Here is a 57516-nt window from a genome sequence, read left to right on the forward strand (position 1 = left end):
GATACTCAGTATTTTTGCTTATTCTGAGTTTACATCTCAGCCTTTCTTTGTTTCTAATTTTTTCGTCGAACTCACGTTGCTTAATCTCCTTGTCGTACCACTGCCAGAATTCAACCTCAGATGTTAGAGTTTCTAGCTTTTCTTTTACCCTGCTAGCCTTTCTAACAGCGTCAATCATTCCATCAAGGCTAAACGTACAATTGCACTGATATTTGCTCCTAGACTTGTTAGGGGTCTTGAACTGGAGGTAGATGCTATTACCTCCCTTAGCCAGGGTTACTCCTCTAGGTGCTTGTTTTTTGTAGACTTCAAAGTCTTTTCGTAAAGTTTCGTAACCGATCTCGTGATTATAATCTTTGCTCACTTTTTGCTCACTTTGGCTGTAATGGTTAGTGAGTAAGTGTTTGAGACGACGTTACGTCGACAAGAAGAGTTCTTTCGCGGGTTCGAGTCCCGTCAGTCCCGTTAAAGATATATTAATAGCTTGCTCTTTAAAATGTAATAAATTAGGTTTCTACATTTTGACCTGATCAATAACCCTTTCTTCTCCTGAGGGTTCAATCAACACCAACGACAGTTCTTGGTCAGCATCGCCTTTAAGGTAGATTTCTCCCGCCGATTCACCACCTAAATCTACCTTCCCGATTAACTGCTTATTGTTTAAATCATAATTAAATTCAAAATAACTATTTTGAATGATGCCATCGATAATATTGTCATAACTAGCTATCAATTTCCCCTCAGGATTGTAAAAGCTAACCCTAATTGAATCTACTAGACTTGCTTCTTTTCCGTGTTCGGTGATTGGACTTTGTCCACGCTTCGCGATTACCCAAAGGGTACGCTTGGCGATCGCATCTATGTTTTTAGTCTCATCATAATTAAAGCTGGTTTCTATTCGATATCCTTGAGAACTGTTGAGTTGAAAATTCTCAGTTGTAGCAGCAGCAGGAATAACTTCGAGCAAATTGATTAAAGCGATCGCCAAAATAGCAATTAATTTAACAGAAAAGTTTTGATAATTGACCACACTAAGGACTATAAAAATAAATTCACTTTTTGAGCTAATCAAAATATAGCTAAAGACGGAACATTCGTGACATCAGCTCGATATATATTAATATATATTAAGCACAAACTTGTCTAGCTTGACAGATGTGTCTTTTTATTAGTTCAGTCAAAGAGGTTAAACCCCAATTATGTCTGCGGAAACCACAAATCTTACTCTACAGTCCTTAGCGATTGACTTTTTTCAGAAGTCAGCAGGTAGCTGGAATTCTCAAAGAAGATATTACACCCTCAACAAAGATGTCGAACCTCAAGAAGTTGAAAGTGTACTCAAGATCTCATTTTTGTCTCAAGGTGCAGCAGAATTAATTGAACTAGCACAAGCTCATCAATTAGAAGATTTAGCAGCCTTAGTTTGTGGTACAAAAGTCACTTGGGAAAGCAACTACACAAACCAAAACCGTAAACCCGTAGTTGGTTCAACTGTTTTTGGGATTAAAGGCAATATTCTCTATCGCGATCGCGGATTTGCTACACCTAAACCAGTAATTGCAATTTGTGCTTTTCCTAATGCCGAAACTATGAATTTACGGACTGAATATAATGCCAACGTTTTTGAAGAAGAGATAAAATTAATTGGCAACAAGTATCGCACCAGACAAACAGTTATTTCTCGTGCAGGAGAAGAAATTACCATCGGTCAATATTTAGAAAAGCGAATCTAGTTTAAGTTAACTATGAAAATCAAAATCTTAACGAGGATCTTAGATTTGCGATCGCGATTAGCTCAAAGATAAATTGCCATAACTATCGATTCTGAATCATCAGTGCCTTAGCCCTGTATTTCTATTAAACTGTAAAGAAATATAGGGTAATAACCATCAAATTCGGTGATTTTGAGGCAAAGTATCAAACAAAAGCTGATGGTAGCTATCGGGATAGTCGCTGCTCTATTTCCGACAGCAGCGATGCCAGCAGAAAGAATCACTTTCAATATAGCTCCTTTTGGTCAGTTTCAAATTAAAGTAAAAGATCTCGAAGCTTTTATAGCTACTGGGTCAAGCACCGCTGAATTAGATTATTACCTTCACCGTCTACCACCGCAACAGGTAGCTAAACTACCGCAGTTATTATCCACTCCTCTAAAATTAAAGCCATTAGCGATCGCGAAATTTAGTAATTCTACCGTTGGAGAGGTTACACTCAAAAACTTGGGCAAGGGGATAAGAAGCTCAACCAATCGCAATGGTTTTTACGCTCTTAGAGGAGCGATGATTGCAGCCGCTTTTGATGATCAGGGATTGAGTATAATCAATCTGTTACACCACTATCCTTTAAAAACAGTTCATTTAGATCTAGAAATAATCAATCAATATTTCGAACAGTCAACACAACTTGCCAAAAACCGAAAAGTAATTGAGCGCACCTGGTTTGTCGGTCATCAACCTCAAAATCAGGCATTAGGCGATCGCATTGAGCGAGAATCAGATCTGAAAATCCCTGGGCAATATTCTTGGCAGAAACGGACTCTCTCTTACAAAAATCCTCATCGTCACCAAACAGGTTTGTTCGATCTTTACCAGCCAAAAATTAAGCGCTCTGTTCCTGTAATTGCCATTTCTCACGGTATGGCTTCGAGCAGACAAACCTTCGCTTATTTGGCAAAACATCTAGCCTCTCACGGTTTCGCAGTTGCCGTAATTGAACACGATGACATGAGTTTGGCTAAGTTTGATCGTTTTCTTTCAGGTACAGAATCATTCCCCGAAGCTAACAATTTGATCGATCAGCCTTTGGATATTAGTTCCGTTCTAGATCGCTTGAAATCAGAACCATATCTTGACTTAAAGCGAGTCGGAATTGTCGGTCAGTCTTTTGGTGGCTATAGTGCGTTGGCATTATCGGGAGGGAAATTAATCCCAGAAGTAAGCGCTAAAGAGTGTCAGACCCAAAGCTATTCAGATATTTTGCTTGATTTATCATCTTTAGCTAAATGTACCTTTAATCAACTCCATCAATCTCAGGTACAGCTACGAGATCCTCGCGTCAAAGCCGTAATTGCCATCAACCCTATGGCGAAAATTTTTGGATCGGCGGGGATGAGTGAGATTGACATCCCAACCATGATTATTGGAGGTAGCAATGATCGAATTATGCCCCCCTTTACCGAGCAAATTGAACCTTTTTCCTGGCTGAAAGAAAAGGAAAAATATTTGGTTTTGATTAAGCCAGCAACTCACTTTAGCTTTTTACAAGAAGGTTTAGGAATTTTGCCTGTCCCTGATGATGTAGTAGGGCCTCGTCCTATTTATGCTTATCCTGCTTTAAAGACTCTAAGCACTGCTTTTTTTGAGGTCTACCTAGCCCAACAGACTAAATATCAAACATATTTACATAACAATACGCAATTAAATAATAATGCCTTTGAACTTTCAATTATTCGTAGCTTAGATCAGACTGAGTTAGAAAAATTTAAGCAGTAATTATACTAAATCCGCTCGACAAAGGTAATGTTTGATTTCTGCGTAAAAATTTGATGATGAAATCAGAATAACTAATATTTGCGAAGCTTATCCTTTAGGACTCGTTACTTGAGACCGAAGGGAATCCTTTAGGGCTACTTGTTACTCAATTTTTTAAGTAACCTATATAAACGGATTTAGTATTACTGAGCATTCAAGGCAGAAGTATTTTCTGCACGAATATTAAATATATTGGCAGCAGCTCGATTATTCTGCGGATTATTTGACCAAGATTTCTGTAGCTGGAATAAACTCTTGACATTGACATGTATATCATCGGCAGGAAAATTGTACATTGCCTCCAATATTGTCCAGCCATCAGATTGACTTGGTACATCCGCTGTTGCCATCAAAGTTGAACGAATTGCTACAGATCCATTCTGTTGAGGATGAGCTTTAATGACTGTACCTAACTCTTGTAGAAACTGCTGACCTTCTGAAGTACTAGCAAATTTATTCACATCCAGGCGATCGCATTCAAAACGGCTGTTGAGCCAAGATCTTAATTGAGTTAGGGTTTGGCGATCGGCAAAAGTAGAATATACTCGAAACTCAGGGGTAATTTCACCCGTAGCAGCAAACTTTTCTAATGAATCTACGGAAACTTTTCCTCTTAAAAAACCATAAGTTAGTTTGACCTTTTCCGCACCCAAAGCGCTTTGAGATTCCATCCCCAATCCCGATAATCCGATGCCTACAATAATTAAACAGCGGAAAATAAACCCCGATCTGGTAGTCTTGATCATGTTCATCAAAAATAATTAACTAAATTTATCTTTATTAGTAGTATTTAGTCGCTACATTAAGTTACTAAGTTCCCTTATACTCAGAAAAAAAGTAAGGAATCAAATTCTCTTAAACTCCTAAAAACTTTGATAGTCGGCAAAAATCTATCTCAAGCAAGATAATATGAATGAGTCTGAACAATTGCGTACTTTAGCTGTAGATATTGGTGGTAGCGGGATTAAGGTCATGGTACTAGATACTGAGGGTAATCCCCTAAGCGATCGCCAACGCCTCAAAACACCTAACCCTGCCACACCAGAAAAAGTAATTGACGTAATTTTAACTCTGGCAAAAGAACAGGAATATGACCGTATTTCCGTGGGTTTTCCTGGGGTGGTGCAAAATGGAGTCATCAAAACCGCAGTTAACCTCCATGATGATTGGCTGCAATATGACCTAGCCACTAGCCTCAGTCAATTGTTATCTAGACCAGTCAAAGTAGCCAATGATGCGGATATTCAGGGACTTGGAGCAATTTCAGGAAATGGAGTCGAGTTAGTTATTACTTTAGGGACAGGATTTGGTTCAGCTTTATTTGTGCAGGGAAAATTAGTCCCTAACTTAGAAATGGGACATCATCCATTTCGTAAGCGAGAAACCTATGAAGAACAGTTGGGTAGAGCAGCTTTAGACAAACATGGAGCTAGAAAATGGAATCTGCGCTTAGAAAAAGCGATCGCTTGTTTAGATCATTTATTTAACTACGACACACTCTATATTGGTGGTGGAGAAACCAAACAAATCAAGCTAGATTTACCTGCCAGCGCCAAAATTATTCCTAACGTTACGGGGTTATTAGGAGGCATAAAATTGTGGACAAACTGAGTGATTATCAATTAAACCGCATCTTAAGTTTAAATAAGTAGAGAGCTTGAGCGACAATTATCTGTCAGATCAAACTCTCACTATGTTCAGAATTTAGAGAATTTATAAGTGCAATTCATGACTTAAGACAGTCAAGATAAGACAGCTTTACATGATACCTAGCTGACCCAGGATGCCTTTACCAGTGAAGTATTCCACTACCATAGCCGCAACGAAACCGATCATCGCCAAACGACCATTCCAGTCTTCTGCAAATTTAGTAAAGCCAAATTTATTTTCTGATTTCATTAGTTTTTACCATTATTGATTGTGTATTTATATATTAACTTATTTGAATTTTTGTTAATGTAATTTGACATACAAAACAATCATAAAAGTTAAAAAAACTGGATAATTTAGTTAAATATACTGAGATAGGGCGATAAGCTTCTCTTTCCTTCAGTACGCCAATTTATCAAAATATTGCAAAACCTTGTTAATATTTAATATCTTCTATCTCTTGATAAATCCCTAATGACTTTTTCGTGATACCAGAGATAGCTTCTGCCAGGATTATTTTTACACGCAGATCTCAATAGTCTTAAGGCTGCTTGGCGATCGCCACCTAACATAGTTAAAAGTTGTTGATCTAGACTTTTATCTAATTTAGTTCTTGGCTGAAATCTTGGTTGTTGTTTAATTTGTTGACATAACACGTATGTTAGAAACAGTAAAACTGCTACGAAAACAAAAATAAAAACGTTAATCATTATTAATAAAATAAGCTTAAAAATAGATAATTCTATTCTTCCCACAGCTAACTGATAGTTTATCTTGCTCAAATATAAATCTTGATTCAAAATGTCATAAGTTCGTCATTGTCTTGACACATTTAATTGTTAGCTTATGTATATTCAACTTTTCATTAATAGGCTGATGCTTACACTATTCAAACCCCAAACTTTATTTGCCGCTTCAGCAAAACCAGAAGAAAGCACTAATAAAAATTGCAGTTTAGCTGAAAATAGTTGCAACGAGACTCGCGCCGTCGTTGTCTTTTCTCATCATCGAGATTTAAAAGTAGCCTTAGATGAACTGCATCATGCAGGCTTTTCTGACGATTGGATTACTTTAATGACCCGCAATACCAAACATTGTTGGTGGTGTTCTCAATTAATTGCCAATAATTATTTTGAGGCTAAATTTAATTTTAGCCAAGCTGCTCATGAATTTTTCTGGCAACTATTTCAACGTGGAAAATATTTAGTTTTAATCTCAGGTGATGATCCTGATGTTAATGCTGTCAGTAAAATTATGTCTCGTCGTCAACATCGTGCAAGAGTTTGGCGCTTTGAGTAATTTCTCAAGCAATCGAAATAAAATAATCAATAATTTAAAATTTAACTGGATTTTTAGATCTCAGCCACTGCTCCAGGTAAAATAGAAAGTAGTGCCTTGATTTAACTTTGACTCTAGCCAGACTTTCCCTCCCTGATGTTCGACAATTTTCTTGACGATTGATAAGCCAATCCCAGTGTTTTCTTTAGTATCTTTGACAGATAAAGTTTTAAAGATAGTAAATATTTTTGCTTGGTCTTCTGGGGCAATACCTAAACCATCGTCTGACACTGCAAACTGATAGTATTTTCCTTGTTCAATAGCAGAAATCTGAATAATGCCATCATCGCGGTGGTGATGTTTGATGCCATTACTAATTAGATTGCTAAATACTTGCTGTAGGGGTAGCGCTTCTGTCTGTAGAACTGGCATCTTACTAGAAATATCGATTTTAAAATTAGGCGGTGGTGCTAAAGAATCAATGATTTCATCTAATAATTTTTGTACGTCAACAGTAGTTTTTGCTTCTTGAGATTTATCAGCGCGAGAATATGCTAAAAGCCCGTCAATAAAGTTATTCATCCGTTGCACGCGGTTACGTAGCAGACTCATATTCTGGCTAGTATCTGGATCTAACTTGCCTTCTAGATCTTCTTCAATCCATTCAGATAAATTAGTAATTCCTCGTAAAGGCGCTTTAAGGTCGTGAGAAACTATATAAGTAAACTGGTCTAGTTCTTGATTACGCTCTTCTAAAAGTTGATTGACAAGATTTAAATTCTGGTTAATTTTCTCTAGTTTTTTGGCTTTGAATTCTAACTTTTCTTCAGATTGTAGATAGAGTTTAATTGCCAATCCATAGCCGAGGATAATACTAAAGATGCTGATGCCCAATGCAACATTCCTAATTGTCTCAATCTGAGCCAACTTCTGTTGACGAAGATTAAACAACCGCCATTCTTCGTCGCTAAAAGTTTCAATGGACTGGCGTATGCGATCCATTTCTATCCTACCCTTAGTCAAAAGTTGAGTTAACTGCGAAGATCTGATGACATTTGAATCTGGTTGGGTTTGTAGCTGATTTAAAATCTGCACCAACAAACTGAGCCTGGTTTTAATTTGCTCTTCAGTTTGCTTGAGATGTAGTTGCTGTGAGGGATTATCGGCAGTGAGTTCTTTGATTGCGCTTAGAAGAACGGGTATTTCTGTCTGTGCTTCCAGATATGGCTCTAAAAATTCCGATTTTCTGGTGATAGCATAGCCACGAATTCCCGTTTCTGCATCCACTATATTTTTCATTAGCAAAGTTGTTTCGCGAAGGACCTTTTCAGTATGGCTAACCCACTGCTGCGCTTCGCTTTTAGCCTCATAGGACCAAATCCAGGTGGCGATCGCTGGTATAAAAGAAATTATCGGAACAGCCAGAATCATCGCCCCACGGTAAATTACTGGTAAGTTAGACCACAATTGATTTAGCCCTCTCTAGGAATCGATATCAAGCTAATTATAGCTATCCCTAATTATTCAATTTATATATCATTTTTAAGCCAGCCCAAACGCCAAAAATAGATGATTAGACTTAAGGCGATCGCCAGCATAATCCCAATACAGAGAGGATATCCCCAATAGAAGTTAAGTTCTGGCATATTCCAAGGAGAAACCTGAGTATTAAAGTTCATGCCATAAATCCCTGCTACAAAGGTTAAAGGAATAAAAACGGTGGAAATTACCGCCAGCAGCTTCATCACTTGATTCATTTTATTGCTCACCGCCGAAAGATAAACATCCATTAACCCCGATGCTAGTTCACGATAAATTTCCAGAGTATCAATGATTTGGACGGTGTGGTCATAGCAGTCTTTGAAATAGCGTAAGACATGATCGCTAATTAAAGGATGACCATCCCTAATCAAAAGATTTAAGATATCTCTTTGTGGCCAAACAGCACGGCGCAAAGATAAAAGCTCACGCTTAATTTGATGAATCTTGCCCAAAGTGGCGTGGGTAGGCTGGGTTAAAACCAATTCCTCTAATTCCTCAATTTTTTCACCATATACTTCTAAAACTGGAAAATAACTATCAATCACCGCATCCCAAAGAGCATAGGTGAGATAGTCGGCTTGCTGCTGGCGAATAATGCCTTGATTTTTGGCTAGGCGATCGCGCACTGGAGTAAAACAGTCTTGATGGGGTTCTTCCTGGACGGTTAATAGATAATTTTGACCCAAAATAAAACTAACTTGCTCTAACCAAACTCCTTTGGCATCTAAATTAACCATCTGAGTAATGACCACTAACTGGTTTTGATAATCTTCTAGCTTAGGACGTTGAGGAACATTGACAATGTTCTCGAGCAAGACAGGATGTAGATTGAACACTTCTCCTAGCTTCTCTAAAATCAAGCGATCGCCTAATCCTCCTACATCTACCCAAGATATTGACTCAGTGGTGAGATAATTGAGACATTCTTCTGGAGTCAGATTCCTGGCATAGTGATGACGTTCCTGGTTGTAGTCAATTAAAGTAATTTCTGATGGTTTTGCTTGAGCAGAGATCGCTATAGTACCTGGCATACTGCCTGGTTGATTGTAAGCGTAATTCAAGGGCATTGAGCGCTGGGAGTCACTACTTTGAGGAGAAGAATCAGTCTTGGCAATCATAAATTAAGTAGTCATCAGTTGTACATTAATCAATTCTCTCTCGAGCTACTCTTTTTTAGGCAAACTATACTCAATTTAATTTCTGCTGTTATAAATGATTAATTTGCATACTTATCATTTAGCCATATGAAATGTTACACTTGGTTAGTTTGCATTTTTTAATTTATTAATTCGTATTCTACAAAACTCTAATTATTTTTTAATTTATGGAAAATATTACCACTACTTCAACTGTAGACTCATCTGATTTAGCTGTAAGCAATAATCTTTTGGATTTAACAGCCTTTACTCAAGCTCTAGATACTCTACGCAATCAATCTGATTCATTGCGCCAATCTTATGCAACAGCAAAGCCTTATCCCCATGTGGTAATTGATGATCTGTTTCAGCCTGAATTACTTGATCGTTTGCTAGCAGATTTTCCTAAACCTGACAGTAGAGATTGGTTACTCTGGGACACACGCAATGAATTAAAAAGTACTTCACGAGGTATTGACGGACTATCAACCTTTACGCAAATGTTTTCTCTGTGGCTTAATTCAGTAGATGTAGTCAAGACAATTGAATCTATTGTAGGCATAAACAACCTAGTGGGAGATCCCACCTTCCACGGTGCAGGATTACACGAAATGCATCGAGATGGTTGGCTAGCAATGCACGCCGACTATACCAGGCACTTCAGTATGCCTCTGATGCGTCGTATCAACGTCTTGATTTATCTCAACCGAGATTGGGATGCTAGCTGGGGAGGAGAACTAGCGCTGCAAGATGCCACTGACGAGAACAGTCGAGTTAGTTATCCTTGTTACTTCAACCGCACGATTATTTTTCCTACTACCGCCAAAACTTTTCATGGCGTTCCTACCCACCTATCTTGTCCAGCAGATCGTAGTCGTAAACTACTTTCTATTTACTATTGGAGTCCTATCCCCATGCCTTTATGGTCAAAAGTTGGTACTCCTTTACTCTGGGCCTCAGATAATAAAAACAAACTCAAAAGATTGATGAAAGGAGTTTGAGTTTTGTAGAGGCGATTCACGCGATGGGAAGCTATAGCCGTACAAAATTAGCGATAGACAATTAGGTAGTAGGTAGTAGGTAGTAGGTAGTAGGTAGTAGGTAGTAGGTAGTAGGTAGTAGGTAGTAGGTAGTAGGTAAAAAACTCATTACTCATTACTCTAAGCTTGCTCACCTGTAATTCCCCCTTTCCGAAGATTTCAAACCTGCTGCTCTATCGCTGCCTTATACAGTTTTTGAATTTTTCGTAAGATCCGATCCCAGATTGAGTTTTTGCAGTCTGGATTGGCAGGATCGCAACTTTGAATAGCTTCCACTAGTTTTGCTTCCCTTATGTCCACATACCCATCGCTGTAGACTAAAGCACTGATCTTTTCTAAAAGCTGATGATATTCTTCGACCGAGTGATTTTCACCAAAATATTCTTCAAGCCATTGATAACATTCAACAGCTTGAACTGGTTTTAATTCTGACAGTAGAGGTTTAATTTCTGGATCGTTAGCCAATTGAAAATCCTGGGCTACACGGCGCAGGTAAGCTCTTTCTTCTGGTTGAATTACCCCGTCAATCCAAGCAGCAGCAATAATAATTTTGAGAATTTGCTTCATTTTTCTTGTTTCACCCATCTCACCTATCTCGTACTAATCTCACCATAAAAAATCCATCCATATCAGATCGGTGAGGATAAACTTTAATCCAGCCTTCAGAGGTTATCCAATTCTGGGCGATCGCATTAATCGCCTGATGAGGATCTACACTCCAATTTGAATTATTTGTCAAAAACGATTGTATTACTTTTTCATTTTCTAAAACATTAAGAGTGCAGGTAGCATAAACTAACACACCTTTTGGTTTAACCCATTGTGCTGTCTTTTGGATCAGTCCCTTTTGGAGCTCAAAAAGTTCCTTAACAGCTTGAGATGTTTGTCGCCAGCGAAGATCGGGACGTTTGTGTAGCGTACCCAAACCCGAACAGGGTGCATCTAGCAAGACTCGATCAGCAATATTCTCAAAGTGCTCAAATTCCCGACTATCCCCCACTTCGATTTGAATTGAGTTTAACTGCAACCTAGCTGCATTTTCTCTAACTTTTTTTAAGCGTTTAGTTGCGCGATCGCAAGCAATTATTCGACCATTATCCTGCATTAATTCGGCTATATGAGCAGTTTTACCGCCTGGAGCAGCACAGGCATCAATTATCGTTTCCCCAGGCTGTGGGTCGAGCAAATGCGTCACTAACTGAGCGCTAGCATCTTGAATCATCCACCATCCCTGTTTATAGCCAGGTAGATCAGTAATTGCCCCTGCATTGTCGAGTCGTAATCCTTGAGGTAAGTTGGAGATGCGCTCAACAGATCTACCTTCATCTTTTAAAGCATTTTCTACCTGTTCCAGCGAAGCTTTAAGCAGATTAACTCGTAAATCTAGTTTGGGCGATCGATTAAACCAAGCTAGTAGTTGGTCTACCTCTTCAATGGGTAGCTGTTCTAACCATGTCTCGATCATCCAATTAGGAAAACTGTGCTTGATGCCTAGGTTGAGAATGGGAGTGGTTGGTAGCTGCAAAGGATCGCCTAATTGTGCCTGACGGATATAGCTGCGTAACAGCCCATTGACAACACCTCCTAGTTTAGAAATTCCCTGATCTTTTGCTAATTCTACGCTGGTATTAACTGCTGCTGAAGCGGGAATGCGATCAAGATAGCGCAACTGATATAAACCTATGTGCAAAATAATGCGTAAATCTGGAGGTTGCTGCGCTGCTTTTTTTTTGCCTAATAAATCAATTAAACTATCTAAAGTACGCTGACGGCGCACAATACCATAGACTAATTCACAGGCAAAATTACGGTCTGTCTGACTAATTTCAACCGTTTTATCCACAGACTTCAAAACGCGGTTGAGCGCTATATCCGTATAGGCTTTTTGTTGATAAACATTTTGTAGGGCGAGGAAAGCCAAGGATCGAGAATTGGGAAGAGATACCATGCACAAAAGAGAAGATTGCTCTATTGATCTTACAGTGACCATCGCCAAGTTAGGATTAATGTTTGTTTTGGCGATCGCATCCCCTGCTCGTATCTCCAATACCAAATCCGCTCTGCAAAGGTAATGTTTAATTTCTGCGTAAAAATTTGGCTATGAAATCAGAATAACTAAATACTTGCTACTTGCTACTCAATTTTTTAAGCAACCTATATGAAACAAATTTAGTATAACTTGACTCTTGATTCCCATAAAATCTTCACTGATAAATTCTCCCCCGCCACTTAGTCGGTTTTTTGAGAGAAGATAACAAGATCCGCAAGACTGCTAGTTGATCTGCCAAAGGAGATAACCAGAAAAACAAAGAAGAGCCTGAATAGGAAGAAGCGATCGCAATTAACATTCCGCAACGTAATAAAAACAGAAAAGCGTTTAAACTAAATAAGATAAATATGCTGGGATAATTATTGCCTGAATACAGCAAATAGCTACTTAACAATAAACAAGGTAAGGGTAAAGCCTGAACACAGAGCAAAAATAAAACATCCCCCCAGATTTGAGCAGGATTAGCTGCATCTTTGAGATCGAGCGATCGCCCCCATTCATTCCAGGTTTCTTTCGCCCCCTCATACATTCTGACCTTGATTACCTTTGATCCATCAAAAAAACCCACCTTATAGCCCGCAGCAGCAATATTGCGAGCCAAGGTAACATCATCGCAAAATGAACCCGCAGCGGAAGTATAACCATTAAGCTGTTCTAACACTTGGCGGCGACATAAAAAACACTGCCCATTTGCCATTACTCGACTCGAATTAACCGCATCTACTCCTGCCGAGTCGAAGCGAAATAGCAAAGTCATGAGTAAGGCAGGTTGTAGACACCATTCTCCAGGATTTTGCAGGATAAACTGGGGCGCCAAGGACACCATGTCATAACCTTCTACTGCCGCTACTCTAATCAAACTAGCAATCAAGCCAGGCTGGGGTTCAGTATCCGCATCAATCCCTAAAAACCACTGGCTATGAGGAGAAGTATGTAGATATCCTGTATGTAAAGCCCAAGGACGACCAACCCAGCCAGGAGGTAAAGGATCGTCAGTAATTAAACGTAACCGAGGATCACTTTGCCTGGCAGTTTTCACAATGTCTTGGGTGCCATCCTGAGAATTGCTGTCGACTATAATCGCTTCCCGTAGTTCATAGCTTTGCTGACTCAAACCTATCAAACAGGGCATAATTCTCTTAGCTTCGTTGAGAGTAGGCACCACCACACTTACTTTGCCGATTAAATCGGGTTCTGCTGACTGGGGTAGCAAAGGCGATCTCCTTCTTGCACCCTTGAGTAAACGAGATAACAAAATGGCGGTAGCTACGATCTGGGAAATTAGAATCCCTAAAATAAAGCCATCAAAAAGCTCAAAGTTCAATCTTTTAACTATTTAAATATTAAATTAATGATTAATTGTTAGTTGCTAGAGTATTACCTTCAGCAGTGGTGTTTTGATTGGTTGCGATCGAGTAAAGAAGCAGTAAAGGTAGAATACCCAGAACAAAACCTAACAATACAGGAATATAAAACCCTGCTGCCAAACTTAAGACGGCAGCAAAAACAAAGTTAGCAAGATAGATTATCAAGGGAAGTTTAAGATCGTTTCTAGCAATGATCAAAGGTTTTGCTCTCCACAGCAAAGTAGCTACCGTCATAAACATAATTCCTGTACCCATCCAGCCAAGAAAATTTTGATAAGGCATCCCGAAAAATGCCCCAGGCTGATCCCAAACCCAAAAAGGTACGGGTGCTTGACTCATAGCTGGATCGAGGACAAAATCCCATGAAGTCAGGCATAGTGAACCACAAACAATCGCCCCTAGTTCAGATAACCAGTTGCTAACCTCTAGCCTTTTCAATCCAGCCAAGGCAATGATGTAAGCACTAAAGCCGAGATAAAACCAGGATAAAGGAATAGTAAACGGTACTAATCCAGCAATTTTATAACCTAGTCCACTTAAATAACGATATTCGCCAAAGGGAAACCCTGTACTTGTACCCAATAATTCACTGCCAAGGGATAAAGCGATCGCTGGGATCATAAAGCTTAACCAATGCCAGACTCCCAATGTGCGATAAGCATACAAAGCAACCGCAGCAGTTGCCAACAGCATATAAACCACTCCGCCACCAGCCATTGACCAACCAAAGATCTTCGAACCCCAGGCAAATTCAGCCAGCTTTGCCTGAAACTCGATATTAGGTAGCACCAGCGCAATTCCCGCCAAGCCAAACGCCATTGCTAAAACATGACCGATCAACAAATAATTCTCTGTTCTGGATGCTCGCTTCATAAATTAACTACTGTAAACACTTATTGTATAAAAATTAGACTCCTAGATCAGTTTACAAATATTCATCAAAAAATGTATAGTCAAATTAGAAATTAATTGTTAAATCAAGCTTAATTGTCAAAAAACCACTTAAAAACCAACATTACGGGAGCATAAATGATCGATCAATTATTTGCTGTTCGCTGGTTGCTCTTTTTAGAAAATAGTAGAGTAATGATAAGTATGGTTAACTTAAGATTATTAGGGATGATTAGTTGCCAAGAGTGACCAGAAAAAGGTAAAACAACTAAATCTTAGTAGGTATCATAAAATATAAGGAAATTTGATGTACCAAGGAAGTATAAGAGAGTTACATCAGCAGTTGGTAAGTAAAGAACGTTCGGCAGTAGAAATTGCCCAAGCCACTTTAAAACAGATCGAAGCAGTAGAACCAAAAGTTAAAGCGTTTCTAGCGGTAACTGCTAAATCAGCTTTAGCCAGCGCTCAAGCAGTAGACGACAAAATTGCAGCAGGGGAAAGTATCGGCATCTTAGAAGGTATTCCTGTGGGGATTAAGGACAATATGTGTACCAAGGGAATTAAAACCACCTGTGCCTCACAAATTTTGGCTAATTTTGTGCCTCCTTACGAATCTACCGTTACGCAAAAGTTAAAAGACGCAGGTACAGTAGTCGTGGGGAAAACCAACCTCGATGAATTTGCGATGGGGAGTTCTACGGAAAACTCTAGCTATCAAACTACAGCTAATCCTTGGGATTTAGAACGAGTACCAGGAGGATCTTCTGGTGGTTCAGCAGCAGCCGTCGCCGCAGGAGAATGTGTTGTTTCACTCGGTTCAGATACAGGGGGATCGATTCGTCAGCCAGCTTCTCTTTGTGGGGTTGTGGGTTTAAAGCCTACTTATGGTTTAGTGTCTCGTTTTGGCTTAGTAGCCTATGCTTCTTCCTTGGATCAGATTGGTCCTTTCTCTCGCACTGTCGAAGATTCAGCGATTTTATTAAAAGCGATCGCTGGACATGATCCTCAGGATTCTACTAGCCTTAAGGTAGATATTCCCGACTATACTCAATATCTCCACCCTAAACTCAAGCAAGGCCTAAAGATAGGCATCATCACCGAAACTTTTGGCTCGGGATTAGATTCTGTGGTAGCAGAAGCAGTACAAAAAGCGATCTCAAAACTAGCAGAACTTGGTGCAGAAGTTCAAGAAATTTCTTGTCCTCGTTTTCGTTATGGTTTGCCTGTCTACTACATGATTGCATCTTCTGAAGCCTCCGCTAACCTCGCTCGTTATGATGCGGTGAAATATGGAGTACGCGAAGAATCAGAGAACTTGCTAGAGATGTACACCAATACTCGTGCTGCGGGTTTTGGAGCCGAAGTTAAGCGTCGAATCATGTTGGGTACTTATGCTCTTTCGGCAGGATATTACGATGCTTATTATCTCAAGGCGCAAAAGGTGCGTACTCTAATCAAGCAAGACTTTGATAATGCATTTGCCGCAGTAGATGTTTTAGTCTGTCCTACTTCTCCTTCCACGGCATTTAAAGCAGGGGAAAAAACAGACGATCCTCTCTCCATGTATCTCTCTGATTTAATGACTATTCCCGTTAATCTAGCTGGTTTACCAGGAATCAGTATTCCCTGTGGCTTTGATTCTCAAGGTTTACCCATTGGGTTACAGCTAATTAGTAACCTGCTGCGGGAGGATGTGCTGTTTCACGTTGCTCATGCCTATGAACAGGCGACAGAATGGCACAAAAAACAACCTGAAATTTAACTGCGGGATGTCAATTGTGCTTAGATTAATTAGCTTTTCCTGTTTGAAATAACCGACCAATAATTTCTTCAATGGGAGGATCGCTGACGTTTAAATCTTGTACTTGTAACTCTGCTAGAATACGCGAAATGGTTACAGTTAACTTTTCTCTGGGTACGAGCAGGCGAACTTCTTGTCCTTGAATTGATTCCACCTCGCCAAAACTAGCTAATTCATCTCGTGATCGAGCCTGAGCCAACTCTACTCTAACTTGGCGATAGGGAGCAAAACGATCTAGCAAATCTTCTAATAAGCCATCGTAGATTAATTTTCCTTGATGAATGAGTAAAACGCGATCGCACAATGCGGTAATATCTGCCATGTAGTGACTAGTGAGCAAGATAGTCGCTCCATAGCGTTGATTATACTCTTGCAGAAACTCTCTAACGGCTACTTGGGCATTAACGTCTAAACCCAAAGTTGGCTCATCGAGAAACAATACTTGCGGGTGATGCAGCAACGCCGCTAATAATTCAGCCTTCATTCTTTCCCCCAGCGATAGCTTACGCACTGGCTGATGTAGCTTGTCTGACACATCTAACATTGCAGCTAATTCTCCCAAGCGCTGCTTGAAAATGCGATCGGGAATATTATAAACAGCAGCGTTGATTCTGAGGGAATCTAAAGCGGGCAAATCCCAGAGTAGCTGTTGCTTTTGCCCCATTACCAAGCTCATTTTGTTTAAAAACTGCGGTTGGCGACGAAAAGGAACATAATCGGCTACCCTAACTTCTCCTTGCGAGGGATGAATCAAACCCGTCAGCATTTTCAGAGTAGTTGTTTTCCCTGCACCATTTCCCCCTAAAAACCCGACTACTTCTCCTGGCTGAATTGTAAACGATACATTTTGCACCGCCTTAATTTCTCGATAGGTACGGCGAAAAAAGTGGGTTAAAGTGCCTTTTAATCCTGGCTGCTTAATTGCCACAGGATAGATTTTACTCAGGTTATCGACGACAATAATGGACACAATAAAGTTTTAATCCTGCACGTTAGATTGTAGTTTATTAACTTGCTTGTTCAGTACAAACATGAAATTCTTACTCACTCACCAGCGCTTTAGCGATCGCCTCAAAATGATTCACGATTAGAGATAGATGCCCTTCCTTTGGGTATTTCACAAGTTCAGCCATTGGTAGACTCGCCACAACTTGTTCTGCAAGTGCAATCGGGATATTCATATCCTGCTCACCGTGGAAGAACTTTAAAGGCATCTGAATCTCATCTACACGAAAATCCCACTCTTGCAAATAGAGGTGAACATCCCAAGCAGCACCTTTTACCCCCTGACGCATGGATTCAATCGATATCTGACGTAAAATCTTGATTCGATCTGATGCCTCCACCACAGCATAGTCCACTGGCGGAAACCATTTCTTGAGCTTTTTTGATAACTGTTCTGGACTCGCTTTGAAAGATTGTTTTCTGAGCTTTAGTATGAGCAAATTTAGTAAAGGAAATTTTCGTACAAGTATCCAAGTTAAGCGGGTGGCTGTTGGAAAATACGCAATTGCATCCGTTTTCCATGCACCAGAAGCAATTACAGCAGCATGAAGTCTTTCGGGAATCTTGGCAGCACAGGCTATGACATATCCACCTCCGCCAGAAACACCCAAGACGGAGAATTTATCCAAATCCAAAGCATCAGCGAGACAGACAAGATCTTTCACACAGTCACAGAAGCCGTAATCGGGTTTGAAGTCAGATTGCCCTATTCCTGGACGATCGGGAGCAATAAGACGTAAACCTAATCTGCTAATGGTGTCATCTCCCCATAGTAAGGGTTCTAAACGACAGGATGCACCACCATGAAAATACAGAACTGGATGTCCATCGAGCTTACCAAATTCCGCATAAGCTAACTGCCGATTGTCAGGTAAGGTGAGAAAATTAGTAATTTTCATAGCAGTTTTTTCAATCGGACATTGAGTCTAACATACCTTATTACCTCTGAACTAATGATCTTTACAGATGGCTGGATCGCTCCAACCGTATATCGTTTAAAAAAGTGTGATCGCACTTGATGATAGCGTAAGCTGATTTGAATTCGAGTAAGGCGATCGCCTATAGTTTCCTTAATCTATTACAGAGCGGACAAAGCAGCAATCTCCCAAATCATAGGAATAAAGTTTCGGACAATGGTTTGAGTCCACCTCCTTGTATCCAAGACGTTTCAAAAGGCGAATACTCCTTTGATTTATTGGATGTACAGTTGCCCACCATTCGGTTTTTGGTACAACAGCAGCGAGGTAATCGTGCCACCAGAGCATCGCCTCGAATGCTAATCCCTTTCCCCACCAGGCTTCACCTAATAAATATGCGACCTCTCCCCACTCTCCATATGCTGTCGCCTCAAGCCGACCAATCGCTTGGAAAGGAGGAATTTTTAACCGTATCGCCATGTTGAACCATCGCTCGGCAGGCGTTGCCAAAACCACAGGACCTTGAGAACGGGAGGCGTACTCTGCCCTCAACTCCTCTATAGTCGGTGGGTTTTCATTGGGATCGATAAAAGCGAGTACGGAGGGTGTGGTCAGAATAGAAAAAAGATCGTCGGCATGGGCTTCAGTGAGTAGCTCGAAATTTAGGTTTTTACTTTGCATTACCACTGTCTTTTTATCTTTATCATCCAGCATTGCCTTTAATTACAAGTAACCAAACGATGAAGCTCGCCATCAATACGATAGAAATCAAAACGTGAATTAGAGTGAAAAATTTCGTCGGCTGGTAAAAAATTTTCAGGCTGACGAGATAATAAATCCTTGCTTGTATCCTGTTGTTGGGAAATAGTTGCTAGCTGATTTAAACCCTGATTTAATTTAATATTATCAAATGCGATCGCTTCAGATTGATGACAATACTTGTTTAACGATGATTCTACCGCGACTAGGCGATCGTTACGTTTAATAGTTAAAATTGCCTCTTCAGGGTCAAGATTGGAAGGTTCAAGCCTGTCATTTTCTGGAAAAGGAAGAATTACGACGTAAGATACGTTGCCGTTTTTCGCTTGGAAACCGCGATTATGTTCCAAAGGAGTTGCGGTCATAAAAATTGAGCTATTATCGCTTTGTTTAGCTTCCCCTGAGTAGAAATAGATATCATCTTTTTGACAAATATTGACATAAAAGCTAGAGGTTTCAAAAGCATAAACTTCTTGATAATCGGTGCTAATTTGTTGACAACTACGCCAGTTAGAGTTAATCAAAAATTTGTAGTCAGCATCAGAAGTAGCCTCTGCATTGGCGATCGCTCCTAAATTAAATCCTATGATTATTCCTACTGCACTAACGCAGTTGATTTGAGGCTGAATACCTAATTGATTAATCATATGTCAATGAATAATTATTGCTGAAATTAAGCTCAGTAATTAAAATATTAAGTATCAAAATTTAACTTTAGGATAAATAGTTTTAACACATCTTAATTTTATCCTGACAAATTAGCAATACAACTTTTAAGTAAAATACTATAGAACATTACATTAGAGAAAAATAGTTGTTTTAAGTATTTTTAAAAAGTTTGTCGATCAATTATCCATTTTTCGTTCATTTACCAGGATTAAATCTACTCAAAGCAATTAGCTCACTGCTGATGGCTATGCGGTTAACCGTATTTTACTGGAATTGTTTGGTTATTCTAAAATAATAATAAAATCGAATAATTAATATCAATAGTTCTAGGAAACTAAATCGCCTAGTCAACAAAAATATAAGGGAAAAGCAAGTATCATGAGTTTTTTTGATTCTCAAGTAGTTCAAGAAGAAGCTAAGAAGCTGTTTGAAGATTATCAGTCTTTAATGCAGCTTGGGGGAGAATATGGCAAGTTCGACCGTGAAGGAAAAAAAATGTTTATTGAGCAGATGGAAGGGTTGATGGAACGCTATCGTATTTTTATGAAGCGTTTTGAACTGTCAGAAGATTTTATGGCGCAAATGACCGTACAGCAGCTAAAAACCCAGCTCAATCAATTTGGTATGACTCCTCAACAGATGTTCGATCAGATGGAAACTACTCTCAAACGCATGAAATCAGAGATTGAGCCATGATCTGCCAATGATTGGATTAGTCTGCAAGGGCTACTTCATCAGGACAAAAGCTCAGTTGTTGATGTGGTTTGGATCATTTCAAATTTGCTGATTATGGGCGCTCAAACTGTGAAGCAGCAGGGAAATATTTTACTGGTTCATTTTCTAAGGCTTTGAGCATAAAGCTACGCCAAACAGGAGCAGCAAAATCTCCTCCTGTAATACCTTTGCCCATGCTACTGTAGTCATCGTTGCCGATCCAAACGGCTGTCGCTAGTTGAGGTACATAGCCTACAAACCAAACATCTCGCTCTGAAGAGGTTGTGCCAGTTTTTCCTGCTGCGGGGCGACCAATATTAGCTTTAGGCCCCGTTCCTCCTGGTTGTATAACTCCTTGTAACATTGATGTTAAATTAGCTGTTGCCCAAGGGTCTAAGACTTGTTTGAGTTGAGGAGTGTTATCCAGCAAGACATTGCCTTTGCTGTCAGTAACTTTGAGAATTACAGTGGTGTCAGAAGACCAGCCATTGTTAGCCAAAGTGGCGAATGCTCCGGCCATTTCTAAAGGAGTAACGCCAATTGAACCCAAAGGCAAAGAGATAACTGGCTGCATCGGGCTTTTGATCCCCAAGAGACGGCAAATTTCAATAACCTTTTCTAACCCTACCGCTTTACCCAATTTTACCGCAGGAATATTACGAGATTGCTTAAGAGCAGTAGCTATAGACATTTGTCCAGCGAAGTCTTTGCTCCCACCGTAGTTTTGGGGTTTGTAAATTCCCCCAGGAATAGAGTAGGAGATGGGCGCATCATCAATGATCGTACTAGAACTAAACTTACCACTTGCTAAAGCAGCATAGTAGACAAAAGGCTTAAAAGAAGAACCTGGTTGTCTGCGAGCCTGCGCCGCACGATTAAACTGACTGGATTCATAATCGACTCCACCCACTAAAGCCTTGACAAAGTGAGTGCGCGGATCTACCGCTGCCAAAGCCATTTGATCGGCTCTTAAGCCCCAACCAAGCAGCATTTTATGGCTATCCCTAACAGATTCTTCTGCCATTTTTTGAAAGTCCATATCAACTGTAGTTTGGACTCTAATCCCACCAAGCAAAACTTTGTCTTTGCCAAAACGTTCTTCTAGTTCTTTAGTAACGGCTTCAGTAATAAAGGGGGATTTGCTTTTACGCCAAGCAGTAGGTTTGCCGATTAGTAAAGGAGCTTTGAGTGCTGCTGAGGCTTGTTCAGGGGTAATCCACTGGAGGGTTTCTAAGCGCCTTAATACAGTTGCCTGTCTTTGTTTGGTACTGCCATAATTAAGAAACGGGCTATATTGTTCGGGAGCTTGAATTAAACCAGCTAAGACCGAGGCTTCTGCTAAGTTTAGTTGATCGGCATCTTTGTTAAAATAGCTCCTGGAAGCAGTTTGAACACCGTAGTTGTTATGTCCCCAATAAATTGTATTGAGGTACATTTCTAAGATTTCTTCCTTAGAAAAAACCTGCTCAACTCGAATAGCTAAAACAGCTTCAGCTAGCTTGCGGCTGAAGGTACGCTCTTGGGTCAAAAATAAGTTTTTGACTAGCTGCATGGTCAAGGTAGAAGCTCCCTCAGATACGCCCCCTTCTTTGAAGTTAGCTAAGGCTGCACGTCCAATACTGTAAGGATTTAACCCTTGATGGCGATAAAAATTACTATCTTCGACCCCCACCACCGCCAATTTCAATTCAGGTGACATTTGGTCAAGGGTGGCAATTTCACGGTTGGCTTCACCATGAATACTCGTCATCAATCTACCTTTAATATCGTAGACGTAACTAGTCTCAGCAGGAACGTAATTGCGTAAAACTCTGACATCAGGTAAATTGCGGAAACTGAAGGCCAAACCAACCAGTCCTCCCGCAGCAACGGCACTGGTGACCATCGAAATGCCCAAAACTGTTCCTCCTGCTGCTTTTGCTACTCCTAGCAAAAAGGATTTAGCGATCGCCTGGGCTGGTTCTGGTTCTGGTTTTTTGAATATGGTTTCAGAAGACACGATAATTAATTTCCTCTAGAGATCGTTACAGGAAAACTGGGACAATTGTAAGTCAGCAGAGCTAAATATAAGGTATTAAAATTTAGTAATTTTTTTAATTTAGACATCTTACAATCTCAATTAAATCTTTCAACAGCCTAAACTGTGAGCTAAATCTTAGCTCACAACTCCTCGTAGGTGTAGCTGTGAAGCTAATTTTAATTTTGTGGAAAATCTCAACTCAACAATTTAGTGAAAATTATGTCAAAAGTTATGTTAAGCACTATCTAATTTTAGTTAACTGTTCCCGTCTTCCGCGGTCAAAAAAAAACCTCGGGTGACTAGCCGAGGAAGTTAATATTCAGGAGAAATCAATGTTGATGAAATTGAAGCAACTTTTATCTATCAAAATCAGTTTTAAATAAATTAAGAGATTTAGAACATCTCGTCATCGATCAAGTTACTGCTTATCGAGATAACAAGAAAACATTTGCTGTGATGATTAACTTCCGACATATAGACGGATTTTTAGTTAATTCATTCCAGCTTTCAAACAACACTTTTAAATTATCTAAATAAATGTAACAAAAAATTTACATAATCACAAGCTAAAGTCAGATTTGAACCGAGCAAGACACGCTAATAGGTAAACTACTATTTACTACTTGATCAACTATCTCAGGGGCTACCGATGATTATTGCCATTACCGCTTTGAAGGGAGGAGTGGGCAAAACCACTACCGCAGTTCATTTAGCTGCGTTTTTGCAAACTTTAGCCCCGACATTATTAATTGACGGAGATAAAAATCGTTCCGCTTTAGTTTGGTCGAGGGAAGACAAGCTCCCTTTTTACGTGGCATCTCAAGCAGGTGCGCCTGGATTGATCAAAAAGTTCACCCATATTGTAATTGATACCCAAGCAAGACCAGAACCAGAAGAATTGGAAGATTTGGCTGTGGGTAGCGATCTATTAATTTTACCAACAACGCCTAATCACCTGGATTTAGATACGACGGTTAAAGCGGTGGAGTTACTTAAAACCTTAAATGCCAATTATCGAGTTTTGCTAACTAAAGTTGATTCCCGTACCAAAAACCCCCAAAGCGCACGAGAATTTTTAACAGAAGCTCAATTACCGATGTTCAAGACCGAAATTCCCTTACTTGTAGCATTTCAGCGATCGCCTAGTCTTGGGGTGATCGTCAAAGATTACCCAGATCGCCGAGCAAAAACTGGCTGGTATCGCTATCAAGACATTGGTAAAGAGATCTTAGAAATTATTCCTCAAAAATAAATAAGAACTATCTACCCAGCGTTAGCGCTTAAAGTCATGCTCAATTTTTTTAATATTTAATTCTACTGGCGGTTGCTTTACCTGAGGGCTTTTGCCGTCAGAATTATGATTCTGGGAAATTACCGACTGCACCCCTTCGATAGTTGAAATCATGCTTCGAGGATCCATAAACATGACCTTACTGCTGTTGCTGTTGCCAATTTCTTTCCCCATTTCTAAATAATTTTGTGCCAGAAGAAACTGTAGGGCTTCATGAGCATGAGGATCGGTGTTAAGCTTTTCCATCACAATTTTCATGGCTTCGGCAGTGGCTTCTGCTTTGAGGATCTGTTCTTGGCGCTCACCCTGCGCCTTGAGAATAATTGCCTGCTGTTCGGCTTCCGCGTTTAAAATGGCTGCTTTTTTTGCTGCTTCTGCTTCTAATAACCTTGCCTGAGCATTTCCTTGAGCCGAGTTAATCGCCGAATCGCGATGTCCTTCAGAAGTCAAAATGTTGGCGCGTTTTTGCCTTTCCGCTGCCATCTGCAATTCCATTGAATCTTGGACGGCTTTAGAAGGCATAATATCGCGTAATTCGACCCTAGTTACTTTTACTCCCCAAGGATCTGTCGCAATATCTAACTCCCGTAAAAGAATTTCATTGATTTCGGTACGAGCCGTAAAAGTTTGATCTAATTCTAATTGACCCATCTCTGAGCGAATTTGAGTCAGCACCAGGTTGACCATCGCGTCCCGCAGGTTTTCTACCTTATAAAAAGCTTTATACATGTCCATAATACGCCAGTAAACCACCGCATCTACCGTAATGCTGACATTATCGCGAGTGATACAGGACTGTGCAGGAATATCTAGTACTTTTTCTTTAATGGTGTCTTTGTAAACAATTTTGTCGATGAAGGGAGTAACAAAGTTCAAACCTGGTTCTAATTTCTTTTTATAGCTTCCCAAACTTTCAACCAAATATTCCTCTTTTTCTTTGACAATTTTGACCGATCCGACCAAGGTGGAAGAACCTAATAATAATAAAACTAAGGTGAAAAACTGCCCCATAAGTAACTTCTCCTAAATATTAATTAAATATTACTTTAGTTGTAACTCTGCTTTAAAAATGCCCAATTGGATCAGTTTATTCTTGTTCGATTTGATCGATCATTCGGCTGGGTAAAACTATCAATGTATTGCCTTGTTTACGAAGGACATAAACAACCTCGTTAGGAGCAATATCGCTTGTTTCGTCAGCACATTTGGCTCGCCAAGAATTTCCTTCATAAATAACTCTTCCTACTGTACCTGCGAGAATACCGCTGATGGCGGTAGCTTCCGAGTCATCCCCTGTGCTGGAGATCTTGCGTTGGGGTGTAAATAAACGTCTTGAAAATACAATTAACCCCGCCGAAAATAGCAGCCATAGTCCGATTAAAAGAATATATTGTTGTGGCAAAAATAGAGATGCGATCGCCACCAACAAAGCCGCAATTCCCATCATAAAGCTGACAAAGGCGGTGGGAAAAATCAATTCCATCGAGCAAAGAATCCCTGCCGCCGTCACGATTACCCAAAAAAGAATCGGTTCTGCCATAAACAATTGCTTTTAATAGGGGAAGGATCACAATGCTCAATGCCCAATAGTTGTACCGACATTGAAGGATCTTCTTTAATTTTAACTGTATAATATCTTGAACTACGAATGATCCCAATCAGGTTTAACTGTCTTGCGGTGATTCAAATAGCGATCAATCGCCATAGCGGCAATACACCCATCCCCCGCAGCTACTACTGCCTGTTTATAAGGAGTGTTGCGAATATCACCGATCGCCCAAACTCCAGGAACACTAGTAGACATGGCATCGTCTACCTTGACACCACCATCGGCGTTATATTCCACTTGATCGCCCGCAAAATCGGTAATGGGCTTAGAACCGTTTTGATAGACAAAGACTCCTTCTACCTCTAAAGACAAAGGCTCACCAGCATCTTTTTGCTTAACCTTAACCCCTGTTACCCCTCCTTCATTACCTTCAATCGCTGCCAAACGCGAGCGTCGCCAATGTTTGACGTTGGACATACTAAGCAGATCCTCAGCATGAAAATCGTCTTTACCAGGATCTTTAAAGGTAATCCAATGCACCATAGAGGCAAACTTAGTCAAAAACTGTGCTTCTTCTACAGCTTCGGGATTTAAACCAACAACTGCCACTTCGCGATCGCGGTAAAATGCGCCATCACAGGTAGCACAGTAGCTCACCCCACGACCTAAAAATTCTGATTCTCCTTCGAAGGATGCTCCACTACGACCCATCGCCCCAGTCGCTAAGACTAAAGCTCTTCCAGTGAAAGTACCTTCTGGGGTATAGACCTTTTTCATCTCACCACTAACATCAATCCCAAAAACTTGAGCGCGCTTATAAGCAGTTCCGTACTCAACGGCTTGATTCCTCATGCTGTCTAGCAATGCTTCCCCACTCATTTCTCCCGAGACTCCAGGATAATTAGCAATTTTATGGGTAATAGCCAATGCTCCCACCGCAGGATTCTTATCTAGAATAACGGTTTTGAGATTGGCCCTTGATGTGTAGAGTGCGCAAGTGCAACCTGCTGGGCCTCCTCCGATGATAACAACATCAAATTCATATGTTTCCAAAATGCCAATCCCCAACTGCTTGTTAAAATAATAGATATATTTATTTAGGATACATCTGCTGCGGGTCTGGTTACAAATATTCCAGTTAAAATTGCGTAGTTTTGTGACAGGAGACAGCGACCTGTGATCAGACCGCAAGAATACTTTAGCCCAAACAGCTCCGCGAATTTAAGGGAGCTTTTCAATATTTCCGCCTTTAATCCAGCCTTCTTGATCGTTCCAGGGTAGTCTGACTCGCTGCCATTTCCCATCAACAGAATCTTCTAAAATAACAATCGTAGCTTTATTCTCAATTCCGCCAATCCTTTCGGCATCAGCGTCGGGTTCGGCTCTTAAACTTAAGCCTTCGGGCCACGTAACTACTGCGCGATAAGCATTAAGAGGTAGTTCAACCTCAGAATCCTTGTTTTTCTCCTCTGCTGTGGGTGTTGTTTGTGTCTCTGTCTCTAGTTCTGGATTATCGCTAGTTGTTGATTCTAACGGCTTACTCGGTTCTATCGGCTCTATATCGGCTTGATCTGATGGCGCTGTTTGCTCTGTCGCCGTTGAAAAGACTGGCTTTTTGGGTAACTTGGACATTTTTGTGTAGTAAGCAAAGATAATCACTCCCGATATACCCGCGATGATACTAATGCCCAGAACAAACCCCAAGATAAACTGGAAAGTAGCCGAGAAACGTTTGAGAAAAATAGATTTGGTCATCCCTTAATTAAGTTGACTCTGAATGCGATCGCTTAAATCATGATTTTTGGAAGCAAGACGAGCTTTTCCTGCTGCTACCCACTGTTGCAAAAATTCAATTTGCTCCTGAGCAGTTTTGGCTAAGGGAACGATTTGACTCGCCGCCTCTAGAATATCATCTGTGGTAAAGTCACGATTTTGACTAAAGCCTATGTGCATTGCCTCGATGATAGTTTGCTCAATCTCTGCCCCAGAAAAATCTGGTGTTTCATATGCTAACCGTTTGGCATCATAATTGCCTAGATTATGCGGACGTAATTTTACTAAATGAACCTTAAATATAGCTTCTCGTTCTACTTGATTGGGTAACCCGACAAAAAATATTTCATCAAACCTCCCTTTGCGCAACATTTCTGGGGGTAAAGTCTGAATATTATTAGCCGTGGCAACCACAAATACGGGAGTTTTTTTCTCGGCTAACCAGGTGATGAAAGTACCAAAAACACGGCTTGTAGTACCCGAATCTCCTTTCCCATCTATTCCCGCAAACCCTTTGTCTATTTCATCAATCCAGAGAATACAGGGAGCTAGGGCTTCAGCTAGCTCAATAGTTTGACGAGTCCGCGATTCAGATTCCCCTACCAAGCCTGCAAACAAACGTCCCACATCTAGGCGCAGCAGAGGTAGATGCCAGTGATGAGCGATCGCTTTTGCCGTTAGTGATTTTCCTGTTCCCTGGATGCCTACTAGTAATAGCCCTCTAGGATTGGGTAGACCATAGGCTCGTGCCTGTTCGCTAAATGCGCCACCACGGCGGAGCAGCCAACTTTTAAGGTTGTCTAAACCACCAATGTCAGAAATTTGTTCGGTGGCGGGATAGTAGTCTAAAATTTGTGTCTGACGTATGGACTGGCGTTTTTCTTCGAGGATTAGCTCGACATCTTCCTCTTCTAGTTTACCGTTAGTGGCGATCGCCCTAGTTAAAACTCTTCTAATTCTCTCTAAAGACAGTCCCTGGGCTGCTCTAACTAATTCATTTAGCAACTGTTCGGATAAATTTTGGTTAGTTGCCGAAATTAAACTTTGAATTTCAGTTTTGATTTCTGGTGCAGTTGGTAAAGCAAATTCAACAACAGTAATCACTTCTGATAATTCTTCGGGTATTTGCACCTGAGGCGCAATCATAATAATGTTTTTGGGCTGAGATTTTAAAATTCGTGCTAAATTGCGTAACTCACGAGAAACAGCAATATCTTCTAAGAAACGAGAAAAGTCTCGCAATATAAACACACCTCCCGCATTTTTTGGCATATTGGTAATAAATTCTAATGCCTGCAAGGGATTGCGTTTACCAAAACCAAGATTATTCGGATTTTCCTGATAGCCATTAACAAAATCCCAAATATAAATATTACGCTTGCCCAATTTTGCTGTAGCCTCGGCGATCGCTTTTTCGGCTCTTTCTTCTTCTCTAGTAGGCAGATAAATTATGGGGTAACAGGCGCGTAATAGGAGAGAAAACTCTTCGTTGAAATTCATTATCGGAGATTGTATTATTGCTTGCTGCTAAAAAATTGTCTTATTCTTAATAATATGCTTGATAGTTAGTTAGCTGTATCCAAGTTGATTAGTATTATTTATTAGTCGTAAGTTCTTAGCTATCAAAATCCTCTTCGCGTGATGTTTTAATGCCGAAAATAGATTATTTACGCATTAGTTTAATTGATAAGTGTAATTTTCGTTGCCAATACTGTATGCCAGAGGGAACGAAGTTTGATTATGTTCTCAATCATGAGCTACTAACTAATCAAGAGATTGTTACTTTAGTGCGCCAAGTATTTATTCCTCTGGGGTTTACTAAGTTTCGCCTCACAGGAGGAGAGCCTTTATTAAGACCAGGATTGGTAGATTTAGTTAAAGATATTGCCCAACTTCCTGAAACTGAAGACCTGGCTTTAACAACTAATGCCTTTTTGCTGAAAGATTTAGCCCAGCCTCTCTATAATGCTGGTTTGAGGCGGATAAATATCAGCTTGGACTCATTGAACCCAAAAACTTTCGATCGCATTACTGGTAATCACGGGCGCAGTCGCTGGCAACAAACTTGGGAAGGTATACAAACTGCACATCAGGTGGGCTTCAATCCGTTAAAACTCAATGTAGTGGTGATTCCTGGTTTAAACGATACCGAAGTATTGGACTTGGCCGAATTAAGTATTAAGCGTCAATGGCATGTCCGTTTTATTGAATTTATGCCTATCGGTAATCCTGAATTATTTGGTGACAAAGCCTGGATTGATTCGGCGGAATTACGCCACCAAATACGGCGAAAATGGGGTTTGATGGAATCAAATATTAAAGGCAATGGCCCTGCTGATGTGTTCCAAATTCCTGGCGCACAGGGAACTCTCGGCTTTATTTCGCAAATGTCAGAATGCTTTTGCGATCGCTGTAATCGAGTTCGATTATCAGCAGATGGTTGGCTACGTCCTTGCCTACTCAACGAAACTGGTCAAATCGATTTGAAAACTGCTCTCCGTAGTTCTGTGGATTTAGCAGAACTACAAACTCAAATTAGTCAGTTGTTGCTACTCAAGCCTGAAATTAACTTTAAAGAGCGGGACTCTGGTACAGATGGAAAGTACACTCGTACCATGTCCCAAATTGGCGGATAATTTAGAGCAGCACAACAACTACCACTATACTATTCTTGAATAATACTCAGCTACGAGTAGTTCATTTACTTGCAGGGCTACCCATTCACGTTCGATTAAACCATTTACCTTACCAGATAAAGCAGCTTTATCGAATTCTAGATGACTGGGTAAATTCGCTAAACCAGGATATTCCATATTGGTTTCAACTAGCTTACGAGAGCGATCGCGATCTCTAACCTTAATGACATCCCCAGCACGACACTGATAGCTAGCTACATCTACCACGCGATCGTTTACTGTGATGTGTCCGTGGTTAACTAACTGACGTGCTGCGGGAATAGTACCAGCCATTCCTAAACGGAAGATAGTATTATCCAGGCGCATTTCTAAAAACTCTAGCAGTATTTGCCCTGTCGAACCAGCTGCTTTACGAGCTTTACGAACATAACGGACTAATTGCTTTTCAGTAATTCCGTAGTTAAAGCGTAATTTTTGCTTTTCTTCCAAACGAATCGCATATTCAGAGCGTTTGCGACGGCTTTGACCATGTTGTCCAGGTGGATAAGCTTTACGAGCGCTCTTTCTAGTTAGCCCAGGTAAATCCCCTAAACGACGAACGATCCGCAGGCGCGGACCTGTATAGCGAGACATATATTATTTCCCCTCTAGTTTACAGTTAACCAAATATCTCCAAATATATAATTATACATGAGTTTAGAGATTTCAACGAGAAAAAGTGCCAAAGCCCAGGGCAAAGCATTTTAAAGTAAGCGAAAATTAGAAATTAAAACAAATTAAGCGCGATCGCATTCACCAAAAAGCCAGTAAATGTCTATCCAGCGTCAGACCATTAAACTGGTGATTTATGAAAAGATTTAACAAATGTATGGACAGAAAATATTTAAGGTGTATTAATGGGTGTCAAAAACAAACCACCAGGATCGCGATCGCGTTTAATTTCTAATATTCTATTCCTTGTTTCAGGACTATTTTTACTGACAAACCTTTTCTTTCCTCAACTGTATGGTAATCCCATTCCTCAAGAACCTTACAGTATGTTTATTGACAGAGTAGAAGATGGCAATGTCGCCAGAGCATCCGTCGGTCAAAATGAAATTATTTACGAACTCAAAGATGCTAACGCCGAGCAACCAAAAATATTTCGTACTAATCCAGTTTTAGATTTAGAACTACCTAAGCGTTTGGAAAACAATGGAGTCGAGTTCACCGCAGCATTGCCCAAAAGCAATTGGTTAGGTAGCATCCTCGGCTGGATTGTCCCACCATTAATCTTTGTCGCCATCTGGCAATTCTTCATTAGCCGCAGTGCAGGAGGAGCGCAAGGAGCATTATCTTTAACTAAGAGCCGAGCTAAGGTATATGTAGATGGTGATTCTACCAAAGTCAGTTTTGATGATGTGGCGGGAGTAGAAGAAGCTAAAGCAGAACTAACTGAAATAGTTGAATTTCTCAAAACCCCTGAACGCTATAAAGCGATCGGTGCGAGAATACCCAAAGGTGTATTATTAGTAGGTCCTCCTGGCACGGGAAAAACTTTGATGGCAAAAGCTGTGGCAGGAGAAGCAGGAGTATCTTTCTTTAGTATTTCTGGTTCAGAATTTGTAGAATTGTTTGTCGGTGCTGGTGCAGCCAGAGTTAGAGACTTATTTGAACAGGCAAAGCAAAAAGCACCCTGTATTATCTTTATTGATGAATTAGACGCTATTGGCAAAGCTCGTGGTGGTGGCAATGGCTTTGTGGGCGGAAATGACGAGCGAGAACAGACTTTAAACCAGTTACTAACAGAAATGGATGGTTTTGCTGCGGGGGATGCCACTGTAATTGTCTTGGCAGCTACCAATCGCCCCGAAACATTAGATCCTGCCCTACTACGCCCTGGTAGATTTGACCGTCAAGTATTAGTAGATCGCCCTGATCTTTCTGGTCGTCAAAAGATCCTAGAAATATATGCAGCTAAAGTTAAATTAGACGTAAAAGTAGATTTAAAACAGATTGCAACTCGCACCCCTGGATTTGCTGGTGCAGATTTAGCTAATTTAGTTAATGAAGCTGCTTTGCTGGCTGCCAGAAACAAAAGAGAAGCCGTTACCCAAGCAGACTTTAACGAAGCGATTGAAAGAGTCGTTGCTGGTTTAGAGAAGAAAAGTCGAGTCCTATCAGAAAAAGAAAAGAAAATCGTAGCTTATCACGAAGTGGGTCATGCTTTAGTCGGTGCGCTCATGCCTGGCGGGGGCAAGGTAGCGAAAATTTCTATCGTTCCTCGTGGTATGGCTGCTTTAGGCTATACTCTCCAGATGCCTACTGAAGACCGATTTTTAATGTCAGAATCGGAACTTAAAGATCAAATTGCCACTATGTTGGGGGGACGGGCAGCCGAGGAGGTAGTATTTAATAGCATTACCACAGGGGCATCAAACGACCTGCAACGGGCAACCGATCTGGCAGAAAGAATGGTCACAACTTACGGGATGAGTAAGGTTTTAGGGCCTCTAGCTTATGAAAAAGGAGGACAAAATAACTTCCTCGGTCAAGGTATGGGCAACCCCCGTCGTATGGTTAGCGATGAAACGGCAAAAGCGATTGACGAAGAGGTTAAAAGCATTGTTGAAAATGCACACCAACAGGCTGTGGATATTTTAGAGAAAAACCGCGATTTACTAGAACAAATTGCTCAAGAAATTCTAGAGGTAGAAGTAATTGAAGGCAGTAAACTTCAATCTTTACTCGACCAAGCAGAGTTACCACAGGGGCATACCGAACTAGAACAGAAAAGTGTAATTGTTTAATTTATAGTCATTTCAATCTGAAATTTGTAGCAAACATTTAAGCATTTTATCTAAGGATTAACAGTCAAAAAAGTGAGTTTGCTTGATCAAACTCACTTTTTAAAACGTTTTACAACTTTAATTTTTCAATTAGCTAGCTTTGACGAAGCTAACATCGCGCCCTTTAGTTTCCCAAAAAATGTTATGAATTTTGTGAACTGCATCCATCAGTTCATTAGCATGTTGACTACTCACTTCTACTTTACAAGCAGAACAAAGTTTAGCAGCTTTCCAGAAGGTATCATGAAGGTCAGGATATTTCTCCAGATGTACTGGCTTAAAGTAGTCTGTCCAAAGAATTAATAAATCTTCTTTAGTTTTTTGAGCTTGTTCTTCTTTTATGGCAATATAGCGACTCAAGGTGTTGTGATAAGCGATCATCGCTTCTTTGTCATCCTGAGAAGGAACTTCGAGATCCTTAATTTTTTTGGTCATGGAAACAACAGCTTCAGCTGTAATGCGTGCTGAAGATGGGTCATAGACACCGCAAGGGCCATCGCAATGTGCGTGAACTTCGGGTGCTGGAAGGAAATTTTTAATTTGGCAAATAACTTGTGTCAACATCATAATTTGTGGTGTTTAGTTTGTAAAATGTGCTTCTGCGAACGAATTTAATCAGAACGGCAATGACTTTAAACTATTGGGCAGCTTCTGTAAGTCCATAAACATAAACCCTGGGGATTATTTCTGCCTTATTGACCTTTAGCTTAGTTCGATTTAGGGGGTGTTTGCAAGATGCTTAATCTTAAACTTTTTCAATGTTGCTAATTTAAAGATGCAAATCAATAGATTAGCTAGAGCAATTCAATAGCTGCCTCGGAAAAGAGAGAAAGCTATTGAATTATTAATTTAATTGCTAGTACCTGCAACAGGATCAACCTTGTCAATTACGCTTAAAGTGCCGTCATCCCCAACTTTCCAAACGTCGTAGCTACCGACGACATCTCCGTTGGCATCAATATCAACATTACCACTTGCACCCTGAAAATTAATATCTTCGCCTTTACGCACCAACTCCATTGCTTGACAAACATTAGTAACTTCCGTCCCAGGAGCATTAGCAACTTCTAGAATTTTACTTTTAATGCCCTCCCCTGTATTAGCGTCGCTGGCTTCGGCTGCCAACATCAATAACGCTGCCGCATCCCAGTTATGAGGAACATAAGCAGTTAATTCTTTGCCTACTTTTTCATTCCAAAGAGCAGTAAACTCTTTGAGCGCAGGACCATTTGCCCCTGGTACAGTCCCTAATGCTCCTGCAATAATTGATTTGCCATCAGCGGTTTTACCGACCTGTTTAATAAAATCATCGGAGTAAACCCCATCGGTTAATAAAACAGTAACTCCATCGCTTAATCCTTGTTCAAAGGCAGATTTGAGCAAGACACTACCGGTTTCGGCATATAAAATCGCTGCTACCGCATCTGGTTTGCCACTAAAAACTCCTTTTGCTTCGCTATCGAGAGTTGCTGCTTTGGGGTCATAGCGTACAGGTTTACCAACAATGTTGCCTCCTTGATCTTTAAATGCTTTAACAAACTGTTCTTCAAACCCCACACCATAATCATTATTAATCGCCACAGTGGCAATATTTTTAAATTTCTGTTTTGTCGCCAATGCTGCTAGTGCTTGAGATTGATAGGTATCAGGTGGTGCAGTACGCGCCCAATAACCGCTAAATTCGCCTTTTTTTGCCCGTTCAGTAAATACTGGACTAGTGCTACCAGGGGACACCATCATCACCTTATTTCGTACCGCTACATCAACTGCTGCTCCTGAGACGCTACTGGCAAAAGACCCAACTACTCCTGCCACCTTGTCTACTTCGGCAAGTTTGGTCATAGCGCTACTACCTGCACTAGGATCTGTTTGATCGTCTTCTGAAATCAAACTAACTTGGGCCTCATTTACGCCACCGCATTCGTTGACTGTATCTACTGATAGTTGTACTGCTGCGGGCCAGTTTTGCCCAATAGAAGAAAGATCTCCCGTAGCAGGAGCTAGACTTCCTAATTTTAGACCGTTTCCTTCTTGAGTAGTTTTTTCACCTGGAGTGCCCTCTGTTCCGTTAGTAGTATTAGGATCTCCTTCTTGACAAGAAGTAAGCAATACTCCAGCACTCAAGGACATTAAAGCTAACATCAATATTGAGTTCGAGGTTGAGTTCGCGCGATCGCTTTTCCCAAAATTCCAGCTAAACTTTTTCATATTTAAATCTTCTCCAAGTTGCAGTCAAAGCTTAATAGCTTGGAATTGTACTCGAAAAATCAAATATGTTCAGCAAATATTTTGCTCTAACTAAGCAAAAGGCTAGATAAACCAGATTATATATAAGCTTGGCAAGTTTTTATTTAGTACGGAGAGGGGGGGATTCGAACCCCCGTTAGGTTTGACCCTAAAATAGTTTTCGAGACTACCGCATTCAACCGCTCTGCCACCTCTCCAATAGATTGCACGCGCGTGATGCCCCAGTAGGGCAACAGAGTCATTTTACTGAGGTTTGGTGCAAAATGGGTAACGATTATTAAAAATTATTGTCTTAGTTTGATATATTCAGATAAGCTGTCTGGCAAGCAAGCTATTCGGTTCTATAAACCTGTGTTGAAAATACAAGCTAGAACAAAGTAATGCAGTTAAGGTCTGGTCATGCCTCCAACTGTGCCTTGTACTTCAAGAGGACATGAATTAATAGTCGAAAGCGTTTATTTTAAACGGAGAGGGAGGGATTCGAACCCTCGAACAAGTCACCCCGTTACAGCATTTCCAATGCTGCGCCTTCGACCACTCGGCCACCTCTCCAGATGACTCACGAATTATAATTATACATGCATAGTTGTTACTGTCAAAATTTTTGCACTTCTTTTTTGCTGTAGACTACGAGTTAAGCATTTAAAAAAACTTATAAATTATTCAATCATTAAATATTTTTTACTTAAATGACTAAAACTCACATCGTTAAAATTTTTGATCGCACTATCGGAAAACAATATATTGTCGAAGTTCCCGAAGATCAATATATTTTACAAACTGCTGAACAGCAAGACGCTAATCTACCTTTTCTCTGCCGCAATGGTGCTTGTACTAGCTGTGCTGTCAAGATTATCTCTGGAGAGCTAGCTCAACCAGAAGCCATGGGTTTATCTCCCAAGCTCAAAGAGCGGGGTTATGCTTTACTTTGCGTTAGTTATCCTCGTTCTGATTTAGAGGTGGAAACTCAAGCTGAAGACGAAGTATATCAAATGCAGTTTGGGCGATATTTTGCCAGGGGGAGAGTTAGATTCGGTCTACCTTTAGACGAAGATTAATTTGCTCTAGTCTTTTTAACCCTGGAAAAACATCCAGTTTTAATTTTTTGATAGGTTGCGGGGTGGAATCTCTTTGCCCAAATAAAATTTTGGTTCGATCTGGTTGAGCTGCCACCAAATTAAGCTAAACACAAGCAATGTGCCAGACAAGCTTACTGCGATCAAATTACTAGGTAAGCTGATAAATAAGGATAGCAAAGGCATAATTACCCAGGTTAAGATGGGGATAGCGATCGCAATTTGTTTGATTTGTTTAATTATTCCCAAAGCCTGACTACAGCTACGACAGTTTTTGGTGTGGGAATGATAGCGATCTAGCAGTTGCTCTTGAGATAATGCGGAGGGCAGATCTTGGTGAGAAAAAGGATCGGCGTGATACAGATTAACCCACTGCCGTAATTCTGAGACATATAGATCTGCTTTGGTCGGCAAGTAAAAGGCTTTACTATAGTTATTGCTACCTCCCAAGGCTGCCAGATAACGCTCTTGATGATGCAAAAAAATCTGATCATCTTCCAGTACGCTATTTTGATTGAGGTGCGAATACCAGGTTGGGGTAAGTTTAATCAAAAAGCGAGGCAGAGGGGCAGAAAACTTAAAAGGAAAGCGAGCAAACAAACGACATTTTCCTTTGCTGATCGGTGTAGCATAAACCACGGTTAAAGTGCGACCAAATTGCTGCGAGGTCAGATCGTGCCAGATTAGACAGGGAGCGGTAAAGGTTGTATATTGCGTCCCTAGTTTACCTTTACGAGGTCCTTCTATCCAAATACCTTTAAATCCCTGTTTGCCTGACTCTGTGATTTCTAACTCGACAGGAGCAACATTAGAGCGATTACCGACGGTTTTATGATGAGTATAGGGGATATGGCTAGCATCAATGACGTTTTCTAAGAGAGTAAGAGCATCATAGGGAAGATCGCGAAAGATATTTAAGCAAACCCAAGCATCAGGATCTTCTGCCATCGGTTTAATAATTGGTACAGGAGTTGTAGCTGCGTTTTCCTGAATACCAGGGTAAACAAATAATAGTCCTTGGGCGATCGCTGTAGGATAAGATTTAACACAGGCTCTTATAGATTCATGAGCCGAACCTCCTGGTTGCTGTTGCGGAATCACTTGACACTCGCCATTACCTGAGAATGCCCAGCCATGATATGGACATTCTAACCAACCAGCTTCGTTTACTCTTCCTTCGCTCAAGGATGCCAAACGATGGGGACATTGATCTATAAATACCTGCCAAGTATCGCCAGACTTATCCCACCAAATTACTAAATTTATATCTAGTAGGGTAAATCTGGCTAATTTAGTTTTGTCTAAGTCATCTACAAAGTAGATAGGATACCAGGCTTCTAATGGATCAAAAACAGTGGGGTCACTACCCCCAGGTAAGATTGCTGTGTTGGAATTGTTGGTGGTGATGGTCATATCCTGTATCTGGACAACTATCTAGCTTTGTAAATTATTGTTACACAAGTCTTTTTATATAGTTTTTTAATGTGCAGTAACCGCTTAAAGCTGCATCAATTCTTGTTTTAAGCGATAAATAATTGTCTTGGGTTCTACTTGAGATAAAATTTGCTTAATTAAGGTAGAAGCTCCCATTTCTCCCCAAGTGCAGCCCTGTTCGAGATATACCTGCGCTACTCGACCAATAACAAATGTTCCGTACCCAGCGATCGCACCCTGGACGCTAGCAGTACCCAAATAGGCAGTAATAGCTCCAGTACTATCAAAACCACTGCTTAAAATTGCACCACTTTTACCAACGCTTAAAAAGAAGCTGCTACCAACTTCTCCTAGTAATAAGCCACCTGTACTAGCTAAAATTCGCCTCAGTAAGTTTCCTGCCTCAAAGGTAGTGATGGGTAAACCATAGAGTTTAGATAATGATCTAATTAAAGCAAGATCGGCAATTAAACCCCCAAGTAAATCAGCAAAGATAATTGGGTTGACAGCAACGGCGATCGCTTTATAGCGGGCATATTTGGCAATAATTTCTTGAGCTTCTGACTGCCGTAGTTCAATGGTTTTGCGGGCAATATTAACTTGAGCATCCCTTGCTTGGACTAAAGCATTCAGCGCCAGCAACGATTTTCCTTCCTGCTGGAGAATTTGCACTAAAGCATTTTTGAGAGATTCAATCTCAGGTTCGGGATATTCCCAGCTATTTTCAACAGTGCCGTCTGCCGATTCAATTCTCACCTGAATCGGTTGAGGTTTGGCTGCAACGGTGACAATTTCGTGAGGGGCAATAATATCTTCCAGGCTACTGCCACTATGAGCCACATTAAACTTTTGTAACTGTCGATAAATCTTTTGGCGATCTTGATCGGGATAAAGATCGCTTTTATTAAAAACCAAAATTAATGGCTTCTGGGTATCTCTCAACTCGCATAGAGCCTGATACTCAGTCCGCGTGATATCTCCTGCCACCACAAATAAAATCAGGTCGGATTTTTGGGCAATTGACCGCGCCATCACTGCCCTTGATTCTCCCGTAACCTCATCCAAACCAGGAGTATCAATCAATTCAACATCTAGTCCTGATTCTACTGACGGATTCCAGCGCAAAATAGTCAGAGATTGAGTCACACCATGGACAGCTCCAGTGGCTACCACTTCCTCTCCCAATAGAGCATTAATGAGGGATGATTTACCACAGCTAACCAAACCAAAGGTGCTGATGCGAATTGCTTTACGGTCTAATCTTGCCAAAGCATTTTGCAGAGACTGCAAATCAGTTTTGACTGTTGCTTGAAGGCGATCGCTAGGGGGAGAATTGCCATGACGACGAAAACTAGAATACCAAGAAATAGCCTGCTGTAGGCTAGCATGAGCCTGATTTAATTGAGCTGACTGTAACGATGTTTGCTGACCCACAGTAACTTATTGATTCTCCTAATCTACTGACTATAATAATTTAAGTTAATTTAATTGATTATTTTTGGCGGCTAAATCCAGCGCAGCTTGAGGATAAACAATCCGCTTGTGGTTAAACTGTTGCCAAACACGAATAAAAACTTCAGCAATGACTGGTAGCTCATCATAGTTTAGTCCACTATCAACTAGCTGACGATCTTGCCAACGAGACTTAAAGATTTTTTGGAGTGTAGCTAGAGCCTGTTTAGGAGTAGCATCCGAAAGCGATCGCAATGCTGCCTCACAACCATCTGCCAGCATCAAGATCCCTGCCTCTCTGGACTGGGGAACTGGACCAGCATAGCGAAAATCGGCCTCGGCCACTATAGTCCCCGACTCTTGAGCCTTTTGCTTTGCCTGATAGTAAAAATAAACAATCAGTAAAGTACCTTGATGTTGAGGAATAAAATCACGAATGGCTTTAGGCAAACCGTATTTTCGCGCGATCGCTAGTCCTTCACTAACATGCTTTTTAATAATCTCAGCACTGATCCAAGGATCGTCAATTGTATCGTGTTTATTGGGGTCGCCCATTTGATTTTCAATAAATCCCAAAGGGTCGTGCATTTTACCAATGTCATGATATAAAGTCCCCGCTCTGACCAATTCCACATTGCAGTTTAATTCTCTAGCAGCAGCTTCTGCTAACGAAGAGACAAACATAGTGTGCTGAAAAGTTCCAGGTGCTTCGGTTGCCAATCTTTTTAATAATGGCAGGTTGGGATTAGATAATTCTGCTAGGCGAATCGGCGTAATGAGATCGAAACAGCGTTCGAGATAAGGAGAGATGCCAATTGCCACCACAATCCACGCCAAGCCAAATAAACCACAGACAGTAGCGTCGGGTAAGATTGCTGACCAAATAGTAGTAGCGCTAGAACTTATAATTAGGTTGGCAAATAGGTAAACGGCTATTTGGGATAGACCAACAGCAATACCCAATTTTGAGATCGCTTCGCGGGAGCGTAATCTGCCAGTGAAAATCGCAGCAATTAAACCGCCGACTAAGCCTGACAAAAGATAGATCGAACTAACGCTTTGACTACTAAACATTACTAGTACTGCCACCAGGATAACCTGACACACTGCTAAACCAGGAATATAAAAACTGCTCACTAATAGCCCAATCGCGGGCAAACTGGTGTAGGGAAATGCAAAGATACTTAATAAAGGTGCGCTAATAGCTAATAAACAGAGCAGTAGATAATCGCGATGGCGAATTGAAGAATAGATTCTGCGTTGAATCGCTAAAAATAAGCTGACAATTCCCCCCACTATCATTGCTGATAGTTCAAGTCCTCTCCAGTTAACTCCACGTTGACTTAATTGAAAACCGTCGAGTAGGACAAAATTTGCTTGAGTGATTTTTTCTCCTTGCTCAACAATCACTTCCCCCTGCTCGACTTCGACGACCACTGAATTAATTGCCATGGCTGCTTTTTCGGCAATATTGCGTGTAGCGTTTTTATCGTCTTCTAAATTTGGCTGCAAAGTTGCCAACAATAGATTGTAGGCGATCGGTTCGGTGAGATCGGGAATATCAGGATTTAGTTGCGCGGTAACAGCCTGCTCCAGTAAATTTGAAGGCAGCCCCAAGGGGATACCTTGAATTAAAATATGCTCCGCAGTCTGCAAGATAGTATTTTTAGTAGCTTTCCATTCTGTTTTTGTCAGATCGAGCAGGATAATTAATTCTTTTTCATCTAAATGTGTAATGTTTTTCTGGGCGATGTTTTTCCAAGCCTGAGAGTAGTGATAGCGAGTTAAAGTAATTTGAGCTATTAAAGTATTAAATTGAATTTCTGAATTATTTTTTTTGTATGTTTCTAGTTCAGCAGCTACTTTTTGTAAGCCGAGATTAAAGTCTGGTCGTTTTGCTAAAGTTAAGTTTTGGGCTGAAGAGTTTGGCTTGAGGGAGGCTAAAACCGACTTAAATTCAGATTCGGGACAAAAGCGAATATATTTCTGGCTAATCAAGGACAGATCTTGTGGCGCAGCAAAGGGAAAAGGTGCAGTTATGTTCCTCAGCTCATCAATTTGCTTGAGATATGACTCTAATTTGCTAGTACTTTCTCGGGTTAGTTCTTCGTTGTGCTTGAGAATCGGTACAACTCCAGTTTGTACTTGCTTCCTTTTTTCTAAAGTGGTTTGAGTATCTTCAAATTGCGCTGAGTAGGGAGCTCTAATTGTTAGAGGAGAAATTTTACCTACGGTTAGTTGAGGCTGATTATAAAATCGATAACCGACTACGCTAGTTAAGGCAGTAATGCTTAAGACTAACATGACAATAAAATTTCTTAATCTGGTATGATGTTTTTTTCTGCCTGATTGTCCATAATGACAACTGTGAGACTTGCTTAAAGTTTGATCGAAAAAATTCCCTCCCCACCAAGTAAATTTGTGGTGTTGATATTTGTATCGCCATCCCTCAATTTTTTGAATTAGTGAATGCCAGCTTTTCATCATAGGTGAGGATGTTTATAATCTCTAAAATCGCTATGGTCTCTAGTACCGCTTTGCTTAAGTAACAAGTCCTAAAGGATAAGTTGCTTAGGTTGCGTCACCGCTTTGTAGATAGCCAGTAAGATATGGTCAGGGTTTCAAGTTAAATAAATGCTTACTTCGGTTAAGTCCACGTTTATTAGTTTTAGTTAATGGTGATTTTATCGATTAATTTAATTTTTATTTGATAATAATTGCGAAATAATTTTTAAGCTTTGACGAGGTTGAATAAATTGTGGTAACGCGATCGCATCTAATTCTAGATTATAAGCTTCATAATTTTGCTCTACAGCATAAACTCCTAACCAAAACCTTAATAATTTCAGCAACAAATGATTTTCTAACTGCCAGCTGTGATTTTGCTCGATATCTGTCCTCCTGTTGCCTAAGATTGCGGTCATTCCATTATATGCTCCCGACAATGTACTAGTGAGGGTAATTGTCAGCCACGATAATTTTGAATCAACGCGAGCTGCCCTTTGAATAGATAGTTTAAAGTCGTTGGGAGTAGTGACAAAACAATACCATGCTAAAGCGATCGCCGTTGCCTGAAGCTGATCTTTTGATGACAATTGCTCTGTTATTTGCTGTAAGCTACTGCCACTTTTAATTCCTTGCAGCACGATACTCAACTTCTCTATTAAAGGGCTTTTGAGTATCAGATTATGATTGAACATCTCCTCAATGCTCAGTGCTTGCTCCCCTAAGCGAGTCTGATGATTCAAGACAGTAGCGAGCAAATAACTCCAAATCAATATGTTTTGACTAGAGACAATATTGCTATTTGTATGGGCTGATTTAAAATCAGGTTGCATAAGTCTTAAATATAAATTCGGCTCATCTGTCTGCAAAATAATTGAAGGCAACCAAGATAGTAAATTACTGTGATCTTGCCAATTATTGACTTCATTTAGTCTGCTATCAGCAGATTGAGCTGCTAAAAATAAAGCCAAATTAGTTCTGTTTAATTTTTCTGATAGCAGCATTTCGGCTATTTGTCTGCGCTTTAATACCCAAGGTTGAGTCAAGGCATCAGCTTGATTCACTATGGTTTGCCCAATGATGCCTCCCCACCAACTCCCTCCAAATCGGTCATAAGTATTGTGGTGCATTTTATTTAGCCCTGGAGTAATAGTTATCAATAATATAATGTACAAGTAAGTTTGGTCACGATTGTCTGAAGGATATAAATATAAATGTTAGTTACGACAACTGATACAATTCAAAATCAATCGATTGAAGCCTATTTAGGAGTGGTGACGGCAGAGGTGGTATATGGCACTAATGCGCTGCGGGATCTTTTTGCGGGAATTCGTGATGTGATTGGGGGGCGTACTGGCAGCTATGAAAAGGTCTTTGAACAAGGACAACAAAAAGCGATCGCTGAACTAAAAGAACGCGCCCAAAGATTAAATGCCGATGCCGTAGTTGGGATTGAAATTGATACAGGGACGATTAATATAGACAACAAAGGGGTGCTGTTATTAATTACAGCAACAGGAACGGCCGTCAAACTAGGTTAAGCTTTGCTTAAGTAAATGTTACAGCGTTTTTCACGTTAGTAGACCACAGTTATTAGAATGATTAGAAAAGGCTTAAAGCTTATGGCTTATAGCTTAGAGCTGCGAGTTAATTAATTAAGAGCGTAGTCTATTCAATTGGAAACGGCTGTATTTGCCATACCTAGTACTGCTGCTTAACAGGAATCAGCAGTCAAATTATCGCTTACGCCCACGTCTACTGGTTGATCAGGATCTAATCAGCAACAATCAAGGCTAAAATCTAAACTGATTTTAATTGGCCAAGTAAAAATTATGTTTATAGATAGTAACTTGCCTACTCCTAGTACCTTCCCTGTTCTTGGTCTTCAGGTTCATCTACTCGATGATTACCTAAGCTGGCTAATCGCAAGAATTGAGCATAAAATTGGAACCCATGTGGTTACCTTAAATGCTGAGATGAGCATGATGGCGCTGGAAAATGAAGCCTTAAAACAAACTATCACATCAGCCGAATTAGTTATTCCCGACGGGGCTGGGGTAGTTATTTATATGCGCTGGCGAGGTCGTAAACATCAGCGTTGCCCTGGAATCGAGCTGGCTGCATCTTTAATTGAGTATTTGGGAACATCCAATACGTCTAATTTGTGTTTTTTTGGCGGTAGCCCTGGGACGGCAGAACAGGCAGCCAAAGCTTGGCAAGAGAAATTTCCCCGCCTGTCTATTTTGACCCAGAATGGATATGTGGCGGGAGCAGCCGAAGAAGAATGGAAACAAACCCTAAAGACTAAACAACCCGCAGTTATCCTGGTGGGCATTGGTGTACCGCGACAAGAACTGTGGATTCAAGAAAATCGTCATCTCTGTCCTCATGCAGTTTGGATTGGCGTTGGCGGTAGCTTAGATATCTGGGCAGGGACTAAAGAACGTGCGCCAGAGTGGTTAAGAAATAATAATTTAGAGTGGTCTTACCGTCTTTATCAAGAGCCTTGGCGTTGGCGGAGAATGCTGTCTTTACCCAAGTTTTTTTGGCGATCGCTTTGGGCATAATTTAAGGTTGGGTAATCAAGATAGATTTAAGGCACGATATTTAACCAGTTTTCTACTTCTTGCCAACCTAAACCTTGGCGTACAACCTCTGGTTCATCGATAGTAAAATCTAAAATAGTTGAAACGTTGAAACCTGGATCTACTTGATTATCGATGATTATATCTACCTGATTTTCTAGCGCATCAAAGAGATAGGCTTGGGCAACATTGATGGTGGGATATTCCCCATCTTCGTCAGGTAAATGTGCCGAAGTGGAAACTATTGGATTACCCAAAGTCTTGAGCAATTCCTGGCAGAGGGTGTTTTCAGGTACTCTAATGCCCGTGGTTTTTCTTTTCGGACTCATAACCAGCTTGGGGACTTGTTTAGTAGCAGGAAGTAAAAAAGTATAGGGACCAGGAATCAAATGTTTCATAATCCGATAGGCGCGATCGCTTACTCTGGCATACTCGGAAATATTGGAGAGGGAGGAACATAAAAACGTGAGGGGTTTATCGTTAGACATCTGTTTGATTCTGCGTACTTTTTCGACAGCAGATTTGACGTTGAGGTCGCAGCCGATCGCGTAAACTGTATCGGTAGGATAGAGCATGACCGCGCCTTTTTGTAAGGCAGCAACTATTTGCTCGATAGTTCGTTGTTGAGGATTATTTTGATTTAGTTCGTATAAAATTGCCATAGTGCTAATCAATTAGTAATAATTTTTACTTAGAGAACAATCAACAGCTAAGATCATTTCAAGATTGAACAAAACGGTTTTATGGTCAAAATTGGTTACTGGGAATGTCCGACAGGAATTGCTGGGGATATGTGCTTGGGAGCATTGGTGGATTGCGGTTTGCCCTGGCAATATTTGCTGGATAGTCTCAAGAGTTTAGGTATAGAAGCAGAATATCAGTTAACCACAGAGGTTGTGACCCGCAATGGGCAATCGGCAACTAAAGTTTATGTCAATTTGCGCCAGGAACATCACCATCATGATAGTGAGCATCACCACCCTAGGCATTTACCAGAGATTGAAAGTTTAATTCAGGCTGCATCTTTGCCAGAGCGAGTAAAACGCTGGAGCTTGCGTATCTTTCAGCAGTTGGCGATCGCCGAAAGTGCGGTCCACGGTATTCCCCCCGAACAGGTTCACTTTCACGAAGTCGGGGCAACTGATGCCATTATTGATATTGTTGGTACTTGTATTGGTTTAGACTGGCTAAATCTTGATCGGCTTTACTGTTCTCCTCTGCCTACTGGAGGCGGAACGATTAAGGCTGCTCATGGTCAACTATCTGTTCCTGTCCCTGCGGTGGTCAAACTTTGGGAGACAAGAGAAGTGCCAATTTATAGCAATGGTATTCAAAAAGAGTTAGTTACACCCACAGGAGCGGCGATCGCGGTGACTTTAGCGCAACACTTTGGCGAACCTCCCGCGATGAAGTTAACTAAAATTGGCTTGGGTGCGGGTTCAAAAGATTTGGCAATTCCCAACATTCTGCGCTTGTGGATTGGCGAAGCAGCAGAAAATCAACCAAAGGTTGAGCTACAGCAAGAAACTATTACTGTGTTAGAAACTCAGATTGACGATCTCAGTCCTCAAGTGGTGGCCTATACCCTCGAACAGCTATTGACAGCAGGGGCATTAGATGTTTTCACTCAAAGCATCGGCATGAAAAAATCTCGTTCAGGCATTTTGTTAACGGTAATTTGCCATCCTGAAACAGCCTATGTTTGCAAGACCATTATTTTCCGCGAGACAACTACTTTGGGTATTCGTGAAAGTACTCAGCAAAGAAGTATTCTCAACCGCGAAATCAAGCCGATCCAGACAAAGTACGGCACTGTAAATATTAAAGTTGCCAGTTGGGGATTTGGGGAGAACCAACAAATAATTAATGTGCAACCTGAATATGAAGACTGCGCAGCCTTGGCTCGTCAACATAATATTTCCTGGCGAGCAGTCTCCCAGCAAGCGATCGCCGTTTATCAAGATAATCTTAACCATTTAGGAGAAAATAGCGTTTTCTAGTTTGGCGATCGCAACTTCCACCTCATCATTGACAATGGTAAAGTCAAATTCTTCACTGGCGGCAATTTCCTGACGGGCGATGGCTAACCTACTGGCGATCGACTCTTCAGAATTTGTTCCTCTAGCTCTGATTCTGGCTTCCAACTCTTCTATTGAAGGAGGTAAAATGAAAATGCGTCTTGCTTGGGGAAAAATATTGGCGATCGCTCTTGCTCCAGCTAGCTCAATCTCCAATACAACATAATTGCCCTGGTCAATCTGCTCGATTACCTGCGCTTTGGGCGTACCGTAATAGTTCCCCGCATATTCTGCCCACTCTAGCAGTTCATGGTTAAGAATGGCGGTTTCAAAGTCTTGCTGGCTCAAAAAGTAGTAGGCAACACCATCTATTTCCCCTGGACGAGGTTTTCTGGTGGTAGCAGATACTGATAGACTCAATTGGGGATGACGTTGCAAAAGCAGACTAACCAACGTGCCTTTACCCACTCCACTCGGCCCAGTAATAACGATGAGTTGACCTGGCTGTTCGACTGACATTAGTGATAATCTGGTTAGGTTATGGTTCTTTGCTGACGACAAAGCGGTGAGCTACAGTTTCGGGCTGAATCGCTGAGAGTACTACATGAGAAGAATCAGTAATAATCACGGCACGGGTACGACGACCATAAGTGGCATCGATCAATAAACTCTTTTCTCTAGCTTCAGTAATAATTCTTTTGATCGGCGCAGATTCGGGACTAACAATGGCAATAATACGATTAGCAGAAACGATATTACCAAAACCAATATTAATTAACTGAATATCCATAGTTATTCATTTGCAACTTTTTAAGAATGCTTCTCGCTATTTAAATTTTAGAAAATATTGTTTTAATACTATATTTTTATCGCTTGATTTACAAGGAAAAAGCTACATAAACGAAGCTATTTAAGGAAATTTTCGCTTTTGCTTAGAATTAAACTAACTTGTAGCCAAAATCACAATAATTTACTGCTTAATCTAGGATATTTTGTTTTTTTTTACAATTATGCAACCAGTTGACTACACTACTTTAATGGCAAGCTGCGCCGAACTAAATCGAGACTGGATTCCCTCGCGGATAGAACAGGTTTATCAGCGGGATCGCTTTACTATTTCTCTCGCGCTGCGAACCCTCAAAGCCAAACCCTGGCTCACTATTTGTTGGCATCCTGAAGCTGCTCGGATTAACCTTGGCGATCCCCCACCCCGTCTAAAAGATACATTTACCTTCAGCGATCAGCTACGGCATCAGCTTAAGGGTTTAGCCCTCACGGGAGTTGCAGCGATCGCTCCTTGGGAACGAGTAATCGATCTTCAGTTCGCCCAACGCCCAGGAGAAAAACCCCTGTGGCATTTATACGTTGAGATTATGGGCAAGTATAGTAACGTGATCTTGACCGATGGCTCACAGCAGATTGTTACCCCCGCTAAACAAATTAGCCCCACTCAGTCTAGTGTACGCCCAATTCAAACAGGACAGCCCTATGAACTTCCTCCAGCCCTCATTGGCACGACTCCCAAATTAGAAGAATCTTTTGTCCGTTGGCAAGAAAGAGTTAGTCTAGTGCCTGGACAGGTAAAACGTCAATTACTCCAGTCCTATCGTGGTTTGAGTCCTAGAGTAGCAGCAGAAATTGCGATCGCAGCAGGCTTATCTCCCCAGCAGCAAACTGACACTCTCACCTTAGAACATTGGCAAGCATTATTTCACTATTGGCAAAAATGGCTACTTGCCCTGGAACATCAGCAGTTTTCTCCAGGGTGGTTAACCGATGGGTATACGGTTTTAGGCTGGAATAAAGTTGAATCGGTCGAGGGAGTCCAAGCTCTGCTAAATTGTTACTACACTCAGTCAGTAAACCGTCAGCAGTTTACACAGCTACATCATCAGCTTAATCAAAAGCTAATTAACTTACTCAAAAAACTTAATGTCAAAGCTAATACTTTTCGCCAACGGTTAGCACAGTCGGCAGATGCCGACAGCTATCGTCAGCAGGGAAATTTATTGATGGCGCATCTCCACCAAATACAACCAGGTATGAAGTCGATTACCCTGAATGACTTTGAGACAGGCAAGCCAATTAAAATTAAGCTCAATCCCGAAAAAAATCCAGCTCAAAATGCTCAATACCTCTACAAACAGAGCCAAAAACTCAAGCGGGCTAAAGATGCAGTCGTTCCCTTATTAGCAGATGTCGATGGCGAGATCGACTATTTATCCCAGGTGCAAACAGCTTTAAATCAACTCAAGGGCGAAAATACAGACAGTTCTGAAGATTTACAGGCTTTAGCCGAAATTAAAGAAGAACTAATTCAACAAAAATACATCATTGCCGAACGTCAAGAGGAACGCCAAATTGACCAAGACTCTCAGCCCTATCGCTTGACTGCACCTTCAGGCTGTGAAATCTGGATTGGTCGGAACAATCGTCAGAATGATATTTTAACTTTCCGCACGGCGGTGGAATACGATCTCTGGTTTCATACCCAAGAAATTCCTGGAAGTCACGTATTGCTACGTCTCGATCCTGGTGCGGTTGCTAGTGAACAAGATCTTCAGTTTACGGCAGACATAGCAGCATACTATAGTCAAGCTCGTGAAAGCGATCGAGTTCCTGTAATCTATACCCAACCAAAATACATTTATAAACCCAAGGGAGCAAAGCCAGGGATGGTTATCTATAAACAAGAAACAGTTATTTGGGGCAGACCGCAGATAGCTAAACTTCACTTCTGACTTTTGATTTCTGACTGACGTTACCCATTAAGTAATATTTTTGCAGTAAGCTCGATATGTTTATTTTTATCACAGATTAAATTTTCATGGAATCGTTTATAGGCTTTATTTTTGCTTTTATTTTTGGCAGTTTTCTAGAATACTGGGTTCACCGCTTGATGCACGTCAGTCCAATGTTTGGCAATAAAATCACAGGGCATTATGGACATCATCGCAGCAATAGTACTAAAGGATTCGTCGGTGATTTTCTCGATTTTAGTTTAGTGTCATTATTAGTATTGCCAGCTTTTTTAATATCTCTATCCTGCGGAATTATTATGATATCTGGGACTATAGCATTTGCTGCTTTTGCTTCCTATGCCCACCAAATTCAGCACCACAACCCCCACAAATGTTTCTGGATGAAAATGCCGATTCACTACGTTCACCACCAAAACAACCAGTGGGATAGTAATTTTGGGCTAGCGATCGACTGGTGGGATATAGTTTTTGGAACTTACAAGCCTGTTGAGTGGCTGAGTAAAGAACAGCCTGGGATGAATAAATAACCGGTTTACTAGCTAGTCGATCTGCAAAGATCTCGAAAATGCAAGGCGCAACCTTTAAGCTACTACGTTAAGGTAATCAATCAAAGCACTGGGTTTAATTACTCCTTTTTCGGTAATGATGGCGTTGATTAAATTAGCAGGAGTCACATCAAAAGCTGGGTTATAAAATTCTACTCCCGCAACACAAATGTCAGTATCTCCAATTTGAGCTATTTCCCTCGCATCTCTTTCTTCAATTGGTATCTGGCTACCGTTAGCTAAATCAAAATCAATAGTGGAGAAGGGTGCAGCAACATAGAAAGGAACATTATGAGCTTTAGCGGCGATCGCCAGAGCATAAGTACCAATTTTATTCGCAGCATCTCCATTGGCAGCAATACGATCTGCTCCCACCACTACCAGATCGATCATATTTTGCTGCATGCAGTGAGCCGCCATGCTGTCGGTGATTACGGTGACGGGAATTCCTTCTTGAACGCATTCCCAAGCGGTTAATTTTGCCCCCTGAAGACGAGGACGAGTCTCATCGGCATATACCCTCTCTAAACGCTCTTCCCGCCACGCAGAACGAATTACCCCTAAAGCAGTGCCATATCCTGCGGTAGCTAACGAACCTGCATTACAGTGGGTCAAAATGCGCAATTTGCTAGGGCTACAAGGCAAGATAGTTAAACCGCGATCGCCAATTGCTTGACAGGTTGCCAGGTCTTCGATCTGGATCTGTTGCGCAGTTTGCAATAGGGTACGTTTAATTTCGGCAACTGTGCCAATTTCTTCATGAGCAGTTTTGAGCATCCGCGCGATCGCCCAGAATAAATTTACTGCTGTCGGGCGAGTTTGCTTTAATAAATCGCCAACCTGTTGAAGATGTGCGAGAAATTCTTGAAGATCCTCTGTTTCAATCTCCGTTGCTCCCAGATACATACCGTAGGCTGCTGCCACCCCAATAGCTGGCGCACCACGTACAATCATTGTTTTAATTGCCTGTGCCATGTCAGAACTACGACTAATCGCTACATGGCTATATTCTGCTGGTAAACGAGTTTGATCGATTAACAGTACTTGATTATTCTGCCAAACAACAGGATAAATTTGGTTGGAATTGGAGTTCATAGAGACGTTTTGCCCACAGTCTAATTTGCATTTATATATTCTATTGCTTTGAGCAAATTAATAAATTTATCTAAAAGCGACTTTGGATTAAGCATATAGCGATCGTCCTTTGGGAGTAGGAATAGAACGTCCCAATTCTTGAGCGGTTTCAATCCATTCCTGAATAATAATTTCAGCATTAGTTACTGCTTCAACGTAAGTTTGACCAACATGCGTGCAAGCCCTTTGTGCCATACATCCAGGTAACTCTGGAACTTCTACAATAAAAGCTGCGTCAGTTTCGCTCCAATAGATAATCAATTCATACTTAATCGACATCACTATCTCCTAAAGAATATTTCACAATTAGATTTCTAATTTGCTTAACTTGATAACTCTTAGCTTTGCTATTTTGGGGCTGGATATTAATGATTTCTTCTACATTATCTTTTGTGAAAAAATAGCGATCGCCTCTGATTCGTTCCTTAAAACCCATTTTTTTGAGTAGCTGGCGAAGTTCGGAAAATTTGATGTTGTGATCGGATGTTCCTGTAAGAATCTTTTGCAGTAGCTTCTCGTATTTGCCCATTCCTTACGGCGCGTTTTGGGAAAGAAGATTCTTACCCATTTGCGAAGCTTATCCTTTAGGAAAAGCCGCCTTACCCAAACACCAATTATAAAGTTGCAAAATGACTAAATGACTACTCATTGTCTATTCTATTAGGTTATTAACGATGAATATAGTGTTTGCAACGGCAAGTCAACTGGCGCAGATGATTCGAGACAAAGAAGTTTCCGCAGTAGAAGTTTTAGATGCTTATTTAGAACAAATTGCCAAGCATAACGGTAAGATAAATGCGATCGCGACTTTAGATCGAGAAAAAGCTTTAAAAAAAGCCAAAGAAGCTGATGAAGCCTTAGCCCAAGGGGAAAATTGGGGAGCGTTACACGGTGTCCCAGTTACCATTAAAGACACTATTGAAACGGCAGGTTTATTAACTACTGCTGGCTATCCACCTTTAAAAAATTATCTACCTCAGCAAGATGCTACTACAGTAGCAAGATTAAAAGCAGCAGGAGCAATTATCTTCGCTAAAACCAATCCTGCAAAACTAGCAGGAGATTATCAAACCAATAATCCTTTATTTGGACAAACTAACAATCCTTGGAACTTAGATTATACTCCTGGAGGTAGTTCTGGAGGTTCAGCAGCAGCGATCGCTGCTGGATTTTCGGCTTTAGAACTTGGTAGTGATGTTGCAGGTTCGATTCGCCATCCCGCCCATTACTGTGGTGTTTACGGCTTTATGCCTACAGATCGTCGAGTTTCTACCGCAGGGCATATTCCTGAATTACCAGGAAAACCTAAGTATATTCGCCATCTACTTAGAATTGGCCCTTTAGCTCGTTCAATTGAAGATTTACAGCTATGCTTTTCTCTAATTGCAGGGGCGGATATCAGACAGCCAGAAATCCCTCCCTTACCTTTAGATCCACCGATAGATAAAAAATTGTCCGAACTAAAAATTGCCTGGACATACGGCTATGATTTTTTGCCCACAAGTCAAGATACGCGCTCTTGTATTCAAAGCTTAATTAACCGTTTAACCGATACTGGTTGTTATCTAGAAGAATGCAACTCAACTAATTTTGACTGGGAAGAAGCTTTAGCTAACTATAGTGCTTTTGTCGCTTATGAATTATTTGCGTCTGCTGCTAAACTGGGTATTTTGCCAGGAATGTGGACAGGAATTGTTACAGAATTTTATGCTCGTACTCAAACCGCTTTTAAATCGGCTACTCCCCTGGCTAAAAAAGGAAATCTGGCATTTCCACCAAGTATGGCAAAATACAATATTGTTTTAACTGAGCGCGATCGCACTATGGCACAAATGGATCGCTTTATGGAGAGGTGGGATGCCTGGATTTGTCCTGTCTCGATGACTCCTGCATTTCCTCATTGTAGTTTTGGTCAGTCGATAGAAGTTGATGGGGTAAAATTTCCTTATCTATTAGCTTGTGGTGGTTACACCATGCCGTTAAATTTTACGGGTAGCCCTGTAGTAGTAATTCCCATTGGCAAAAGTAAGTCAGGATTACCCATTGGAGTGCAAATTGTTGGTAAAAGATGGCAGGATGTGAAGTTACTGGCGATTGCGAAGCTAGCCGAAGGCATCGCTAAAAAGATTAATGAAATAGCTGGCGACTTTCAACATCCATGCTTGTAATTAAGAGCTTTTTAGCAGAAAAAAGCATTTTAGAGGGTAGATAGCGATCGCCCCAAAAAATAGTACCACAACGAGTAATAATCTTCTTCATGCCTAAAAATTTACTGCCAATCTGACCAATCCTGATTAAAGATAGAAGTATCAGGAAACGCAGTAGGATTACCACTTTCGTCTAAGCGTTTTTTGAGTATTTTAAACTGATCTTCCTGAATTAATGGCTGATCTACCAATTGATAAGGCATAACCTTTTGCTCTAAACTAAAGACTGCGGTAATGCCAGCAGCAGCACCAGAAGACCATTCAAAAGAATGTACCCGATAGGCAGCAGAAGCAATATGGCTAGTAGCAATACTCTTTCCTGACACAATTAGGTTATCAATTTTTTGAGGAATCATGGCTCTAAGAGGAATTTGGAACGGATACGCCTGGCCGCCACCTTTTCTCTCTCCCTCTCGCTCAGTGTTACCCGCTTTCTCTGGTGGACTCTCATTCATACAGGGATGAAAATCGATCGCATAATGACCAATACCCACAGAGTCAGGGTAAATTGACGAACGAGTACGTTGTTGAATTTTATCAATGTTTTTGTGGCGATTGCCGATCGGGTCTTCACTATCTAGTTTTGTCCATAGCTGACGATAGGTTTTAGCATCAAGTTTTTGAGCGTAATATTCGTTGCGATAGTCTGCTCGTGAAATATCTATTTCATTAATCTCAAAGCCTTTAGAATAGCCAGGATAAACTCGACCCACAATCCTTCTCCCCTCTCTAATATAGGGATATTTTGATAAGCCATGAGCCGTTCCCATCGGCGAGTCTATGCCTTGAAGAAAAAGGTTGTTGGGATAAGGTTTTTTTACTCCATCTCCTAATTGAGAGTCGGTAGTTCCCTCGACTAACCAGTAGAAATAACCTAGAGCATGATCTTCCCCTCGGCTGAGGGTTGTAGTACGCAATCCTCCCATCCAGCCATTTGGTTCAAGCTGACCCAATTCTAAAAGCTGTTGGCGAGTATAAATCAAATTATCTTTTGCTGTTCCTGGACGATAATCATTCCCCCAAGTCCAGTTTTGCATCGAGATATCGCCTGGAGTCGGGACAGTAAATTCAATCCCGCTAAATTTTTTGAGATCTCCTTTTTTAGGACTCCAAATCCGACGATAGGTGAAAACTAAATCAAAGTCTGCTAGTCTTTCTAGTTCATAACTGTAATAGTTTTTATGCTCATTATAGAAGGTGGGCATCTTATGTGCTTGAGGTTCTTCTGTCGCCTCCATGGCAAAGGTATAAGTAAACCCTTGGGTGCAGTACTCATCTCCTGTCATGCTAGAAGAAGAAGGTTCATAAGAAGATAAAGGATCGATGCCTAAACGATAGGGAATATCAGCTAAACCGACAATTTCACCTGTTTCTGTGGCTTCAATTACATACCAGTCTGCTGATTTATCTGAGGTGCTGGCTGGCACAAAGCGAATTATCTCTTTGTTGAATTTCTCTGAGTCTTCATAGCTATAGGCATCTTCAATCGTGCTAGATAGAGGAAGGGTATTTAACGGTAAATATTCATTGTTTGAGCTATGTTGAATTCCTATGGCGCTGGTAATTTGCTGACCTGTTCCTTCTCCTGTAATAGTTTCAATCTTTAAATCTTTAATGACCGTAGAGGGAAACCATTTAAGGTTGCCATTGCCTTTAGCCTCAGCATCTTTTAGCTGTTGCCACATTAATTGATTGGCATCTTTGGGTAGAAAACAGGATTCACTAACCCAACAGTCTCCAGGATTTAGTTTGCCGTAAAATTCTTCAATACGCTTCCTTAATTCTAAATAGCCCTTGGGAAAAAATAACTGGGAACGTTGAGTAGTTCTTTCATCTAAGGCTGAAGTTCCCTGAGCAGATATTTGACCCCCCACCCAGTCAGTAATTTCCGTCATGCAGACTGTCTTACCTGCGAGCAAAGCTTCATAAGTGGCAGCTACCCCTGATAATCCGCCACCAACTACTAATAGCTCACATTCTTCGGTACGCTCGATAGTCGCAGGAGTGGAAGATTTTGGAGGAGATGTTTGAGCTAATACCCCTGTATCCCAAATCAACATACCAAAAGACACTGATATTAGCGATTTTAGCCAATTTAAAGACACTTTAAATCCCCCTATGATGTAGCAACTCGATCAATTTCATTAATATAGTTCCCAGTTAAGCATTTTTTTTTAAGTTTGTTAGGGAAATAGTTTACTCATAAGCTGAACTATACTAAACCTGCAATCTAGTCTGAAAAGAATTTTGCCGTAATTATTTAATGTCTAAATTAAACTTCTAAATTAAATGTCCAGTTCTTTGTTAGTTAATCTCGCTATCCTATTTGACCAACCAACAGGTATTGCTACTTATGCCCAAAATTTAATTAACAATTGGAATCTTCAGGCAACATTACTATCGGCGGTAGAATTTCCAGGGTTTAATCACTATCAGATTGCCGATCACATGACCCCAGCCCAAGGAAGTAAAGGTCATTTGAAGCGCTTATTCTGGACTCAGTTTGAACTACCTCAGATTTATCAACAGTTGAAGGCAGACTTAATCTATTCTCCCATTCCTGAAGCACCTCTATATAGTAAATCTCGCTATGTAGTTATGTGCCACGATTTAATTCCTCTTCGTTTTCCTCGTCGCACTTCTCCCTTAACCAATTATTTTCGCTATGTTGTCCCACAAGTATTGCAACAAGCAGAGCATATACTGTGTAATTCTCAAGCTACCGCCACAGATTTAGTTGATTATTATGGTATTGATGCTGATAAAATTACAACCATTTTACTAGGATACGATCGCCTTAATTTTTATCCGAGAGAGCAAACTAATAACCCTGAAGCACCCTATTTATTATATCTTGGTCGCCCAGATCCTTATAAAAACCTGGCTGGTTTAATTACTGCTTTTGCCCAGATGCCTAATCAAGATTATCATTTAGCGATCGCTGGATCTAGTGACCCTCGTTTTACCCCGCAACTCCAACAACAGGCGCAAGAATTGGGCATTGCTCATCGGGTTAAATGGCTCAACTATTTAAGTTATCAAGAATTACCAATAGTAATTAGTAATGCCGTCGCCCTAGTATTTCCGACTTTTTGGGAGGGTTTTGGCTTGCCTGTATTAGAAGCAATGGCTTGTGGAACTCCTGTAATCACCTCGAATTTAGCTTCTTTACCTGAAATAACTGACAATGCAGCAATTTTAATTAATCCCCGCAATACTGCTGAAATTGCTGGGGCAATGATGGATCTAATAACGGATCAACAAATGCGATCGCAATTGAGCAAACTCAGTCTAAAACAAGCGCAAAAGTTTAGTTGGGCAAAAACAGGGGCAGCAACTCAAGCGCTTCTACAACGATATCTTTGAAGAGTCATATTGCCCTGCTCGCACAACATTGAAGATTTCCAGCAAATGCTGGGCATACTAATGACGCAAGTTAACTAAAATGATCTTCGATCTCAACTAATCTAATTAATCAAGATTAACTGTACATTAATCAAAAAATATGAAATGCGAAATAAAATATAAGCCAGCATTTTCAGCCATTTTTGTCACCCTAGAACCTGGGGAAAAAATTGTCGCTGAAGCAGGAGCAATGGCTAGTATGGATAGCCAAGTCACCATTAAAACTGAGTTGGCTGGAGATTTGTTTTCAGCTTTGGCTAAGAAGTTTTTGGGGGGGGTGAATCACTATTTGTTAATGTTTTTAGCAATGAAACTAAGCAATATGTAAATTTGGTTTTAACCCAATCTGTGGTCGGAGAGATCGCCGAAATTGAACTTCATGGTGAGGATATGTACTTTCAACCAGGAGCCTATATTGCTAGTACCCCAGGAATTAAAATTGGCGTGCGCTGGGCGGTTGGGCAAGTTTAATTGCGGGAGAAGGATTGTTTAAGTTGCGATTAAGTGGCAAGGGTCGGGTCTTTTTTGGCGCTTATGGTGGGATCACCAAAGAGGATACTCTTAAATATTCTGTAGAAAACATCGGTGGACTATCTTTCAAAAGTTTGAAAACAGGCATCTTCGGCGGAGAAGGATTTGTCTGCCGCTTCTCAGGAGAAGGACGTTTATGGATTCAATCCCACAATCTATCTCCCTTAATTAATTTCTTAAATCCGTTTCGTCCTACTAAAAGTGACTAAATAATCCAAGGTGCTAGTTAACGCAAGTTACATCGCGTTTTGAGCAAGAATACTCTTACTCAAAAGCCGACTCTGGGCGCTTGTTCTTTTCCCCTTTAACCTTTGCCCTTTAACCTAACCTTATAGATATATATAATTAGCACTCGTTAAACGAAAAGTATTATATGTCGTATCATTCTCCCCAAAGCTCTAAAAATGAACCAGAAAGTAATAGTCAGATAATCGTCATAATTAGCATTTTTTTAGCTGCTGTTATCTTAGTAATTTTATTGTTCAATCTATTAGTTAATGGCTTAATCAGCATCATTCCCCTTGAGTTAGAACAAAAATTAGGGGCAGTCATCGCACCCATATATGAAAAACAAGCTCTAGATTCTCCCCAGCAAACAACTCTCAATCAGCTTTTAGATCGATTGGAGAATAAATTACCCCCTGAGCAACAAGAGCATAATCAATATCAAGTTTTATATATACCTGAAGATACTGTAAATGCGATCGCAATTCCTGGCAACAAAGTAATTATTTATCAGGGATTATTAAAGAAAGTCGATTCGGAAAATGAATTGATGATGATTTTGGGACACGAATTGGGACATTTTGCCCATCGAGATCATCTCCGCAGTTTAGGGAATGTTGTGGTGTTACGAATGACAATTGCTTATTTTTTAGGTGATGCCAGCATTTTTAAATCAATTATCGCCACCAGCATTAAGGCAATTAGTCAAGCTCAATATTCACAAAAGCAAGAAAAGCAAGCTGATCAATTTGGCTTGATGTTGTTAGACAAAACCTATGGTCAAGTAGCAGGATCAACGGATTTTTTTCATAAACTGAGTAAAGAACAAAAAAGCAACCTGGATTTTCTTGCTTCTCATCCCGCTCCTGAGAAAAGAGTTAAGGAAATTAATAAGTTAATCAAAGAAAATAAATACCGTCTTGGCTCTGTTACCCTTTTACCTA

At 40.7% G+C, this 57516-nt stretch carries 56 protein-coding genes, 2 tRNA genes and 1 pseudogene (1 of these 59 only partly in view); 22 read left to right on the plus strand and 37 right to left on the minus strand.

The window, feature by feature from the left end; genetic code table 11:
- Both C7B62_RS26395 and C7B62_RS00630 read right to left on the minus strand, forming a co-directional pair.
- A pseudogene (locus C7B62_RS26395) lies at positions 1-364 on the minus strand (hypothetical protein); the annotation flags it as partial.
- Positions 365-514: 150 nt separating this feature from the next.
- Complete coding sequence (locus C7B62_RS00630) at positions 515-1030, minus strand: hypothetical protein (protein ID WP_106232671.1); 516 nt, start codon at positions 1028-1030, stop codon at positions 515-517.
- 166 nt (positions 1031-1196) lie between these two features.
- Here C7B62_RS00630 and C7B62_RS00635 point away from each other — a divergent pair, with 166 nt between their 5' ends.
- Together C7B62_RS00635 and C7B62_RS00640 are read left to right on the plus strand one after the other, a co-directional pair.
- Positions 1197-1733 carry a phycobiliprotein lyase gene (locus C7B62_RS00635; RefSeq protein WP_370303709.1) on the plus strand — a complete coding sequence of 179 codons (537 nt, stop codon included), beginning with the start codon at positions 1197-1199 and terminating at the stop codon, positions 1731-1733.
- A 165-nt stretch (positions 1734-1898) separates the two neighbouring features.
- A complete protein-coding gene (locus C7B62_RS00640) occupies positions 1899-3491 on the plus strand; it encodes an alpha/beta hydrolase (protein WP_106232673.1) in 1593 nt (530 codons plus the stop codon).
- Between the two features lie 182 nt (positions 3492-3673).
- Here C7B62_RS00640 and C7B62_RS00645 read toward each other — a convergent pair whose 3' ends face one another.
- On the minus strand, positions 3674-4282 hold the full coding sequence (locus C7B62_RS00645) for an alpha/beta hydrolase (protein WP_106232674.1): 609 nt from the start codon (positions 4280-4282) through the stop codon (positions 3674-3676).
- Between the two features lie 157 nt (positions 4283-4439).
- Between C7B62_RS00645 and C7B62_RS00650 the strand changes: the two genes are divergently transcribed.
- Positions 4440-5141, plus strand: a complete 702-nt coding sequence (locus C7B62_RS00650) for an ROK family protein (RefSeq protein WP_106232675.1) — start codon at positions 4440-4442, stop codon at positions 5139-5141.
- 147 nt (positions 5142-5288) lie between these two features.
- Here C7B62_RS00650 and C7B62_RS00655 read toward each other — a convergent pair whose 3' ends face one another.
- Entirely contained in the window at positions 5289-5429 is a 141-nt protein-coding gene (locus tag C7B62_RS00655; protein ID WP_106232676.1) for a chlorophyll a/b-binding protein, read from the minus strand.
- Between the two features lie 194 nt (positions 5430-5623).
- Positions 5624-5980, minus strand: coding sequence for a hypothetical protein (locus tag C7B62_RS00660; protein WP_106232677.1), 357 nt, complete (start codon positions 5978-5980; stop codon positions 5624-5626).
- 76 nt (positions 5981-6056) lie between these two features.
- Here C7B62_RS00660 and C7B62_RS00665 point away from each other — a divergent pair, with 76 nt between their 5' ends.
- Positions 6057-6479, plus strand: coding sequence for a hypothetical protein (locus tag C7B62_RS00665; RefSeq protein ID WP_106232678.1), 423 nt, complete (start codon positions 6057-6059; stop codon positions 6477-6479).
- 60 nt (positions 6480-6539) lie between these two features.
- On the opposite strand, the gene C7B62_RS00670 is transcribed toward C7B62_RS00665, so the two are convergent.
- Together C7B62_RS00670 and corA are read right to left on the minus strand one after the other, a co-directional pair.
- Entirely contained in the window at positions 6540-7925 is a 1386-nt protein-coding gene (locus C7B62_RS00670) for a CHASE3 domain-containing protein (protein WP_199194009.1), read from the minus strand.
- Between the two features lie 62 nt (positions 7926-7987).
- Complete coding sequence (gene corA, locus C7B62_RS00675; RefSeq protein ID WP_370303710.1) at positions 7988-9067, minus strand: magnesium/cobalt transporter CorA; 1080 nt, start codon at positions 9065-9067, stop codon at positions 7988-7990.
- 257 nt (positions 9068-9324) lie between these two features.
- On the opposite strand from corA, the gene C7B62_RS00680 reads away from it, so the two are divergent.
- Positions 9325-10137: a 2OG-Fe(II) oxygenase gene (locus C7B62_RS00680; RefSeq protein ID WP_106232680.1), complete on the plus strand. Its 813-nt coding sequence runs from the start codon at positions 9325-9327 to the stop codon at positions 10135-10137.
- A 198-nt stretch (positions 10138-10335) separates the two neighbouring features.
- On the opposite strand, the gene C7B62_RS00685 is transcribed toward C7B62_RS00680, so the two are convergent.
- The 4 genes from C7B62_RS00685 to cruF all read right to left on the minus strand — a co-directional run bounded on the left by C7B62_RS00685 (position 10336) and on the right by cruF (position 14466).
- Positions 10336-10761, minus strand: coding sequence for a TerB family tellurite resistance protein (locus C7B62_RS00685; protein WP_106232681.1), 426 nt, complete (start codon positions 10759-10761; stop codon positions 10336-10338).
- Between the two features lies 1 nt (position 10762).
- On the minus strand, positions 10763-12124 hold the full coding sequence (locus tag C7B62_RS00690) for a 16S rRNA (cytosine(967)-C(5))-methyltransferase (RefSeq protein WP_106232682.1): 1362 nt from the start codon (positions 12122-12124) through the stop codon (positions 10763-10765).
- A gap of 256 nt (positions 12125-12380) precedes the next feature.
- On the minus strand, positions 12381-13550 hold the full coding sequence (gene cruG / locus C7B62_RS00695) for a 2'-O-glycosyltransferase CruG (RefSeq protein WP_106232683.1): 1170 nt from the start codon (positions 13548-13550) through the stop codon (positions 12381-12383).
- 31 nt (positions 13551-13581) lie between these two features.
- A complete protein-coding gene (gene cruF / locus C7B62_RS00700) occupies positions 13582-14466 on the minus strand; it encodes a gamma-carotene 1'-hydroxylase CruF (protein ID WP_106232684.1) in 885 nt (294 codons plus the stop codon).
- Positions 14467-14791: 325 nt separating this feature from the next.
- Here cruF and gatA point away from each other — a divergent pair, with 325 nt between their 5' ends.
- Positions 14792-16246 (plus strand): Asp-tRNA(Asn)/Glu-tRNA(Gln) amidotransferase subunit GatA, encoded by a 1455-nt coding sequence (gatA, locus tag C7B62_RS00705; RefSeq protein ID WP_106232685.1) that lies wholly within the window; start codon positions 14792-14794, stop codon positions 16244-16246.
- A gap of 25 nt (positions 16247-16271) precedes the next feature.
- Here gatA and C7B62_RS00710 read toward each other — a convergent pair whose 3' ends face one another.
- The 4 genes from C7B62_RS00710 to C7B62_RS00725 all read right to left on the minus strand — a co-directional run bounded on the left by C7B62_RS00710 (position 16272) and on the right by C7B62_RS00725 (position 19613).
- Positions 16272-17255 carry an ATP-binding cassette domain-containing protein gene (locus C7B62_RS00710; RefSeq protein WP_106232686.1) on the minus strand — a complete coding sequence of 328 codons (984 nt, stop codon included), beginning with the start codon at positions 17253-17255 and terminating at the stop codon, positions 16272-16274.
- A gap of 70 nt (positions 17256-17325) precedes the next feature.
- The gene (locus C7B62_RS00715; RefSeq protein ID WP_106232687.1) at positions 17326-18189 is read right to left on the minus strand and encodes an alpha/beta fold hydrolase; all 864 of its coding nucleotides are present in this window, start codon (positions 18187-18189) and stop codon (positions 17326-17328) included.
- Positions 18190-18360: 171 nt separating this feature from the next.
- The gene (locus tag C7B62_RS00720) at positions 18361-18921 is read right to left on the minus strand and encodes a GNAT family N-acetyltransferase (protein ID WP_106232688.1); all 561 of its coding nucleotides are present in this window, start codon (positions 18919-18921) and stop codon (positions 18361-18363) included.
- A 5-nt stretch (positions 18922-18926) separates the two neighbouring features.
- Complete coding sequence (locus tag C7B62_RS00725; RefSeq protein WP_106232689.1) at positions 18927-19613, minus strand: hypothetical protein; 687 nt, start codon at positions 19611-19613, stop codon at positions 18927-18929.
- A gap of 400 nt (positions 19614-20013) precedes the next feature.
- Here C7B62_RS00725 and C7B62_RS00730 point away from each other — a divergent pair, with 400 nt between their 5' ends.
- A complete protein-coding gene (locus C7B62_RS00730) occupies positions 20014-20331 on the plus strand; it encodes a DUF1825 family protein (protein ID WP_106232690.1) in 318 nt (105 codons plus the stop codon).
- 91 nt (positions 20332-20422) lie between these two features.
- On the opposite strand, the gene C7B62_RS00735 is transcribed toward C7B62_RS00730, so the two are convergent.
- Positions 20423-22348, minus strand: coding sequence for a transglycosylase domain-containing protein (locus C7B62_RS00735; protein ID WP_106232691.1), 1926 nt, complete (start codon positions 22346-22348; stop codon positions 20423-20425).
- A 670-nt stretch (positions 22349-23018) separates the two neighbouring features.
- On the opposite strand from C7B62_RS00735, the gene C7B62_RS00740 reads away from it, so the two are divergent.
- Positions 23019-23621, plus strand: coding sequence for a ParA family protein (locus C7B62_RS00740; protein WP_106232692.1), 603 nt, complete (start codon positions 23019-23021; stop codon positions 23619-23621).
- A gap of 21 nt (positions 23622-23642) precedes the next feature.
- Here the strand turns inward: C7B62_RS00740 and C7B62_RS00745 are convergent, their stop codons facing one another.
- The 5 genes from C7B62_RS00745 to C7B62_RS00765 form a co-directional block, all read right to left on the minus strand.
- Positions 23643-24671 (minus strand): SPFH domain-containing protein, encoded by a 1029-nt coding sequence (locus C7B62_RS00745; protein ID WP_106232693.1) that lies wholly within the window; start codon positions 24669-24671, stop codon positions 23643-23645.
- A 76-nt stretch (positions 24672-24747) separates the two neighbouring features.
- The gene (locus C7B62_RS00750; protein WP_106232694.1) at positions 24748-25200 is read right to left on the minus strand and encodes an NfeD family protein; all 453 of its coding nucleotides are present in this window, start codon (positions 25198-25200) and stop codon (positions 24748-24750) included.
- A gap of 102 nt (positions 25201-25302) precedes the next feature.
- Positions 25303-26262, minus strand: a complete 960-nt coding sequence (locus tag C7B62_RS00755) for an NAD(P)/FAD-dependent oxidoreductase (protein ID WP_106232790.1) — start codon at positions 26260-26262, stop codon at positions 25303-25305.
- Between the two features lie 168 nt (positions 26263-26430).
- Entirely contained in the window at positions 26431-26964 is a 534-nt protein-coding gene (locus tag C7B62_RS00760) for an SH3 domain-containing protein (RefSeq protein ID WP_106232695.1), read from the minus strand.
- 3 nt (positions 26965-26967) lie between these two features.
- A complete protein-coding gene (locus C7B62_RS00765) occupies positions 26968-28482 on the minus strand; it encodes an AAA family ATPase (protein ID WP_106232696.1) in 1515 nt (504 codons plus the stop codon).
- A 149-nt stretch (positions 28483-28631) separates the two neighbouring features.
- Between C7B62_RS00765 and moaA the strand changes: the two genes are divergently transcribed.
- Entirely contained in the window at positions 28632-29618 is a 987-nt protein-coding gene (gene moaA / locus C7B62_RS00770; protein ID WP_106232697.1) for a GTP 3',8-cyclase MoaA, read from the plus strand.
- Between the two features lie 24 nt (positions 29619-29642).
- Here moaA and rpsD read toward each other — a convergent pair whose 3' ends face one another.
- Positions 29643-30251, minus strand: a complete 609-nt coding sequence (gene rpsD / locus C7B62_RS00775) for a 30S ribosomal protein S4 (protein ID WP_106232698.1) — start codon at positions 30249-30251, stop codon at positions 29643-29645.
- A 263-nt stretch (positions 30252-30514) separates the two neighbouring features.
- Between rpsD and ftsH4 the strand changes: the two genes are divergently transcribed.
- Positions 30515-32407 (plus strand): ATP-dependent zinc metalloprotease FtsH, encoded by a 1893-nt coding sequence (gene ftsH4, locus C7B62_RS00780; protein ID WP_106232699.1) that lies wholly within the window; start codon positions 30515-30517, stop codon positions 32405-32407.
- A 129-nt stretch (positions 32408-32536) separates the two neighbouring features.
- Here ftsH4 and sodN read toward each other — a convergent pair whose 3' ends face one another.
- From sodN to C7B62_RS00800, 4 genes are all read right to left on the minus strand, one after another.
- The gene (sodN, locus tag C7B62_RS00785; RefSeq protein WP_106232700.1) at positions 32537-33010 is read right to left on the minus strand and encodes a superoxide dismutase, Ni; all 474 of its coding nucleotides are present in this window, start codon (positions 33008-33010) and stop codon (positions 32537-32539) included.
- A gap of 285 nt (positions 33011-33295) precedes the next feature.
- A complete protein-coding gene (locus tag C7B62_RS00790; protein WP_199194010.1) occupies positions 33296-34654 on the minus strand; it encodes an ABC transporter substrate-binding protein in 1359 nt (452 codons plus the stop codon).
- 149 nt (positions 34655-34803) lie between these two features.
- A tRNA-Ser gene (locus tag C7B62_RS00795) sits at positions 34804-34890 on the minus strand.
- Between the two features lie 268 nt (positions 34891-35158).
- Positions 35159-35245: transfer RNA gene (locus C7B62_RS00800), tRNA-Ser, on the minus strand.
- A gap of 137 nt (positions 35246-35382) precedes the next feature.
- On the opposite strand from C7B62_RS00800, the gene C7B62_RS00805 reads away from it, so the two are divergent.
- A complete protein-coding gene (locus C7B62_RS00805; RefSeq protein ID WP_106232701.1) occupies positions 35383-35751 on the plus strand; it encodes a 2Fe-2S iron-sulfur cluster-binding protein in 369 nt (122 codons plus the stop codon).
- Positions 35752-35790: 39 nt separating this feature from the next.
- Here the strand turns inward: C7B62_RS00805 and C7B62_RS00810 are convergent, their stop codons facing one another.
- From C7B62_RS00810 to C7B62_RS00825, 4 genes are all read right to left on the minus strand, one after another.
- A complete protein-coding gene (locus C7B62_RS00810) occupies positions 35791-37182 on the minus strand; it encodes a Rieske 2Fe-2S domain-containing protein (RefSeq protein WP_106232702.1) in 1392 nt (463 codons plus the stop codon).
- 84 nt (positions 37183-37266) lie between these two features.
- Positions 37267-38637, minus strand: coding sequence for a GTP-binding protein (locus C7B62_RS00815; RefSeq protein WP_106232703.1), 1371 nt, complete (start codon positions 38635-38637; stop codon positions 37267-37269).
- Positions 38638-38682: 45 nt separating this feature from the next.
- Positions 38683-41139, minus strand: a complete 2457-nt coding sequence (locus C7B62_RS00820) for an HDIG domain-containing metalloprotein (RefSeq protein ID WP_199194019.1) — start codon at positions 41137-41139, stop codon at positions 38683-38685.
- 212 nt (positions 41140-41351) lie between these two features.
- Positions 41352-42290, minus strand: a complete 939-nt coding sequence (locus C7B62_RS00825; RefSeq protein WP_106232704.1) for a hypothetical protein — start codon at positions 42288-42290, stop codon at positions 41352-41354.
- An 84-nt stretch (positions 42291-42374) separates the two neighbouring features.
- Between C7B62_RS00825 and C7B62_RS00830 the strand changes: the two genes are divergently transcribed.
- Positions 42375-42701 (plus strand): YbjQ family protein, encoded by a 327-nt coding sequence (locus tag C7B62_RS00830; RefSeq protein ID WP_106232705.1) that lies wholly within the window; start codon positions 42375-42377, stop codon positions 42699-42701.
- 291 nt (positions 42702-42992) lie between these two features.
- On the plus strand, positions 42993-43727 hold the full coding sequence (locus C7B62_RS00835; protein ID WP_106232706.1) for a WecB/TagA/CpsF family glycosyltransferase: 735 nt from the start codon (positions 42993-42995) through the stop codon (positions 43725-43727).
- A gap of 26 nt (positions 43728-43753) precedes the next feature.
- Here the strand turns inward: C7B62_RS00835 and C7B62_RS00840 are convergent, their stop codons facing one another.
- Positions 43754-44407 (minus strand): L-threonylcarbamoyladenylate synthase, encoded by a 654-nt coding sequence (locus tag C7B62_RS00840; RefSeq protein WP_106232707.1) that lies wholly within the window; start codon positions 44405-44407, stop codon positions 43754-43756.
- Positions 44408-44488: 81 nt separating this feature from the next.
- On the opposite strand from C7B62_RS00840, the gene larC reads away from it, so the two are divergent.
- Positions 44489-45745: a nickel pincer cofactor biosynthesis protein LarC gene (larC, locus tag C7B62_RS00845; protein ID WP_106232708.1), complete on the plus strand. Its 1257-nt coding sequence runs from the start codon at positions 44489-44491 to the stop codon at positions 45743-45745.
- On the opposite strand, the gene gmk is transcribed toward larC, so the two are convergent.
- Both gmk and remA read right to left on the minus strand, forming a co-directional pair.
- Positions 45722-46282, minus strand: a complete 561-nt coding sequence (gmk, locus tag C7B62_RS00850) for a guanylate kinase (protein WP_106232709.1) — start codon at positions 46280-46282, stop codon at positions 45722-45724. The two genes, larC and gmk, sit on opposite strands and share 24 nt — an antisense overlap.
- 19 nt (positions 46283-46301) lie before the next feature.
- Entirely contained in the window at positions 46302-46553 is a 252-nt protein-coding gene (gene remA, locus C7B62_RS00855) for an extracellular matrix/biofilm regulator RemA (RefSeq protein WP_106232710.1), read from the minus strand.
- 220 nt (positions 46554-46773) lie between these two features.
- On the opposite strand from remA, the gene C7B62_RS00860 reads away from it, so the two are divergent.
- Positions 46774-48504 (plus strand): NFACT family protein, encoded by a 1731-nt coding sequence (locus C7B62_RS00860; protein WP_106232711.1) that lies wholly within the window; start codon positions 46774-46776, stop codon positions 48502-48504.
- Between the two features lie 86 nt (positions 48505-48590).
- Complete coding sequence (locus C7B62_RS00865; protein ID WP_106232712.1) at positions 48591-49052, plus strand: sterol desaturase family protein; 462 nt, start codon at positions 48591-48593, stop codon at positions 49050-49052.
- A 54-nt stretch (positions 49053-49106) separates the two neighbouring features.
- On the opposite strand, the gene mtnA is transcribed toward C7B62_RS00865, so the two are convergent.
- The 3 genes from mtnA to C7B62_RS00880 form a co-directional block, all read right to left on the minus strand.
- The gene (gene mtnA, locus C7B62_RS00870; protein WP_106232713.1) at positions 49107-50165 is read right to left on the minus strand and encodes an S-methyl-5-thioribose-1-phosphate isomerase; all 1059 of its coding nucleotides are present in this window, start codon (positions 50163-50165) and stop codon (positions 49107-49109) included.
- Positions 50166-50252: 87 nt separating this feature from the next.
- Positions 50253-50483 (minus strand): type II toxin-antitoxin system HicB family antitoxin, encoded by a 231-nt coding sequence (locus C7B62_RS00875; protein WP_106232714.1) that lies wholly within the window; start codon positions 50481-50483, stop codon positions 50253-50255.
- The gene (locus C7B62_RS00880) at positions 50473-50733 is read right to left on the minus strand and encodes a type II toxin-antitoxin system HicA family toxin (RefSeq protein ID WP_106232715.1); all 261 of its coding nucleotides are present in this window, start codon (positions 50731-50733) and stop codon (positions 50473-50475) included. Before C7B62_RS00880 ends, C7B62_RS00875 begins: the two co-directional genes overlap by 11 nt.
- 145 nt (positions 50734-50878) lie before the next feature.
- Here C7B62_RS00880 and C7B62_RS00885 point away from each other — a divergent pair, with 145 nt between their 5' ends.
- Positions 50879-52372: an amidase gene (locus C7B62_RS00885; protein ID WP_106232716.1), complete on the plus strand. Its 1494-nt coding sequence runs from the start codon at positions 50879-50881 to the stop codon at positions 52370-52372.
- 101 nt (positions 52373-52473) lie between these two features.
- On the opposite strand, the gene C7B62_RS00890 is transcribed toward C7B62_RS00885, so the two are convergent.
- The gene (locus C7B62_RS00890; RefSeq protein ID WP_106232717.1) at positions 52474-54471 is read right to left on the minus strand and encodes an FAD-dependent oxidoreductase; all 1998 of its coding nucleotides are present in this window, start codon (positions 54469-54471) and stop codon (positions 52474-52476) included.
- Between the two features lie 229 nt (positions 54472-54700).
- On the opposite strand from C7B62_RS00890, the gene C7B62_RS00895 reads away from it, so the two are divergent.
- From C7B62_RS00895 to C7B62_RS00905, 5 genes are all read left to right on the plus strand, one after another.
- Complete coding sequence (locus C7B62_RS00895; protein WP_106232718.1) at positions 54701-55777, plus strand: glycosyltransferase family 1 protein; 1077 nt, start codon at positions 54701-54703, stop codon at positions 55775-55777.
- A gap of 139 nt (positions 55778-55916) precedes the next feature.
- Positions 55917-56144, plus strand: a complete 228-nt coding sequence (locus tag C7B62_RS26750) for an AIM24 family protein (protein ID WP_199194011.1) — start codon at positions 55917-55919, stop codon at positions 56142-56144.
- Positions 56145-56146: 2 nt separating this feature from the next.
- Positions 56147-56287, plus strand: coding sequence for a hypothetical protein (locus C7B62_RS26755; RefSeq protein ID WP_255413969.1), 141 nt, complete (start codon positions 56147-56149; stop codon positions 56285-56287).
- 14 nt (positions 56288-56301) lie between these two features.
- Positions 56302-56556 (plus strand): AIM24 family protein, encoded by a 255-nt coding sequence (locus tag C7B62_RS25990; protein WP_199194012.1) that lies wholly within the window; start codon positions 56302-56304, stop codon positions 56554-56556.
- Positions 56557-56720: 164 nt separating this feature from the next.
- A protein-coding gene (locus C7B62_RS00905) for a M48 family metallopeptidase (protein ID WP_106232719.1) crosses the window boundary here: on the plus strand, positions 56721-57516 show its 5' portion. 17 nt of this gene lie beyond the right edge of the window; the window shows 796 of its 813 coding nt (coding positions 1-796); the start codon lies at positions 56721-56723; its stop codon lies off the right edge, out of view.

Source organism: Pleurocapsa sp. CCALA 161 (assembly GCF_003003995.1).
Classification (GTDB): Bacteria; Cyanobacteriota; Cyanobacteriia; order Cyanobacteriales; family Xenococcaceae; genus Waterburya.

Bases quoted from the DNA above. Each gene is read 5' to 3' on its own strand.
- larC (WP_106232708.1), top strand. From the start codon at position 44,489: ATGGTCAAAATTGGTTACTGGGAATGTCCGACAGGAATTGCTGGGGAT.
- C7B62_RS00810 (WP_106232702.1), bottom strand. From the start codon at position 37,182: ATGACCATCACCACCAACAATTCCAACACAGCAATCTTACCTGGGGGT.
- mtnA (WP_106232713.1), bottom strand. From the start codon at position 50,165: ATGAACTCCAATTCCAACCAAATTTATCCTGTTGTTTGGCAGAATAAT.
- sodN (WP_106232700.1), bottom strand. From the start codon at position 33,010: ATGTTGACACAAGTTATTTGCCAAATTAAAAATTTCCTTCCAGCACCC.
- C7B62_RS00875 (WP_106232714.1), bottom strand. From the start codon at position 50,483: ATGTCGATTAAGTATGAATTGATTATCTATTGGAGCGAAACTGACGCA.
- C7B62_RS00840 (WP_106232707.1), bottom strand. From the start codon at position 44,407: ATGGCAATTTTATACGAACTAAATCAAAATAATCCTCAACAACGAACT.
- C7B62_RS00825 (WP_106232704.1), bottom strand. From the start codon at position 42,290: ATGCACCACAATACTTATGACCGATTTGGAGGGAGTTGGTGGGGAGGC.
- C7B62_RS00740 (WP_106232692.1), top strand. From the start codon at position 23,019: ATGATTATTGCCATTACCGCTTTGAAGGGAGGAGTGGGCAAAACCACT.
- C7B62_RS00645 (WP_106232674.1), bottom strand. From the start codon at position 4,282: ATGAACATGATCAAGACTACCAGATCGGGGTTTATTTTCCGCTGTTTA.
- rpsD (WP_106232698.1), bottom strand. From the start codon at position 30,251: ATGTCTCGCTATACAGGTCCGCGCCTGCGGATCGTTCGTCGTTTAGGG.
- C7B62_RS00750 (WP_106232694.1), bottom strand. From the start codon at position 25,200: ATGGCAGAACCGATTCTTTTTTGGGTAATCGTGACGGCGGCAGGGATT.
- C7B62_RS00890 (WP_106232717.1), bottom strand. From the start codon at position 54,471: ATGTTGATTTGGGATACAGGGGTATTAGCTCAAACATCTCCTCCAAAA.
- gatA (WP_106232685.1), top strand. From the start codon at position 14,792: ATGTACCAAGGAAGTATAAGAGAGTTACATCAGCAGTTGGTAAGTAAA.
- C7B62_RS00865 (WP_106232712.1), top strand. From the start codon at position 48,591: ATGGAATCGTTTATAGGCTTTATTTTTGCTTTTATTTTTGGCAGTTTT.
- C7B62_RS00830 (WP_106232705.1), top strand. From the start codon at position 42,375: ATGTTAGTTACGACAACTGATACAATTCAAAATCAATCGATTGAAGCC.
- cruF (WP_106232684.1), bottom strand. From the start codon at position 14,466: ATGAAGCGAGCATCCAGAACAGAGAATTATTTGTTGATCGGTCATGTT.
- C7B62_RS00725 (WP_106232689.1), bottom strand. From the start codon at position 19,613: ATGATTAATCAATTAGGTATTCAGCCTCAAATCAACTGCGTTAGTGCA.
- C7B62_RS00835 (WP_106232706.1), top strand. From the start codon at position 42,993: ATGTTTATAGATAGTAACTTGCCTACTCCTAGTACCTTCCCTGTTCTT.
- C7B62_RS00720 (WP_106232688.1), bottom strand. From the start codon at position 18,921: ATGCTGGATGATAAAGATAAAAAGACAGTGGTAATGCAAAGTAAAAAC.
- C7B62_RS00880 (WP_106232715.1), bottom strand. From the start codon at position 50,733: ATGGGCAAATACGAGAAGCTACTGCAAAAGATTCTTACAGGAACATCC.
- gmk (WP_106232709.1), bottom strand. From the start codon at position 46,282: ATGTCAGTCGAACAGCCAGGTCAACTCATCGTTATTACTGGGCCGAGT.
- C7B62_RS00690 (WP_106232682.1), bottom strand. From the start codon at position 12,124: ATGGTATCTCTTCCCAATTCTCGATCCTTGGCTTTCCTCGCCCTACAA.
- corA (WP_370303710.1), bottom strand. From the start codon at position 9,067: ATGCCCTTGAATTACGCTTACAATCAACCAGGCAGTATGCCAGGTACT.
- C7B62_RS26750 (WP_199194011.1), top strand. From the start codon at position 55,917: ATGAAATGCGAAATAAAATATAAGCCAGCATTTTCAGCCATTTTTGTC.
- C7B62_RS00895 (WP_106232718.1), top strand. From the start codon at position 54,701: ATGTCCAGTTCTTTGTTAGTTAATCTCGCTATCCTATTTGACCAACCA.
- C7B62_RS00655 (WP_106232676.1), bottom strand. From the start codon at position 5,429: ATGAAATCAGAAAATAAATTTGGCTTTACTAAATTTGCAGAAGACTGG.
- C7B62_RS00820 (WP_199194019.1), bottom strand. From the start codon at position 41,139: ATGAAAAGCTGGCATTCACTAATTCAAAAAATTGAGGGATGGCGATAC.
- C7B62_RS00685 (WP_106232681.1), bottom strand. From the start codon at position 10,761: ATGGGTGAAACAAGAAAAATGAAGCAAATTCTCAAAATTATTATTGCT.
- C7B62_RS00680 (WP_106232680.1), top strand. From the start codon at position 9,325: ATGGAAAATATTACCACTACTTCAACTGTAGACTCATCTGATTTAGCT.
- C7B62_RS00715 (WP_106232687.1), bottom strand. From the start codon at position 18,189: ATGAAAATTACTAATTTTCTCACCTTACCTGACAATCGGCAGTTAGCT.
- C7B62_RS00760 (WP_106232695.1), bottom strand. From the start codon at position 26,964: ATGACCAAATCTATTTTTCTCAAACGTTTCTCGGCTACTTTCCAGTTT.
- C7B62_RS00885 (WP_106232716.1), top strand. From the start codon at position 50,879: ATGAATATAGTGTTTGCAACGGCAAGTCAACTGGCGCAGATGATTCGA.
- C7B62_RS00730 (WP_106232690.1), top strand. From the start codon at position 20,014: ATGAGTTTTTTTGATTCTCAAGTAGTTCAAGAAGAAGCTAAGAAGCTG.
- remA (WP_106232710.1), bottom strand. From the start codon at position 46,553: ATGGATATTCAGTTAATTAATATTGGTTTTGGTAATATCGTTTCTGCT.
- C7B62_RS00650 (WP_106232675.1), top strand. From the start codon at position 4,440: ATGAATGAGTCTGAACAATTGCGTACTTTAGCTGTAGATATTGGTGGT.
- C7B62_RS00860 (WP_106232711.1), top strand. From the start codon at position 46,774: ATGCAACCAGTTGACTACACTACTTTAATGGCAAGCTGCGCCGAACTA.
- moaA (WP_106232697.1), top strand. From the start codon at position 28,632: ATGCCGAAAATAGATTATTTACGCATTAGTTTAATTGATAAGTGTAAT.
- C7B62_RS00745 (WP_106232693.1), bottom strand. From the start codon at position 24,671: ATGGGGCAGTTTTTCACCTTAGTTTTATTATTATTAGGTTCTTCCACC.
- C7B62_RS00790 (WP_199194010.1), bottom strand. From the start codon at position 34,654: ATGAAAAAGTTTAGCTGGAATTTTGGGAAAAGCGATCGCGCGAACTCA.
- ftsH4 (WP_106232699.1), top strand. From the start codon at position 30,515: ATGGGTGTCAAAAACAAACCACCAGGATCGCGATCGCGTTTAATTTCT.
- C7B62_RS00665 (WP_106232678.1), top strand. From the start codon at position 6,057: ATGCTTACACTATTCAAACCCCAAACTTTATTTGCCGCTTCAGCAAAA.
- C7B62_RS00805 (WP_106232701.1), top strand. From the start codon at position 35,383: ATGACTAAAACTCACATCGTTAAAATTTTTGATCGCACTATCGGAAAA.
- C7B62_RS00765 (WP_106232696.1), bottom strand. From the start codon at position 28,482: ATGAATTTCAACGAAGAGTTTTCTCTCCTATTACGCGCCTGTTACCCC.